This is a genomic window from Parendozoicomonas haliclonae (assembly GCF_900174585.1).
Lineage (GTDB): Bacteria > Pseudomonadota > Gammaproteobacteria > Pseudomonadales > Endozoicomonadaceae > Sansalvadorimonas > Sansalvadorimonas haliclonae.
Window position 1 is genome coordinate 57,672 of record NZ_FWPT01000011.1, and the last position, 57,671, is coordinate 115,342.

At 50.3% G+C, this 57,671-nt stretch carries 54 protein-coding genes and 1 riboswitch (2 of these 55 cut by a window edge); of the genes, 19 read left to right on the forward strand and 35 right to left on the reverse strand.

Going from position 1 to position 57,671, the window contains the following annotated elements:
- A protein-coding gene (locus EHSB41UT_RS19970; RefSeq protein WP_087112637.1) for a permease crosses the window boundary here: on the reverse strand, nt 1-652 show its 5' portion. Its footprint begins 419 nt before the window's first position; only the first 652 of its 1,071 coding nucleotides appear in the window; its start codon is at nt 650-652; the stop codon falls past the left edge of the window.
- 225 nt (nt 653-877) lie between these two features.
- On the opposite strand from EHSB41UT_RS19970, the gene EHSB41UT_RS19975 reads away from it, so the two are divergent.
- Nucleotides 878-1,792, forward strand: a complete 915-nt coding sequence (locus EHSB41UT_RS19975; protein ID WP_087112638.1) for a hypothetical protein — start codon at nt 878-880, stop codon at nt 1,790-1,792.
- A 25-nt stretch (nt 1,793-1,817) separates the two neighbouring features.
- On the opposite strand, the gene EHSB41UT_RS19980 is transcribed toward EHSB41UT_RS19975, so the two are convergent.
- From EHSB41UT_RS19980 to hcp, 11 genes are all read right to left on the reverse strand, one after another.
- The gene (locus EHSB41UT_RS19980; protein WP_087112639.1) at nt 1,818-3,167 is read right to left on the reverse strand and encodes a PEGA domain-containing protein; all 1,350 of its coding nucleotides are present in this window, start codon (nt 3,165-3,167) and stop codon (nt 1,818-1,820) included.
- 90 nt (nt 3,168-3,257) lie between these two features.
- Complete coding sequence (locus EHSB41UT_RS19985) at nt 3,258-6,923, reverse strand: tubulin-like doman-containing protein (RefSeq protein ID WP_087112640.1); 3,666 nt, start codon at nt 6,921-6,923, stop codon at nt 3,258-3,260.
- Between the two features lie 21 nt (nt 6,924-6,944).
- Nucleotides 6,945-7,352, reverse strand: coding sequence for a hypothetical protein (locus tag EHSB41UT_RS19990; protein ID WP_087112641.1), 408 nt, complete (start codon nt 7,350-7,352; stop codon nt 6,945-6,947).
- A 57-nt stretch (nt 7,353-7,409) separates the two neighbouring features.
- A complete protein-coding gene (locus tag EHSB41UT_RS19995) occupies nt 7,410-8,882 on the reverse strand; it encodes a hypothetical protein (protein ID WP_087112642.1) in 1,473 nt (490 codons plus the stop codon).
- Nucleotides 8,879-10,411, reverse strand: a complete 1,533-nt coding sequence (locus EHSB41UT_RS20000; protein WP_087112643.1) for a hypothetical protein — start codon at nt 10,409-10,411, stop codon at nt 8,879-8,881. Before EHSB41UT_RS20000 ends, EHSB41UT_RS19995 begins: the two co-directional genes overlap by 4 nt.
- 257 nt (nt 10,412-10,668) lie before the next feature.
- Nucleotides 10,669-11,451, reverse strand: a complete 783-nt coding sequence (locus EHSB41UT_RS20005; RefSeq protein WP_087112644.1) for a 5'-methylthioadenosine/adenosylhomocysteine nucleosidase — start codon at nt 11,449-11,451, stop codon at nt 10,669-10,671.
- A gap of 146 nt (nt 11,452-11,597) precedes the next feature.
- Entirely contained in the window at nt 11,598-12,665 is a 1,068-nt protein-coding gene (locus EHSB41UT_RS20010) for a protein kinase family protein (protein WP_087112645.1), read from the reverse strand.
- Between the two features lie 104 nt (nt 12,666-12,769).
- Nucleotides 12,770-14,098 (reverse strand): hypothetical protein, encoded by a 1,329-nt coding sequence (locus EHSB41UT_RS20015; RefSeq protein WP_133060592.1) that lies wholly within the window; start codon nt 14,096-14,098, stop codon nt 12,770-12,772.
- A gap of 97 nt (nt 14,099-14,195) precedes the next feature.
- Nucleotides 14,196-15,584 (reverse strand): hypothetical protein, encoded by a 1,389-nt coding sequence (locus EHSB41UT_RS20020; RefSeq protein WP_087112647.1) that lies wholly within the window; start codon nt 15,582-15,584, stop codon nt 14,196-14,198.
- A 285-nt stretch (nt 15,585-15,869) separates the two neighbouring features.
- Nucleotides 15,870-16,970, reverse strand: a complete 1,101-nt coding sequence (locus tag EHSB41UT_RS20025) for an FAD-binding oxidoreductase (RefSeq protein WP_087112648.1) — start codon at nt 16,968-16,970, stop codon at nt 15,870-15,872.
- Nucleotides 16,971-17,046: 76 nt separating this feature from the next.
- Complete coding sequence (gene hcp / locus EHSB41UT_RS20030; RefSeq protein WP_087112649.1) at nt 17,047-18,696, reverse strand: hydroxylamine reductase; 1,650 nt, start codon at nt 18,694-18,696, stop codon at nt 17,047-17,049.
- Between the two features lie 167 nt (nt 18,697-18,863).
- On the opposite strand from hcp, the gene EHSB41UT_RS20035 reads away from it, so the two are divergent.
- Complete coding sequence (locus EHSB41UT_RS20035; protein ID WP_087112650.1) at nt 18,864-19,301, forward strand: Rrf2 family transcriptional regulator; 438 nt, start codon at nt 18,864-18,866, stop codon at nt 19,299-19,301.
- 16 nt (nt 19,302-19,317) lie between these two features.
- Here the strand turns inward: EHSB41UT_RS20035 and EHSB41UT_RS20040 are convergent, their stop codons facing one another.
- The 3 genes from EHSB41UT_RS20040 to EHSB41UT_RS20050 all read right to left on the reverse strand — a co-directional run bounded on the left by EHSB41UT_RS20040 (nt 19,318) and on the right by EHSB41UT_RS20050 (nt 21,552).
- Nucleotides 19,318-20,259 carry a hypothetical protein gene (locus EHSB41UT_RS20040; RefSeq protein WP_087112651.1) on the reverse strand — a complete coding sequence of 314 codons (942 nt, stop codon included), beginning with the start codon at nt 20,257-20,259 and terminating at the stop codon, nt 19,318-19,320.
- 211 nt (nt 20,260-20,470) lie between these two features.
- Nucleotides 20,471-20,977 (reverse strand): GNAT family N-acetyltransferase, encoded by a 507-nt coding sequence (locus EHSB41UT_RS20045; RefSeq protein ID WP_087112652.1) that lies wholly within the window; start codon nt 20,975-20,977, stop codon nt 20,471-20,473.
- A gap of 8 nt (nt 20,978-20,985) precedes the next feature.
- Nucleotides 20,986-21,552, reverse strand: a complete 567-nt coding sequence (locus tag EHSB41UT_RS20050; RefSeq protein ID WP_087112653.1) for a TetR/AcrR family transcriptional regulator — start codon at nt 21,550-21,552, stop codon at nt 20,986-20,988.
- Nucleotides 21,553-21,906: 354 nt separating this feature from the next.
- Here EHSB41UT_RS20050 and EHSB41UT_RS20055 point away from each other — a divergent pair, with 354 nt between their 5' ends.
- Nucleotides 21,907-22,164, forward strand: coding sequence for a YjhX family toxin (locus EHSB41UT_RS20055; protein ID WP_087112654.1), 258 nt, complete (start codon nt 21,907-21,909; stop codon nt 22,162-22,164).
- A gap of 76 nt (nt 22,165-22,240) precedes the next feature.
- Here the strand turns inward: EHSB41UT_RS20055 and EHSB41UT_RS20060 are convergent, their stop codons facing one another.
- On the reverse strand, nt 22,241-23,533 hold the full coding sequence (locus tag EHSB41UT_RS20060; protein WP_087112655.1) for a protein kinase domain-containing protein: 1,293 nt from the start codon (nt 23,531-23,533) through the stop codon (nt 22,241-22,243).
- 147 nt (nt 23,534-23,680) lie between these two features.
- On the opposite strand from EHSB41UT_RS20060, the gene EHSB41UT_RS20065 reads away from it, so the two are divergent.
- The 8 genes from EHSB41UT_RS20065 (at nt 23,681) to EHSB41UT_RS20100 (ending at nt 31,810) form a co-directional block, all read left to right on the forward strand.
- On the forward strand, nt 23,681-24,046 hold the full coding sequence (locus tag EHSB41UT_RS20065) for a hypothetical protein (RefSeq protein WP_087112656.1): 366 nt from the start codon (nt 23,681-23,683) through the stop codon (nt 24,044-24,046).
- 143 nt (nt 24,047-24,189) lie between these two features.
- Nucleotides 24,190-25,578, forward strand: a complete 1,389-nt coding sequence (locus tag EHSB41UT_RS20070; protein ID WP_087112657.1) for an efflux RND transporter periplasmic adaptor subunit — start codon at nt 24,190-24,192, stop codon at nt 25,576-25,578.
- A complete protein-coding gene (locus tag EHSB41UT_RS20075; RefSeq protein WP_087112658.1) occupies nt 25,575-26,297 on the forward strand; it encodes an ABC transporter ATP-binding protein in 723 nt (240 codons plus the stop codon). The genes EHSB41UT_RS20070 and EHSB41UT_RS20075 overlap by 4 nt, the downstream gene beginning before the upstream one ends.
- Nucleotides 26,294-27,520 carry an ABC transporter permease gene (locus EHSB41UT_RS20080; protein WP_087112659.1) on the forward strand — a complete coding sequence of 409 codons (1,227 nt, stop codon included), beginning with the start codon at nt 26,294-26,296 and terminating at the stop codon, nt 27,518-27,520. The genes EHSB41UT_RS20075 and EHSB41UT_RS20080 overlap by 4 nt, the downstream gene beginning before the upstream one ends.
- Before the next feature lie 107 nt (nt 27,521-27,627).
- On the forward strand, nt 27,628-28,230 hold the full coding sequence (locus EHSB41UT_RS20085; RefSeq protein WP_087112660.1) for a pentapeptide repeat-containing protein: 603 nt from the start codon (nt 27,628-27,630) through the stop codon (nt 28,228-28,230).
- Nucleotides 28,231-28,367: 137 nt separating this feature from the next.
- Entirely contained in the window at nt 28,368-29,789 is a 1,422-nt protein-coding gene (locus EHSB41UT_RS20090; protein ID WP_133060593.1) for an F-box/WD repeat-containing protein, read from the forward strand.
- Nucleotides 29,790-29,898: 109 nt separating this feature from the next.
- The gene (locus EHSB41UT_RS20095) at nt 29,899-31,296 is read left to right on the forward strand and encodes an F-box/WD repeat-containing protein (RefSeq protein WP_087112662.1); all 1,398 of its coding nucleotides are present in this window, start codon (nt 29,899-29,901) and stop codon (nt 31,294-31,296) included.
- A 31-nt stretch (nt 31,297-31,327) separates the two neighbouring features.
- Complete coding sequence (locus EHSB41UT_RS20100) at nt 31,328-31,810, forward strand: GNAT family N-acetyltransferase (RefSeq protein WP_087112663.1); 483 nt, start codon at nt 31,328-31,330, stop codon at nt 31,808-31,810.
- Nucleotides 31,811-31,820: 10 nt separating this feature from the next.
- Here EHSB41UT_RS20100 and EHSB41UT_RS20105 read toward each other — a convergent pair whose 3' ends face one another.
- The 10 genes from EHSB41UT_RS20105 to EHSB41UT_RS20150 form a co-directional block, all read right to left on the reverse strand.
- Entirely contained in the window at nt 31,821-32,441 is a 621-nt protein-coding gene (locus EHSB41UT_RS20105) for a class I SAM-dependent methyltransferase (protein WP_087112664.1), read from the reverse strand.
- Nucleotides 32,442-32,530: 89 nt separating this feature from the next.
- On the reverse strand, nt 32,531-33,403 hold the full coding sequence (locus EHSB41UT_RS20110) for a protein kinase family protein (RefSeq protein ID WP_087112665.1): 873 nt from the start codon (nt 33,401-33,403) through the stop codon (nt 32,531-32,533).
- Nucleotides 33,404-33,525: 122 nt separating this feature from the next.
- The gene (locus EHSB41UT_RS20115; RefSeq protein ID WP_087112666.1) at nt 33,526-33,873 is read right to left on the reverse strand and encodes a TehB family protein; all 348 of its coding nucleotides are present in this window, start codon (nt 33,871-33,873) and stop codon (nt 33,526-33,528) included.
- A 23-nt stretch (nt 33,874-33,896) separates the two neighbouring features.
- Nucleotides 33,897-34,472 (reverse strand): class I SAM-dependent methyltransferase, encoded by a 576-nt coding sequence (locus EHSB41UT_RS20120; RefSeq protein WP_087112667.1) that lies wholly within the window; start codon nt 34,470-34,472, stop codon nt 33,897-33,899.
- A 144-nt stretch (nt 34,473-34,616) separates the two neighbouring features.
- Entirely contained in the window at nt 34,617-35,033 is a 417-nt protein-coding gene (locus tag EHSB41UT_RS20125) for a copper resistance protein NlpE (RefSeq protein WP_087112668.1), read from the reverse strand.
- A gap of 60 nt (nt 35,034-35,093) precedes the next feature.
- On the reverse strand, nt 35,094-35,495 hold the full coding sequence (locus EHSB41UT_RS20130) for a hypothetical protein (protein WP_087112669.1): 402 nt from the start codon (nt 35,493-35,495) through the stop codon (nt 35,094-35,096).
- Nucleotides 35,496-35,600: 105 nt separating this feature from the next.
- Nucleotides 35,601-36,263 (reverse strand): XRE family transcriptional regulator, encoded by a 663-nt coding sequence (locus EHSB41UT_RS20135; RefSeq protein WP_087112670.1) that lies wholly within the window; start codon nt 36,261-36,263, stop codon nt 35,601-35,603.
- A gap of 59 nt (nt 36,264-36,322) precedes the next feature.
- Nucleotides 36,323-37,438 carry a hypothetical protein gene (locus EHSB41UT_RS20140; RefSeq protein WP_087112671.1) on the reverse strand — a complete coding sequence of 372 codons (1,116 nt, stop codon included), beginning with the start codon at nt 37,436-37,438 and terminating at the stop codon, nt 36,323-36,325.
- A 68-nt stretch (nt 37,439-37,506) separates the two neighbouring features.
- Nucleotides 37,507-38,268, reverse strand: coding sequence for an SDR family NAD(P)-dependent oxidoreductase (locus EHSB41UT_RS20145; RefSeq protein ID WP_087112672.1), 762 nt, complete (start codon nt 38,266-38,268; stop codon nt 37,507-37,509).
- A 40-nt stretch (nt 38,269-38,308) separates the two neighbouring features.
- Nucleotides 38,309-39,559: a Bcr/CflA family multidrug efflux MFS transporter gene (locus tag EHSB41UT_RS20150; RefSeq protein ID WP_087112673.1), complete on the reverse strand. Its 1,251-nt coding sequence runs from the start codon at nt 39,557-39,559 to the stop codon at nt 38,309-38,311.
- Between the two features lie 186 nt (nt 39,560-39,745).
- Between EHSB41UT_RS20150 and EHSB41UT_RS20155 the strand changes: the two genes are divergently transcribed.
- Nucleotides 39,746-41,272, forward strand: a complete 1,527-nt coding sequence (locus EHSB41UT_RS20155; RefSeq protein WP_087112674.1) for a flavin-containing monooxygenase — start codon at nt 39,746-39,748, stop codon at nt 41,270-41,272.
- A 3-nt stretch (nt 41,273-41,275) separates the two neighbouring features.
- Here EHSB41UT_RS20155 and EHSB41UT_RS20160 read toward each other — a convergent pair whose 3' ends face one another.
- Nucleotides 41,276-41,887 (reverse strand): glutathione S-transferase family protein, encoded by a 612-nt coding sequence (locus tag EHSB41UT_RS20160; protein ID WP_087112675.1) that lies wholly within the window; start codon nt 41,885-41,887, stop codon nt 41,276-41,278.
- A 97-nt stretch (nt 41,888-41,984) separates the two neighbouring features.
- A complete protein-coding gene (locus tag EHSB41UT_RS20165) occupies nt 41,985-42,746 on the reverse strand; it encodes a DeoR/GlpR family DNA-binding transcription regulator (RefSeq protein WP_165767354.1) in 762 nt (253 codons plus the stop codon).
- 319 nt (nt 42,747-43,065) lie between these two features.
- Here EHSB41UT_RS20165 and EHSB41UT_RS20175 point away from each other — a divergent pair, with 319 nt between their 5' ends.
- Both EHSB41UT_RS20175 and EHSB41UT_RS20180 read left to right on the forward strand, forming a co-directional pair.
- Complete coding sequence (locus EHSB41UT_RS20175; protein ID WP_133060594.1) at nt 43,066-44,571, forward strand: hypothetical protein; 1,506 nt, start codon at nt 43,066-43,068, stop codon at nt 44,569-44,571.
- 196 nt (nt 44,572-44,767) lie between these two features.
- Complete coding sequence (locus EHSB41UT_RS20180) at nt 44,768-46,333, forward strand: coiled-coil domain-containing protein (protein WP_087112679.1); 1,566 nt, start codon at nt 44,768-44,770, stop codon at nt 46,331-46,333.
- 38 nt (nt 46,334-46,371) lie between these two features.
- Here the strand turns inward: EHSB41UT_RS20180 and EHSB41UT_RS20185 are convergent, their stop codons facing one another.
- Together EHSB41UT_RS20185 and pdsR are read right to left on the reverse strand one after the other, a co-directional pair.
- Nucleotides 46,372-48,456, reverse strand: coding sequence for an ATP-binding protein (locus EHSB41UT_RS20185; RefSeq protein WP_087112680.1), 2,085 nt, complete (start codon nt 48,454-48,456; stop codon nt 46,372-46,374).
- Entirely contained in the window at nt 48,453-49,154 is a 702-nt protein-coding gene (gene pdsR / locus EHSB41UT_RS20190; protein WP_087112771.1) for a proteobacterial dedicated sortase system response regulator, read from the reverse strand. Before pdsR ends, EHSB41UT_RS20185 begins: the two co-directional genes overlap by 4 nt.
- A gap of 171 nt (nt 49,155-49,325) precedes the next feature.
- On the opposite strand from pdsR, the gene EHSB41UT_RS20195 reads away from it, so the two are divergent.
- On the forward strand, nt 49,326-49,589 hold the full coding sequence (locus tag EHSB41UT_RS20195) for a hypothetical protein (RefSeq protein WP_087112681.1): 264 nt from the start codon (nt 49,326-49,328) through the stop codon (nt 49,587-49,589).
- Between the two features lie 22 nt (nt 49,590-49,611).
- A riboswitch (yybP-ykoY riboswitch) is annotated at nt 49,612-49,735 on the forward strand.
- Nucleotides 49,736-49,838: 103 nt separating this feature from the next.
- A complete protein-coding gene (locus tag EHSB41UT_RS20200; protein WP_087112682.1) occupies nt 49,839-50,396 on the forward strand; it encodes a TMEM165/GDT1 family protein in 558 nt (185 codons plus the stop codon).
- Between the two features lie 81 nt (nt 50,397-50,477).
- Here the strand turns inward: EHSB41UT_RS20200 and EHSB41UT_RS20205 are convergent, their stop codons facing one another.
- Nucleotides 50,478-51,209, reverse strand: a complete 732-nt coding sequence (locus EHSB41UT_RS20205) for an OmpA family protein (RefSeq protein ID WP_087112683.1) — start codon at nt 51,207-51,209, stop codon at nt 50,478-50,480.
- Between the two features lie 163 nt (nt 51,210-51,372).
- Here EHSB41UT_RS20205 and pfkA point away from each other — a divergent pair, with 163 nt between their 5' ends.
- A complete protein-coding gene (pfkA, locus tag EHSB41UT_RS20210) occupies nt 51,373-52,356 on the forward strand; it encodes a 6-phosphofructokinase (RefSeq protein WP_087112684.1) in 984 nt (327 codons plus the stop codon).
- 12 nt (nt 52,357-52,368) lie between these two features.
- Nucleotides 52,369-52,812: a GNAT family N-acetyltransferase gene (locus EHSB41UT_RS20215; protein WP_087112685.1), complete on the forward strand. Its 444-nt coding sequence runs from the start codon at nt 52,369-52,371 to the stop codon at nt 52,810-52,812.
- 24 nt (nt 52,813-52,836) lie between these two features.
- Here the strand turns inward: EHSB41UT_RS20215 and EHSB41UT_RS20220 are convergent, their stop codons facing one another.
- Together EHSB41UT_RS20220 and EHSB41UT_RS20225 are read right to left on the reverse strand one after the other, a co-directional pair.
- Entirely contained in the window at nt 52,837-53,673 is an 837-nt protein-coding gene (locus EHSB41UT_RS20220) for a DUF2726 domain-containing protein (protein WP_133060595.1), read from the reverse strand.
- 156 nt (nt 53,674-53,829) lie between these two features.
- Nucleotides 53,830-54,120, reverse strand: a complete 291-nt coding sequence (locus tag EHSB41UT_RS20225) for a DUF167 family protein (RefSeq protein WP_087112687.1) — start codon at nt 54,118-54,120, stop codon at nt 53,830-53,832.
- A gap of 204 nt (nt 54,121-54,324) precedes the next feature.
- Here EHSB41UT_RS20225 and EHSB41UT_RS24520 point away from each other — a divergent pair, with 204 nt between their 5' ends.
- On the forward strand, nt 54,325-55,479 hold the full coding sequence (locus EHSB41UT_RS24520; RefSeq protein ID WP_133060596.1) for an SGNH/GDSL hydrolase family protein: 1,155 nt from the start codon (nt 54,325-54,327) through the stop codon (nt 55,477-55,479).
- Here the strand turns inward: EHSB41UT_RS24520 and EHSB41UT_RS20230 are convergent.
- On the reverse strand, nt 55,370-57,085 hold the full coding sequence (locus EHSB41UT_RS20230) for a hypothetical protein (RefSeq protein ID WP_087112688.1): 1,716 nt from the start codon (nt 57,083-57,085) through the stop codon (nt 55,370-55,372). The genes EHSB41UT_RS24520 and EHSB41UT_RS20230 overlap by 110 nt on opposite strands.
- Nucleotides 57,086-57,158: 73 nt before the next feature.
- Nucleotides 57,159-57,671, reverse strand: the end of a protein-coding gene (locus tag EHSB41UT_RS20235; protein WP_087112689.1) for a DNA topoisomerase. The gene runs 1,773 nt beyond the window's last position; 513 of the gene's 2,286 nt are visible here — the last part of the coding sequence; the start codon falls outside the window, past its right edge; the stop codon is at nt 57,159-57,161.

The window sequence follows — 57,671 nt, forward strand, 5'->3', positions numbered from 1 at the left end:
TGCTGTCACCACAGCTGGTCGCACATCCGGAAGCGGCTGGCGCTGGTTTGCTGTCACAGCAGGAGCTTTTCACTTCTGGCTTTGGTGCACAGCAAGAGCTCTTCTCTTCAACGACCGGCTTGCTATCGCAGCATGAAGCCTTCGCCTCTACCTTTGGCTTTTTGCTGTCGCAGCAGCTGGTCGGAGCTGTTTCACCGTAAACAACTTCTTTGCGAACAAAGCGCTCAAAGCCAAGCTTCTCCAGAATGAAGCCACCGAGTACGGACACGGTCAGAGCAATAATAAAGTACGCCACCGTAATCTTTGTACCAAATGTTGCCAGCAGCAAGCCGAGAATGATCGGGTTCATCAGCGGCGAAGTGAACAGGAAAGTAATGGTTGGACCAAAACCTGCCCGCGCTTTTAGCAGACCGGTCAGCATCGGGATGGTTGAGCAGCTGCAGAACGGTGTCAGTGCACCCAGCAGGCCTGCAGAGAGATAACCCTTACCACCCTTGGAGCCCAGAATCTTCTGGATTTTTTCCGCCGGCATATATTCGAGGATAACCCCGATAATAAAGCTGATCAGAAGGAACAGCACCGTCAGCTCTGCCGCGAGGAACAGAAACATATCGAATGCTTCTGATAGTTTTAACATCATTTCTTCAGACATCGTATATTTCCAGAAATATAGAATTAATAAGCTGCAGATATCCTTTCGACTTATGTCGCGATCACTGTGCAGCACCTTGATGCGGCGCATTCTACTCTTGGACGATCCGATGTCAACATTATTTCTAGAAACATAGAAATAATGTTCAAAAGAAACCCATCGTCGTTAGTAACACCAGGAGCATCCTGCTAACGTGGGCATAAGCTCTATACAGTCGAACACATAATGAGAACAACAATCGTCTTTGCAGCTCTGGTGGCTGCCAGCTCCTCAACTCTGGCCTACGAACCGGAAAAACATCATACCCTGGCCGGCTATTCCGTTGACCTCTTCAACGCCTGTGCTTTAACACTGTCGTTTGAAAGCCGGATCACTCTTTCCGATAAAGCCACCATCCAAAGATATGATGCCGGGGAAGACAACTTTCTGAGCAAACTGCCTCGCCGTACTTTTAACTGGCACTTCTACAACCAAAACAAAGAACCCGAACAAAAGCATGGGCTTATCAACCGCTCCATGACCGGCCTTCTGGCCTCTCTTGATCACAACATCGTCCATACCCGTACCTTTGATCCAAAGCTTGCCGGCAGCGCCCTGCACTTTATCGAAGATGTCACTGTGCCTGCCCATGTGATGCCGGTCTTCCATGGCCCTGTACTGCCCTTGCTTATGGGTGGTGCAACAGGCCATTACAAGCCTGGCAACATTCACGATCAGATTGATGGCTGGAAGATAGACAGCAACAGAATTGAAAAAGAACTCTCAGCTCTTGGTATCGACCCACTGCAATGTCAGGCGCTATTCGAGCAGCAAAACGTCTCTGATAACCCAACGCTGACCAGAGTGCAGCAGACGGCTACTCAGACTCTCGATGCAGTGAATCAGCCAATAGCAGAATGCCAGACACCATGGCGGTGGTTCTGGGATGTCGATTATGGAAATACTTACTTCACCGGCTATCGCTATGACTGGGATGACAACAGTGATGCCACTTTTGGAGAAACCAGCACGCTGGAAAATAGCTGTTCAGTGAAGAGAGACGATTACAACGATTTTGTCTTTGAACGACATCTGCAGGCGATTAAGGCAGGAACTGCCTTTCTGGCTTATTTCAGCCAAATAAAAGGCCCTGGAAGCTAACTACCAGAGCCCTTTGGAGAAAGCATCAAACCTCTTTCATCATGGCACAGATCATTTTGATGCCTGCATTGAGATCAAAGCCTTTGTGATTAGTAATGCCTGTCTTGCTGACTCCATGCAGATCCATGCGGGTTGATCCGCTGACTTCATAGATCTTGACCGTCTCTTCCAGGTAGGAATCACGTCCTTTCAGGGTTTCCTTGGAGACCAGCTGGAAGGCGCCACGCTGGATTCTGGTTTTACTGTTGGCGCTCTTTTCCCAATAATCAAATATCCGCTTGGCAACGCGCTCTTTGGCTATCGGACCCAGATCGAAAGTCACTTCGATCTCTTTGCTCATAAATGACGAGTCTTTTTTGAGTACAGAGCACTGAATTGGCTTCAGGGAAGCTTCCAGATAACCGTTCCGGTCAACATTAATAGACTTACGCTGATCGTAATGACCTGGAGCTCTGAGAATAAACTCCGCCTTGCCGGCAGGCAGCTCCATAGGCAACGAAAGTCGTTTGGTTCCGGCGGCATTCACCACATAGCCATTTGCCGGCAATTTTTGCACATTAACTGAGAAGCCACTCTTCTCCAGAGTAAACCGGAAATTATTCTCTACTTTCGTCAGCTTCACGGTCTTGGTCTGGGTCTTATAGCCTGAGCGGGAAACCTCAACCTTATAGTTCCCGGGCTCCAGCAACATACCCTTCTTGTATTTCGGCCCGATATTCATAATCCGGACTTTCGCATCCGACGGGGATGTGTAGATATGCAGAGGAATCTTTTGGACAACGCTTGGTTTGGATGATGACTTCGGTGCTGTTGTTGTCTGACTGCCTTTAGACGTCTGCCTTGAATCGCTATCAGACTTTTTATCGTCTGTCATAACGACAAATACGACCAGAGCAATACCAAGACCTACAAGTATCAAAACCAGATAAAACAGTCGGGTCAGCCATTTCATCAATCCGGCAAAGAAGCCTTTCTTCTCAGCCTTTTTACCGGACAGCATATAAGCTACTGCGCTTTTATCCGGCGTGGTATTCGCCAACACACTTTGGGTGAGATTCTTCTGCTTCTGGATAGCAGACATAGACTTACCCGAGGTATTTTTCTTTGCCTCGGGAGCAGGGCTGGATTTAGGTTTTTCCTGTTCCGATTTTGTCTTGTCCCGTGATGCCCGTTTCACGTTACCGGTCGGTTCTGATTTTTTGGGCTGACTCTTTTCAGGTTCCTGCTTCTTACCAGCATCAGCATCTACGGCCGCTGCTGCCACCTTTTCTGCAGCTTTTTTCTGCTGCTGGGCATGCCCACAGAATGGGCAGAATTTAACCACTCCTCCCAGCGCGCTGTTACACGCAGAATTTATACAAGACAGCTTTTCCATAAATACCGATCCGGACAGTCGTTTTACAGCAGCACTCTTTTCCACAAAGAGCACTGCTGACTGTTATTTTCTATCTCTTATTATTCGCCTTTACACGACAGGCACGGGGGGTGGCGGAGGCGGTACCGCACCAGCCGTCTGCTGCAGCTCAGCCACTTCTCCTACAGGCTGCCAGCCTGCCCAGCCCTCGCGCCAGCACAGAGTCTCTTTAGCCACCTGTCCAGACTGCAGATAACCCAGCAGTACACTGCGGGTGTAAGGCCCCATATTTTCGCCATTCACATGCAGGTAATAGCTGTGCTCAACCTGTGCCACAGGAGGTGGTGGCGGTGCCGCACCAAACGGAGCAGCGGCTGCGGGTGCCATATTGGCAGGAGCCTTACCAAGAACCTGTTCAATCCAACCCTTATCAAAGAATTCAGGCTTCGCAGTGCGCTTCAGTCTTGGGGTATCACTGTCGCGTACTTCCCAGGAATAAGCGTCCTTGTCCGAGTTCTCGATAGCGTTGGTCCACTTCTCCAGCAGGTCGTAGGCCTTCTCTTCAAAGCGCTGCGCCTCATCACCGGAAACACCACGCATGGTGGCCTTCTCCAGCAGTTCATCACGGAGCTTGCCGGCAATAGCAGATGCAAAGCCCTGAACAGCCACTTCAGCGCCCTTCTCATCTGGCACCAGCTGAGGGGTATAGGTATCCCGGGCCAGGCTGTCAGCCAGTGCCGCCATGGCCATCAGCTGCCAGCCATCGAGGTCTTCCAGCTTGTTGCAGACCGTATCGATAATCTTCTGCTGATAGGCTTTTGGCAGACCATTCAAACGGAACGCCCGCTCGTTACCCATCCGACGCACATCGCCACGGCCAACGCTGAACTGGTACTGGCCGGAAGGTCGGATGCTCTGGTTGGTATCCCGCTTGAGCACACCCATCATGGTGGCCAGCAGGAAATGACGGAAGTCTTCAGAGATCGCATTCAGCTGATCAACAGTTGGCACCAACGGATGTTCAAACAACGTGACATCAGACTTGGTATGCACCGGAATCTTTTCGGATTCTTTCAGGTAGCTGGTTTTCCAGGTTTCCAGACCACGGAGTACTGTCAGCGGCACACCGGACAGCTCGACATAGCAAACCGCACGACCATAGGTACCGGAGTCCACAAAGCTCAGCTGGGCCGGGGTCACACCGGCACTGGAAGGCAGGCCGGTCATAATCTCTTCTTTAAACGCCTCGTAGTCCGAAGAGCGGCCAACACCGATATAGCATTTGAACTGATCGGCATTCGGCGTGAACTCACGGCCCATATTGGCATCAATCCACGGCATGGCGCGGGACAGCCAGCTGGAGAAGACCTTCTGACGGGAGGCCGGATCCATCTTCTCAAGAGCCTGTACCAGCGGATCTTTCTGATCCTGTTCAACGCCAGAGTATTCCTGCTTGGCACGCTTGCTCAGGCAACGGAAGATCTGACGCTGACCGTCGTCTGACTTCAGCTTCTGGAACAGTTCTTTAGAACCACCGATCTCTTCCAGAGCCTCTTCGGCCCAGGTTGCCAGTGTTTCGTCACTTGGCATACTGTGGGTGCTGACAGGTGTTTCTATCTTGCGATAGTTGGCGTATGTCTTACTGTTATCCTGAGCCAGACGACGCTCAAACTCACGAATACCTTCCAGCATCGCCATAACCGATGCCCGGCCATTCTGCAGCTCACCAACCAGGCCACTCCATACGGCTTCGCCCTGATCATCAATACCCTGGTTCTCACCCAGGAAGGCAGAGAGTTCTTCCAGCAGTTTTGCTGCCTGCTGGGCAGCGGTCGCACGCAGGTGGAACTTAAGGTAGTTGGCGATCTCGTCTTTCAGATCTTCCAGAATCGCCCGTGCCTGCTTCTCCTTGGAGCCAAACAGACTCTTGCCACGAGTTTCCGTCAGGTTAGAGAGCAGACGCTCCACTTCGCTGTTACGCAGAGCATCTTTGATCTCGTTGTACTTCTGAACATTGTCGTTCTGATTCTTCACCACACCATCATGGGAAGACGACAATTTCTCTTTAACCTGCTCAACCAGTGACAGAACATACTCAAGGCCGCCCAGTTCACGGTTGTCCAGATACTGGTAAAGCTTCTCCTGAAGCTCGTTCTGGATTTCCGTACGCAGCAATCGGCGGGCTTCTGTAATACGGTCTTCACTGGTATCCGAGGTGCGATCCTGATTACGGATGCAGTCACGCTCCAGCGTGCCCATCACATCACGAATCTCTTTCGGCCAGTCATCCTTTTCAAAGGTATCGGCGATATTTTCCAGCTCGGCACTCACACGATTTTCGATACCGGCCAGGAGATTGCCCTGGCGGTCTTTCAGCAGACGTTCGGTCAGCGGATAGTCATAGAAGGTACCGTCAGACAACTTCAGCTCGACACCTTTACTGAGACGAGGCTTTTCTTCAAACAACACTCTCTTCAGGGAGAGATGGTTGTTCATAAACTCGTCGCGCTGCTTGTCGGTCGCGCGGTTCTTCTCGCCATCAGTCGAGGCAACACCGAAGAACACTTCCAGCATGGCCTTGGTCCAGCTGTACACGCCCTGATCGATGATATTGGCACTCTGGGTATCCAGTACCGACTGACCAAAGGCCGAGTAACCCTTGAAGTAGTTCAGCTTCATATCACCGAACCGGCTCTGGGGAACTGGCGCGGAGAACGGAGTGATCTTATGCTGGGACTGGTTAACAGCTACGGAACGCTTTTTGTTGGCAAAGTCTGCGGAGCGGAAATCTTCAAACAGGGTATCCGCAACCATCTCGTAAACATCTTTCTGGTCTTCGGTGCCCTGCCCGGACAGGTTGCCGGAATCAATCAGATAGACTTCGTCGTATGGCTTAACGCTAAGCTGCAGGTTGTCGTGCAGATCCCAGCGTTTTACGAAGTTGCTGCCACCCTTCATGCATGTTTCCAGCTCCATCAGGGACGCATAGCCATTGGCTTCGGTACGGTCCTTGTTGGCGGATGCATAGCCGGAAGGCAGGAACATCATCAGATCAACTTCGTGGGCGGAGACATCCTGACTGGCAATTGCGCCAGACAGCCAGCCCATATCCAGGAAGGAACCCGCGCCGGTACCACCGGCAATAGAACCGATTACAACGATACGGAATTTGCTGGTATCAATCTCCAGTCCCAGCTTTTTGAGGTCTGCTTCCTTGGAGAGGCTGCTCTTCAGGGAGTGCAGTTTGTTGCGGATCATATCCCGCAGCTTGGGATACTTATCAAAGAAGTAAAGACGGGAAACACCACGAATCTGGCCCGCGCCCTTGGAGGGATCAATACCCAGCTCACGAATCTTGCGAGGGGTCAGCGGCGACCATTCGGCAATATGGGGATAACGGTCAAGGTCATCATCGCTGCGGCTGTACTTCTCGATATTGAAGCTTTCGATCAGCTTGTCTTCATCGCTGAGTTTGACCAGCTCGCTCAAGGCATCCAGCTCTTTCTTACGGGACTTGCCGGACTCAACCACAGAGCCGTGATCCAGATCGAAGTGGATAAACTCCGCAATATGGAATTTTTCCAGGGATTCCACACGGCGAGGGTCAATGGCTGAGCCCCAGGTCGCGTTCAAAATACGACGGCGCACACGCAGTGCGACTTCCATCCCGGTACCACCGACAGCGATAAACAGCGTTGGTCTTAATTTAACCGTCTGTTCACCCTGATCGTTCACACCACCCAGCTGTACGCCAGCCTTCTGAGAACCTTGTTCCATAGCTTTCCCCTTCCTTGTCGGTTAGCCGCGGCTGGAGCGCCAGGTGAATATCAGTGTCAGCAACGGCAGCACGCCCAGTCCAACAAGAACCTGAGGCACCATGACAGAAGCAGGGCCAAGGATCATGACCAGAACAGCAGCTGATGTAGTGGTCAGGAAGCCAAACAACCACCAGGAGGCCGCACCGGCATCATTGGGGGAGAAACGCTTGTTCTTGACCAGAGACTGGGCAAAGGCATTCTTCATAAAGAAAAACACCACCATCAGTACCACCATAATGCCGGCACCAATAGCGAAGTCCCGCATAATGGTTTCCGCTTCCGGCATCGCTGGAAACTGTGAACCGGCAGGAGTCGTTGCCTGACCGGTGGTTGTTTCAGCGCCTGGCGCAGGCAGAGTAAATCCGTTGTCGCTGTTATTGTTGGCCATAGTCTTCTATTTGTTATCTGTCTGTTGTTTTTCTTTCGTGATGTGCCGGTTCGAGAGTTAACGAAGCACTTTCACGCTGTTTTCCGGTTCTACCGACACCACCTGCGGTGCGCCCAAACCCCGTTTAACTGTTGCTATCACCTCACCTTCAAAGGTGATGTCTTTACTGCTGAAGGCACCAAGTGCCAGCTTACGCCGCTCACCATTCACCGACAGGTTGTAGCTTTTGCTACCGCCGTTCTGAGCCAGGAAAAACGCACCGGCCAACAGTCCAAGTACCAGCAGAATAATCAGGATCAGTGGAAATAACGGATAGCTGATCTTCAGATAAACCGGGATATGAGCGACAGATGTCTTTATTTCATCCGGTGGCGTAAACACCCGTGGCAGAGGATCACCCGGAAAGAGGCGCTGCAGTTTCTGAATAAAGGCCGGATCCACACTGAGTCTTTGGCCTGAGAGTTGAATACTCACAACCGCCGGCAGGGTGACCTGCTTACCGGCGCTGGACAGGGCTTCCAGAGACCAAATAGAAGGAATCTCGCCCAGTGGAATCGGCAGACGGACAGCCATATCCACACTCTCACCCGGACGGAGGTTATTCAAATTGGTAAGCGACACCGGCAGAGCGTTGTTCCAGCCATTGCCTTTGATACCAGCAGAGATAGCCGCCTGATTAATCACATAAGGTGAAAAGTCATTCACCATTTTCGCCTGAATCTCGGCAACCGGCAGATCAATACCAGCATCGACATTCAAAATCAGGGATTGCTGGTCAGAAGCCAGAGATGCCGATATCTGATCACTGCCCACAACACCTTGAGGAATCAAACGAACAGGTTCTGCATCCAGAGGTTTCAGCCGCGCCGGGGCCTGGTTCAGCACCTTCCCGATCTGCCCACTCTGTTGCAAAGCCGTCAGATACTTCCCAGCTTCATCACCGTAGGCCAGCGCATAAATCATCAGGCCGGAAGATCGGTAATGACGACCCTGAACGGACATCCCTACCGGGAAAGCCAGTACCCGGCTGATGGATTTCTCACGATGCAGAAGGTTGTAAAACTCCTTGTTCTTGCGAGCAGTATCCTGACTGTTATCCGGACTGTTCTTGTTATTGGTAAACAGCCAGATGATGCCGGGCTTACCCTTGAAGCCGTTGATAATCGTCGAACGAATGGCTTCATTCAGATCGGTATCGGCATAGGAACTCCGCCCCGGTTTACGCGCCAAGGTAACCTGATTCACCGCACTCTGATAATCCCCACTCCGGTTTCCGCTATAAACCAGCTTCGGCGAAGGGTTGCCCTGCAGACTCTGATTAAAACCCGCCACCAGAACCTGATCCTGAGGGCCAGCCGTAACACTGATAACAGCATTAACCAGCGGTTTGAACTGGGAACTGGAATCCGCATAGAAAGGTTCCATCCAGCCAGAGTTCTGCATCAGGTAAGCCTGCTGAACAGCATGTGCAGACCATGAACAGACCATCAGCAGGGCAAGGGCTGCCCGGAGAAAGATATTCCTGTTCACTGTTGCAGCTCCCAGCCAGAAATCTGTTGCACTTTCGGGTGGTAGAGCCACAGGTGATTGTTATAAACAAAACACTCACTGTTCCATGGCTGCTCGGCGCTGAACCGTCCAAGGGATTGTTCCGGTTCGCCCATCATCACCACTTCGCAGGGCATAGGTGTTTTGGAACTCAACAACTCTTTCAGGGATTCCGGCGTTTGCAGTTTGATACCGAGAACCGAAGGCGTGGATGCACTCACTTCCATCAGGTTGGCGGAAAACTCCATTAACGGCAGCAACACATCACCGTTGTCGCTGTGCTGCTCCTGAATAAACCAGGGCTCACCTGCTTTGAAGTTTTCATAATCGAGGAAGTGGGTCAGACCACTGGTCATACGCGGGTTCAAAGTCTCGCGCATCTCCTGCACATCGCTCGTTCCACCAAGACGCAGGTAGCAATAATTTTCATTGTGATGATCAAAACACAGCTGCCAGAATTGGTTCTGATATCGAGCTGGCACACCAAATTCAAACTCAGGCTCAACATTATCCGGCCATGGTCGCACCGTGCAGCTTATGCCGCTGCCAATGAAGCTCAGAATGATCTGCCCATTCTTACCGGGCCAGATAATTTTTCGTTCATCCTGCACAGCACAATGGAATAGCTGACCACCGCCTTCTGGCAGTTCAAACCACTCACCTTCTGCTTCTGGTACTTTCAGATCATGACGGTAAATTTTTTGTGTTCCGTCATGTTCTATTGGCAGATAGAGTGCATCACCGCGCACGGCAGGTGCCGCCTTTGGCTTGCCTTCAACAATCAGACGGGAGCGCAGGGTTCGTTGAAATAGATCGACGCGAACTTCAACAAGGCCATTTTCACAACAGATATAGATGCAGTCTGATGCCAGAGGGTCTGTTACAACACATCCCCAGGCTTCGGCTGTCAGCGGGCTCTCAAGGATATAACTGTCTTCATCCTTCATACGTTCCCAGGCATTCGCTTCGGGGTTGAAGTAGAAGAAGAACTGAGCGCTGATATCAACAGCCAGCAGGCGGGTTTCCTGATATCCGAAAGAACCCACAAAGAAGTGACATTTCCCGGTCTGGGGTTTGCTCATTTCTGTATCAGGCTGGAAGCGGACTTCGTCCTTACTCACAACCTGCAGACTTTGTTCCGAGCAAGTCAGCCCAGACAATGCCGAGTTAATAACAGGCGAGGCCATAGAGACAGGGGAAAGCCAGCTTTGCGCTCCACCTATCAGGGCAGAAGGCTCTTGCAGAGAGGTCTGGCAGCTTGGGCAGAATTTGAAATGACCGGGTAAAACACCCTGTGAGCATTTGTCGGGGCTGGCAGGGCAAACTTTTACACCCAGAAGGTTCTGCTTATCGGCAGGGAATTCACTGCCAGCATTTATAGAGGAACCTTTAATCTCAACCAGAGAGAACTTCCCTTCCTGATCAGACGTCCATGTATCAGCCACCACAGCCGGATTCACCCAAAGATTGTCCGTCAGCGACTCTTTCTGCTCTTGATCAGCGTTAGCCATAAAATATTGAGAGTTGAAGTATTTATTAGGGTGTTTTTATTGATATTTATTCTTGATTGCATACTAAACGACGAAAACAGGCTAATCAATGCCGGTTAAAATTGTGAGCTGTGTTCTTGTAAAGCTCTCTGGATTAAGGCATTACGCATCTACCGGAAGATCAGAATCAAATCTTGTCTTTTCTGCACAAAATCCGGGCAGACCTGATACAAAAGAGCCCATGTCATAAGACACGGGCTCTTTTTACAAAGTAAGGATTAATCCTTCATCATCGCCAGCATCTTCAAGGTGATGCCCGATGAGTTATGGGCCGTTGAGGCTTTCATCTGATGGTAATCAAGATGAGCCGTACCATCGGCTTTGTCTGAAATAGTGCGAATAACAACCAAAGGTTTGTTGTACAGGAACGCAACCTGAGCAACGGCCGCACCTTCCATCTCGACAGCCATGGCCTGATATTCTTCGTAGACGTTTCTTACGCCTTGCCTGTCCGCCATAAACTGATCACCGGTAGCAATAATGCCAAGGTGAACATTGTCCTCGCCAACAACCTCGTGAGCCGCAAGAACGGCAATATTAATCAGTCTTTGATCCGCATAAAAGTGGCGATCACTAAAGCCATTCAGCAGGCCCGGCTGCAGACCAAAGGTTGTTAAATCAACATCATGCTGAACCAGTGCGGTGGAAATAACCACATCGCTCGGGCTCACCTGAGGGCTTACTCCGCCGGCGATACCGGTGAAGATCAGACTATCCACATGAAACTCTTTAATAAGTTCTGTAGTGGTGACCGCAGCATTTACCTTGCCCACACCGGAACGGGTAACAACTACATTCTGACCGCACAATGTTCCTGTGTGATAGATATGACCACGCAAAGTGACTTCCTGCCGGTTCTGAATATCGGGCAGCAGCTTTTCGATTTCAACATCCATCGCCCCAATAATGGCAATGGTTTCCGGACGGGCCGCGTCAGATAGAGGAGGCGCATCTAATGACGCTGCAGGGCTCTGGTGGGATTCCTTTTCTTTGAGGAGCATCGTTTACGCCCTGACTTTTTAAAATAAGGACGCGATGTTAAGTGCCACCTTCAGACCCGACTATAAGGGTAAACAACCATGCGGAGCATTTGGGGCAGGCATAACTGCCAGAATGAACTGCTATTTCACTACTCTCCGGCCTACTTTTAGAGAATCATGCACCAGGTTTCAGTAGTCGCAACCCAAGGTTGTGGGGGAACGTATTCCATTGATGAACTGTCGGTGTGCTTTTCAACGGTGGGCTTCTGCTTTAGTGACTCAATATTCTTCACCCAGTCAGAAGGTTCTGGTCGGGTTCGTTTATAGAGCCCGGTGCAGGTTTTGGCGAACTCGAACCAGGGAATCAGACGACCAAGATCCGTCGCATGAGTTAACAACCGATTCTTTTTAGCTGCATCCTGAAACTCAAGGGAGCGAGCCAGATCGATATAAATATTATCTTCAAGCTTCCAGGTGGGAAGTTTGGTGGAACCGCAGATTGTACACAACATAACCCGGCCTAAAGCGAAGGTCTCACTCGCGCACGTCATTCCATCCTGACCACTGATCAGCTCGGGAGCAATTTTCCCAATAAGATTATTATTCGACTTGATGTATTTGGGGGGAGCATCAACGGCCGTCACCATACCAAAATCAGCGATCACAGCTTTGAGGTTTCTATCCAGTAAGACATTGCCCGAGTGCAGATCGCCATGCATAAGACCCTGATCGCAAATCAGGTATTGCATACCGTTCACGATATCCTGCATCACCGAGACTAACACCTGCCCAGTATTGCCATCACCGGAAATCACCTGCCCTTCGATCAAAAACGACAGCGTGTGGGGATAAAACGGCATAGCCATAAATGTCCCTTCATTCCCATGATAAACACCCAAAACCTTAACGACATTGGGATGGCTCAGTTTGGCTAATGTACTGCCCTCTTTCAGGAGCTTACCTTCAGCGTTTTTTGCTTTTTGAATATCGATGCCTTCGTAACTCTGCTTAAGAGCAACATAACGATCTTCTACAAGTTTGGGCGTTGGGTAAGGTTGATAACGAGAAGTATGTTTGTGTTCTAAGCGTTCAAGATGAAGGGTATCGACCTTGTAAACCTTCCCCCAGAGTCCAGCCACAACTGTACGACACAGCTTGCGGCGTTCGATAAGAGCACACATTGTCTGCAGGCTGAACTGCCCGGAATATGTTGTTGAACTGCGATGTCCCTGCATTTCATCCCTGTCATAGAGCGTTTGTTATTTATATTCGACTCGTGGGAAGAAAGGATGTTTCTTAGAGGGCTAACACCCCTGTCAGTCTGTCTGCTGTGGCATTATCAGGGAGCTCGTCGTAAGAAAGGTTCGATCTGATTGAGCAGGTAACAACTGCCCACAATATGCTGACCGGTCAGCCCTTTCGGAATATCATCAAAGTAATGTAGACGCTGGGTAAACCATGCTGCGACATCGGCATAATCATCATGCGGATCCACCAGCTCTCTTCGCCTCATCAACCTCTCTCCGTTAACTGCCTTGTAACCTGTAAGAAGCTCATGCACATGGGCAAAGCACAGCTTTCCGCAAGTGTCGTGGATCAGAGGATTGGTTGTGATTTTTTCCAGCAGATGTCTGCGGGTCGCATATATGGACTGACACTTGCGATGATTAATCTTACGTCTCTTAGCAAGCTCACCGTCATGAACACGATCATGTCTGGTAAAGTACCAGCGGCCCATCAACTCACCATCATGAAAGCCCATATGGCTGAGCAAAAGCCCCATAGGTGAAATGTTATAACGAGCTATCCCCTCAAAACCCTGCGCTGTTAACGGCTCAAAACTTGGCCAGATTATTCGGTTTCTTAAGGTGCCCTTATCGAGCCCTAATATCGGCAGACTGGCCTTGATAAAAATCCCTTCATGATAAAGCTCATCAGGCGTCATACCATCAATCCAGCTACCCAGCTTAATAGCACCGATAAATGCAATCGCCTTCCGGCGTTCATCTTGTGCCCCCTTATACAAACCAGATTCATATTCGTCCATAAGCGCAATAAATTGTGTGCACAATCCATGAACAGAGAAGTATGACGGACTGGGGTTTTGATCAAGAAACAGTTGAAGGTAATCGAGGTAGGTTTTGATTTCCTGTGCGGCATAACAGTCTTGCTGTTGCACCTCATAAGCCAGAATGCGCTGCATATTTTCCACAACTGTGCGCAGTTCAGGGCATGAGAAACCCTCAGCTCCTCGCAAAGCAAAGTCTTGCTCCAGTGCAATAGCACGAGGATTCAGTTCCGAATGGGTTAACGACAGTAAAAGATCATCGGTTTTCAGCGACAACGTCTGGTAACGCGTCTGCCACTGGTCATAGTCATTCTTTTCAATACCTTGCCATCTCAGATGACGATCCAGATCCTGTTGGTAACATGTTGAGAGGTTGGTTTCTGGCAGCTCAATGCGCGTTATCTGCTCCGACAGAGCCCCTCCCGGATAACCAGATAAATCATTATCCCCCTGGAGTATTCGTGTGACCTCTCTGCTGATTACGCGCAGATGCCTTCCCGAAACCGTGCTGCACCGACACCCCTGAGGGCAATCGGAGGGCGGCTTATTCACAATATTGTAAGGGGCTGCACGCTTTCGTGGACTATGGACCTTTGGCACTGCGTTTCCTCCGTGATCAGGCGTGCGAGTCGGAGGATAACCGTACACTTTCAAGGTATTTGTGCTGAATAACAAAACTGTCCGTCATTCTGACTTTTCAAGCGGATTCCGTCTTTGGCAGCCAGGGCTCAATCTGATTCAAGACATAACAGCCTCCCTGAATATGCCGAGGCTTCAGGCCTGCAGGCAAATCATCAAAGTAATAAAGCCGCCTCGCGAACCAGTCCGTGACATCTTTGTAGTCATCCATTTTCTCAAGAAGCTCAAAGCGAATCCCTCTGTCATAACCATCAACATCCACCTTATTGCTCAGAAGCTCATGCACCTGGACAAAGCCCAGTTTGCCGCAAATATCCTTTACCACCGGATCGTCAGTTATTTGCTCAATCAGATGCTGGCGTGTTTTCAGAACGGACTGGCAGCGTTGGGAGTCCAGGTTACGGCGTACAGGCAGGCGATTATCGTGCAGACAATCATGGTCGTAGAATTCCCTGCGATTAAACAGGACACCGTCGTGAAAGGCTTTATGGGATACCAGCAGACCCAAAGGCGAAATATCGTAACGGGCTATTTTTTCAAAATCACTGGCCACCATGGGCGCAAATGTTGGCCACAACATTCGTTTCTTGGATAAACCGGTCAGCGGCATTGTTATCGGGATTAAGGCTTTGATCTGCCCGCCCTGGCAAAAACAGTCACAGAACATCGTTCCTGTCAGCCAATCGTCCCGGCTTATGTTATTCAGCAACTCCATCCCTTTTTTTCGTTCATCCTGCTCACCCTCATACAGACCACGCTCATACTCCTCCATCAAGGTGATGAAATGACAGCAAAACCTGTGCACATCCTGATAGGGCAAGCTGTGACTGCTATTGAGAAACTTCTGCAACTGATCATGAAAGGCTTTGAACTCCTCAACGGCATAACAATCCTTCTGCTGCATTTCAAAAGAGACTAAACGCTGTATATTTTCTATCACTGTACGGAATTCAGGACAGGCAAACTGCTCCACGCCAACACGGGCAAACTCCTGTTGCAGTTCACGAATGCGAGGGGAAAGTTCAGGAGAGCACATGGCCTCCATAAAGGCATCCGGCTTGAGTTCTAATGCCTCGTATCGCTTCTGCCACTGTGGATAATCCTGCGCCACATTTTGTTTCTCAAGCTCGTGAGCCAAGGCTGACTTATGAAGCCGTGAAAGGTCCCGACTACGCATCACCCAGGTCTGCAACTTATCAAGATCGCCAAAACGAGCCGGTTTTCGGTTCCATACTCTGGGTTGAAGGCTCTCTTCAAGATACTGTGGTGTTTTCTCTTGCCCTTTGAGTATGCTGGCCAGCTCGCCCTTAGCTTTTTTTAGGGTACTTCCGGGAAACAGACTGCAACGGCACTCTTTATCAGTGCACTTGTTGGCTTCTTTCGGATCAACTTTTTTTGAGCTGAGGTAAGGTCTGGATCGATGTTTCTCACTGCAAGCTTTTGGCATTTTCGCATCCTGCTGGGCTGTTATTCCAAATTAAGGAACACCCTAAACCAGCAGACAGGACGAAAATCATGACAACGCTGTCAGTCATCACAACCATTCATTTAAAGGTCTATTGTCGTTAACTACAGGTAGGCATTGTGTATCCCAAACTATCCCTTCATCCGTCTTAAGAGAAACGCTCTGTAGCTGAAGTCTATTAATGTTGATTCAGTTTTGAATCAGACAACCAGAACCTTAAACCGCTGATTCTGGCCGCCCGTCAACACTCAATGGTGAACGTTCTCCTTAGATATTCACCGTTACATCACCGGTCACGCGGGAACAGCAGGAGAGAACATAACCTTGCTCAATCTCCGCAGGGGTCAGGGTCATCTGGCTGGAGCTCTCTACTTCCCCATCCAGAACCTGAACCTTGCAGGCACCACAGACACCCGCACGACAGGCGGCAATCACCGGAGCTTTATTTGCCAGCAGCTTATCGACCAGCAGATCACCTGGGTTCACCTCAACGGCCACACCGGATTTTTCCAGAGTCATCATTGCACCCGCACCGGCTTCTACCGGGTTACGGCTGGCGATCTCTTCGATCATGGCATCGTTAAAGACTTCATGATGAAACTTGCTCATATCAAAACCAGCCGCTTCCACCATCTGGCGTACTGCCTCGATATAAGCTGGAGAACCACAGATATAGAGAGTGCGGCTGTGTAGATCCGGCGCCAACTGCTGGAGCATTTCCTGATTCAGCAGGCCATCACGATCATCCAGCACCACACTGTGGTTAAAGTGTGCGTGCTGCTCATCCAGCATTTCCAGCTCACGGCGGTAAACAATATCGGCTTCGGAAGCGGCGCAGTGGATAAAGCGGATATCCGACTCCATACAGGTATCCAGCATCCAGCGAGTCATAGACATCACCGGAGTAATACCACAGCTGGCTGACAGAAACAGAACCTTGCTGGCCGGTTTGTCGATCAGATTGAACACACCATCCGGGCCGGTAGCCTTAATCACAGTGCCGGGCTTCAGGTTATCGAACAGCCAGCCGCTTAGACGACCACCTTCAACCTTCTGAATAGTCAGGCTCAGGTTATAAGGCCGGGAAGGTGATGAACTGATGGTGTAGGAACGGTAAACCATCTCGCCATCCAACTCCTGCATCAGGGTCATAAACTGACCGGGCTTGAAGGTGAAGTGCATCTTCTCCTTCATCTGGAAAACAAAGGTTTTGATATCAGAGGTTTCATCAATCACCTGCTGACAGATCACTTCAAAAGTACCGTTTTCCCGCCCGCTCTCTCCCCAGAGAGGAGCCTGCGCCCAGTCCAGAGCTTTCCTGTTTTCACTAAGAGAGTTGTCAGCAAGAGCGTTTGAAAAGAGAGTCATAACTATTCCTACAAAAGAGCCCGGCTATTCATGGGATGAAAACAGCCAGGCTCTTGAAAGTTCATCAATCAGGCTTTTACTTGGACAGAATTGCGCCCATGTCCTGCTCAACAGTGGTGGTCAGCTTGAGATCAAATTTCTCAACCAGAACGTTCAGCAGGTTGTCAGTCAGGAAGGCCGGAGTAGTTGGGCCTACATGGATATTCTTGATACCCAGAGACAGCAGCGTCAGCAGAATGACAATCGCCTTCTGTTCAAACCAGGACAGAATCAACGACAGCGGCAGATCATTCACACCACATTCAAAGGCTTCGGCCAGAGCCAGCGCCAATTGGATAGCTGAGTAAGCATCGTTGCACTGACCAACATCAAGCAGACGCGGGATGCCATTGATATCACCGTATTCCAGCTTGTTAAATTTGAACTTGCCGCAAGCCAGCGTCAGGATCACGCAATCTTCAGGGACAGACTGGGCGAACTCCTTGTAGTAAGAACGCTCGGCTTTATCACCATCACAACCGCCAATCAGGAAGAAATGTTTGATGTCACCCGCCTTCACTGCATCAATCACCGCAGGCGCAGCACTCATCAGAGCATTGCGGGCAAAACCGGTCAGAATGTTGTGTGGCAGCTCGTCATATTCAAAGCCCGGCATTTCCAGAGCTTTCTCGATGATCGCACTGAAGTCATCGCCTTCAATGTGCTGAACGCCCGGCCAGCCCACAATATTGCGGGTGTAGATACGGTCGGCATAGTCACCCACATTCGGGTCGATGATGCAGTTGGAGGTCATCAGAATCGGGCCAGGGAACGCAGCAAATTCGTGTTGCTGGTTCTGCCATGCGCTACCGTAGTTGCCCACCAGATGTTTGTACTTCTTCAGCTCCGGGTAACCGTGTGCAGGCAGCATCTCACCATTGGTGTAGATGTTGATGCCCTTGCCTTCGGTCTGCTTGAGCAGCTCTTCCAGATCAATCAGATCGTGGCCGGAAACAACAATGCACTTGCCCTTCACCGGCTTCACGTTCACCTGAGTTGGAACCGGGTGACCGAACGCATCGGTTTCACCTTTATCCAACATGCCCATTACGGTGAAGTTCATCTGACCGATGGCCATCGCGCAATCGAACAGAGACATCAGATCAGCAGGATCAGTACCAAGCCATGCCATATGCTTGTGGAATTCGGCATATACGTCGTCGTTCTGCTGGTGCAGAATGCGTGCGTGCTCCATATAGGCTGCAGCGCCTTTCAGGCCGTAGAGGCACAGCAGACGCAGACCGATAATGTCTTCGCCAACCTCTTCTTTGCCACGGTTTGGCAGGGTTTCCGGCGCCTGCAGCAACATACCGGCCATATCTTCAGCCAGAACAAATTGTGCTGCTGGAGATGCATCCAACAGGTTTACACCTTTGGCTTCGCAGGCACTCTTCAAAAGATCACGGGCAGCATTGGCTTCTCGGATCAGGGCGATAATACGGTCGTTATCGAAGTTAACGTTGGTCAGGGTGGCAAAGAAGGCACGCGGAACAAAAGCATCGATCTCGCGGTTGGCAATGCCAAACTCGCGGGCACGCTCGGCATACCAGGAAATGCCCTGCAGCATATAGATCAGTACATCCTGCAGATCAGAGGTGTCAGAGGTTTTGCCACACATCCCCTGAGAATAAGCACAGCCGTTACCAGCCGGAGTACGGATCGTTTGTTCACACTGCACACAGAACATTGGTGACTTCTCCCAACCTAAAGATACATATTTTTTGAATCTTTATGTTTGCACCAAATGTCGTTTATCCGAATACGTAGATGCACGTTCTGGTTGTATAATGGGGATGGATTTAATATTCATTTGATTTGCATCAATAATTATTAGCCGAGTTTTACCACCAAACTATGCGACTGACCCGATATACCGACTACGCCCTGCGTACTCTTATCCAGGCAGCGCTGATGCCTCAGGGTCAGCGTCTATCTGTTGCTGAAATCACCGAAACCTACGATATATCCCGCAGCCATGTGATGAAGATCGTCCAGCGCCTGGGGCAGCTTGGCTATCTGAAGAACGTACGTGGCAAAGGTGGCGGTATCGAACTGGGCATGCCCACCAACCAGATCAATATCGGTCAGGTGGTGCGGGATATGGAAGCCAATCTACAGGTGATTGACTGCAGCACCCCGGCCTGCAAACTCAGCCCGGGTTGCACATTGAAAGGGGTGTTGGCCGAAGCAATGTCGGCCTTTATTGGCGTTCTAGACAGATACACTCTGGAAGACTTACTGACCAACAAGCAGGAGCTGATTCAGCTGTTGGAAATTGAGGAAACCGCCTAAAGCGGTTTCCGATCCATCACAACTCAGAGTCTTCCTCTGTGACAACAGATTCTTTTGTTGTATTTGGAGATTGTGAGCTAGCCGCCACATCCTCTGAGTGATAAGCAATCTGCACAGTCGGAAGCTGTGTCATTTTCCCCCCAACAATGGTCGATTCACAGACCACATTGACAGCGCTGTCTTGAAATACCGGATAACGCGTTTTATTGAAAACTGCACCGTGACCTAAAGAGAACCTGTGGGTCACAGTGACACCATCAACGCTTCTGTTCCGATCAATTTCAATACCATTCAGCGTGAAGCCTCCCAGACACTTGCCACTTACAGACTTGGGTGACTCTCCGATAACACCAGCAATATAAGGTGAGAGCTGATTGACTGCTGCCAGGATGTAAGTATGGGTACAAAGGATATAAACAAGGGGTCTGGTTCCATCATCTTTGATCCAGCGATGCTTGTTTAAGTTGAACATCAGAGGGTTGATGTCTCCTTTAGATGGTTTCCGCAGCGCCTTGTTATCGATCATGATCCAGGGCATAAACTGTTTAGTTGTTGCAGAAATACGACCCAGATCCAGATTCGGATTGAAGCGGCTAGACATCTCATAAAAGGCATTAGCCAACGACGGCTGAACAAACGTCAGCATTTCGCCATAAATGGTTTTGCGCGCTACACCCAAAACCTCCTCAACATCCGCTTCACTCACTGGACTTGTGATTTCAGGAGCTGTTGTATCGGAGTCTTTTGTATCGAGAGTCGCTGGAGAAGAAACGGCATCACATTGGCGATCCGTCACAGGGGTTGAATCAGTTTCAGGGCCTGTACTGACTTGAGGGATGATCACCGTTTCTGCCAACACAGAATGGCCTTCCCAGTTTGAGCCTGAGCTTTTTAGATCCTTGAGTTCAACCAGCTCTGACTGCTGCTTTGACTGTTTCATTGCGATGCGGGATGCCATCGTGTTTCTCCTGCCTGATAATCATGATCACTAGACAGGTTTAGATAGCTGTGAAGAGTGGTGTTCCTGAACAGCGGGAACATAGTCAGGCACAGTTGCCATATTGTTAAAATAGCAAAAACAGCTTCGCCACATACCCATGGAAGACCATGGGTATGCTCGTTCTCTGGACGTGAGATGGGTTACCACGCAGAGCGTGGGAACCAGATTGCTACACCTGCTCGCTTGGGTGGCCCCACATCAGCGGATCGGCATAAGGGCCAGTAATACTGGATGTAGATTCACCCACACCATGCAGAGCCCCCGGAGTCAGTTCACGGGCAAACCAGCATTCCAAAGGTGCCTGGGTTCTAACCGGCGGCAGAACCTGATGCGGGGTGTTATAGCGGTTGCCGTAGTGGAACGGTTCGCCCATTACAAAGATCACATCCGCATCCAGCTGCTTCTCAGCTTCTTCCATCAAACGCGTTGCATATCGCTTGCCCCAGTACTCGGGCAGCACAGCCATCGGTGCCAGCACGTAACACTTAAGGTGGGGAGCTGCATCGATGGTAATAGGGGTATAACAGGCGTGTGCCACACCTTCGTAGACGATGGAGAAGCTGCCATCGGCAATCAGGTTATCAGCAAACTCTGCGTACAGCTTAGCGTGGCGCTCATCATAGAGGCCACCGGCTGCAGCAAAGGCTTCGTATTGAATTTCGTAGGGAGTTTTCATGGCAGTTCTTACAAGCCTAACAACAACAGATATTTCTTAATAAAACGGTCTTTGATGGCTTCCAATGGGTAGTCATCTTTAGCAAACAGGTAATAGAGCGCGATACCGGATATCTCGGCAATCAGCATCTGGCTATCTACCTTGCTGTCAGCGGCTGGGATATCACACAGGATAGACTCAAAAGACGACATCATTAGCTGATATCTCTCATCGATTAAGTCCTGCAGGATCACCCGCATAGAGGGCTGAGTAAGAACCTGATAATCAAACAGGTAATACAGTTTCTCTTCCACATCCGCCATAGACAGGAAGATATGCTCCAACAGGTTTACCAGCCTTTCTTTCGCAGGCAGCCCTTCATTGATTGGGCTAACAATGTCGCCTACATCATCAATGTTCTGAGCAATACGGATGAACACGGCACGCAGCAGTTCATCCTTATTTTTAAAGTGATGGAAGACGGCACCTTTGGAGGCTTTGGCGTGCTCACAAATAGCGGCAACGGACGTCTTCTCATAACCTTGAGTCGCGAACAGCTCAGTCGCTGCCCGGATAATTTGCTGCTTCTTGTCCATACAACTTTACCTGAACGACTTGAACCAGATGGCAGACCGAATGGTCGGTTTGTGGCGCGCAAGATATACACAACACACGTTGCTTACAAGATAATTTTTTTCTTGCGATAAGAACGCCAAAAGCTATAGACTCGCCAAAACAAACCGAACGGTCGGTTTGCACATCATTAACACCCGAATAACCATCGCCGGTTATTAACGTCATCTTTATCAATGGTGAGTTTTTGCTAGAGCATCAGTAAATCCCCAGTTCATAGCCCGGAAGGGCTGAAGAACACTAAAACCAGAATAGTTCTCGTAGCTCAATTGCTGCGAGGGAACTCCTGTATGGGTTTTTAGCTCAGAGTTACACCATTGAATATTTCCAAGCACGACCAGCGCGTACTGCATGTTCTCGCCCTGGGTGGCGAGATCCGTTACTTCCGTCCTGACAGTGGCAAAGTCACTGAAATTATCTGCTACACCCGTGACGGCCACGTCCTGTCGAACTGTACGCTGGATATTTTTAAACGCCTTAAAAGTAAAAAACTGATCAGCTCCAAAAAAGGCCAGCCTTACCGCATTACACAATTAGGAGCCAGCTCTGTGCGCTCTCAGATGGTGCAGCGCTAGCCTCTCAAGCGATCACTCATCATGATGTCTGGAAAATTTCAGGCATCATGATGGCAATCATTGGTCGTTGCATCGGTTACACGTATTGCAAGTCCTCCATCCAACTCTTTTTTTGTTTTTCAGATCCTGCGGGCTCCGGTGTATCAGGCACAAGTGGCCTTGTCGGCTTATCTACAGGAGGTTCTTTTTCGGTATAAGCCAGATTTGGGAAAGGAGGCTGCTTCAAGGAAAAGTTCAACTTTGTGGCTGACGCCCCATGAGAAAAACCATACTCTTCCGGAGCGTTAATTAACCATTTTTTAAGGAAAACGGTCGGCATCTCAAAATATTTCAGATCAGATTCCATCGCCTTTGCCAGACCTTTGTTGTAGGACACAACAACGTCTTTCCCATTGGTAGACTCACGCTCTTTCTGTACTCGTAATGTGATAGTTTGATGCTTTTCATCCAGCTCGGCTTTGATCTTTGCAAGACTCTGCTCAACCACCTCAGTGATGGTCGCCCGTGAGGTAGAACACAGGAAAGTCTCCGCAGTCACATCACTCACTGTGGCTGCCAGTACATGACTCTTTCGTTTATAAATCTGAAGTCCAACAATGCCAGCTGCCCACCAATCATGAATCTCAGCGGCATGCACGGTACGATGCGTGGCTAAGGAAGCCCCTCGGTCGGGGCTTAGATAAGCCAGTTCAACACTTTCATTATCATGCTTACTGAACTCTTCCCCGGTCGTAGCGGCATCACTTAAATCAGTGATTTTTATCACACCTCTGTCTGTTATCAGGATATTGGCCGGACAGACAGCACCATGAATAATGTTATAGCCGTGTAAATACCGCAATCCAATGCAAAGCTGATTTAATATTTTGTAGTCAATATCCACAGGGCCGATTTCACCACTTACTTCCTTATTTCCCAAAGACGCTGGAGAAACTCGGGTACCTGTCTCATCAAAATCATCAAGCAGATTCTGTAACACGTAAGGATGGTAGAGATGACAGATGGCTGCCGCATCAACAATCGGTCCTTCAGCGAGTATGCAGATATTTTCATGACGCAGACGCTTCAGAAAACTCAGTTCTTTTTCGTGTTGCTTTACATTGCGGGTGTCTTCGGTACGTGCTGACACAGCTTTTAGGATTTTTTGGTCTGTCGTGTTGGTATCGTAGCTGGGTGGCACCCAATTCAGCGGCACTTTGTATATAAACTGATTGTCTGAAGACGAAGGGATTTTCCGATCCGTCACCAACACAAGACGACTGAATCGCCCTTTATAAAAAACGCTTTGCTCTGTTGAACCTGCAGGCACCTGCCCAGCAGATCTCGTTGGGCTCGTTGCTGCTCCCGCTCCAGTTAAAGCAGAATTCATAATCCCCTCCGACCAACTGATTAAACTGTGAAACTATTTGTTCTTGGACAGGTCAAAGTTCGTTTGATTCCAGCAGAAATAACCGTGTTGTCAGGGGCTCGTCTAAACTGTGTGCTTCCTTAAGTCTTGCAAAGAAATAGTTGTGCTATGAAGACTCGTGTCTGGTTGTCTGCTGTCGCTATTCTTGCCTCTGTAGGTAATCCTGCCTTTTCAGAAACGATCGATCTGACGCCGGATGCACTCAGTTCCGGACAAAACGTCATCCTATCCGGAACGATCAAAGACATTGATGCATTCGCTGTTTATCCAATAGAACACTTCTTCAACGACGGGCAGTTTGGTGAGTATTACACCTATAAGCTCCAAACCGGCGTACTGACTGATGGGCTCCTTTTTTATTCCAAGACGGAAAGGGATACAGGCGATGAGGTAAACATTAACGGTCGTCTGGTTAGATACGCTCCGGGGAAAGGCACCAAGGGGCACGGCATGTTAAAACTTTACGAAGACTAGGGCCTATCAATCGACAGAGAGACAAACTTCCAGAGAAGTTCAGTACTAAACACCGACACTTTGATACAGCCTGCCAATGCCTTAGCTCTATACAATATACCCTGCAGTAAAACGGCATATTTTTAGGGACGGTGGTTGGTGTTATGAAAAAGGTCATAGGTATAGCTCTGGTTTTGGCAGCAACTGCCACCATTGCCTGGTTTACCCAGCCGCCTTCTAAAAACAATGCTGAATCCAGCGGGAAAGAGTACCGTACCGAACAGGTTTCCACTGGCAATATCAGCAACACCGTCAGTGCGACAGGAACCTTGTCTGCAGTTGATGATGTGATTGTTGGTGCCCAGTTATCCGGACAAATTGCCAATGTCTTTGTGGACTTCAATGATTCCGTTAAGGCTGGTCAGCTTTTAGCTCAGATAGACCCGGGCAGCTTTCAATCGAAAGTTGATCAGGCCAGTGCACAACTCAAACGTACCCAGGCCGATATTGCCCTCCAGAATATTGCGATCGAACGCGCCAAGGTTGCTTATGGTCAGACAGAACGAGACCTGACGCGTGCAGAGGCTTTGTTCTCCCAAAAAGTCATTTCTCAAGATCAGGTGGAAGATACTCGAACCGCAGCCAGACTGGCCGGAATTGATTACCAACAAAGTCAGGCGCAACTTGGCGCCTTACAAGCCAACCTCGCTGCCAATCAGGCGACTCTGGATCAAGCAATGATTGATCTTGGTCGTACAGAGATACGCTCCCCCATTGATGGCTTTGTGATTTCACGCACGATAGAAACGGGCCAAACTGTGGCATCCAGCCTAAATACGCCTGAACTGTTTAAGCTGGCAAAAGATCTCTCAGAAATGGATGTGGAGGCCTATATTGATGAATCAGATATTGGCCAGATTCAACTGGATCAGCAGGTCGAATTTTCCGTTGATGCCTTTCCCGATAGAACCTTCCGAGGCAGCGTCAAACAGATACGCCGTGCACCTCAGATCACATCTGGCGTTGTGAGTTACACGGTTATTATCAGCGCCAATAACCGAACAAATCAGCTACTCCCCGGCATGACGGCCAACCTTGAAATCAAGATTGATGATGCCAAAAACGTTATGCGTATTAACAATGCCGCACTGCGTGTTGTTAGTCGTCTAGAGACTGAGACTGACTCTTCCGGTGATAAAAAAACACCTCTGGAACGTTTTGAAGCACTGGGTCTGACCGATGAGCAAAAAGCCGCTTTACGCGAACAGCTCCCAAAAAAGTCAGGTCTTATGGTTGGGCGCGATGCAGATAAGCAGCAACGTCAGAAAATCGCTCGGGTTGTGGAAAGTATCCTGACTCCGGAACAGATCAAACTCCGGGATGAGCTGCAAAGTGGCAAGGTCTCTGCTGGTAAAGTGATGATCCTGAAAAATGGACAGCCTAAACCAGTCAGCGTTCTTCTGGGGATTTCTGATGGTCAGTTTACCCAACTGTTAAAGCCTGATTTGAGTGGCGAACAGATCATCACTCAGGTGAAGGATGTGACGCCATGAGCCACACGGAAATACCGGCGATATCCTGCAAACAGTTGAGTCATAGCTTCCCAATGGGGGAAGAGCCCTTTCAGGTTTTAAAAGACATAGACCTTACAATTCGTACCGGTGAGATGGTCGCGATAATGGGGCCTTCCGGTTCTGGTAAATCGACCTTGATGAACTTGATAGGCTGCTTAATGACACCTGAGCAGGGAGAAGTCTGCTTACTGGAGAACTCAACAAGAGGAATGGACCGCGCACAACTGGCGTGCCTGCGCCGGGATCATATTGGCTTTGTCTTCCAGCAATTCAATCTTCTTGCCCGCACCTCGGCTCTCGATAACGTAAAAATGCCGCTTATGTATGCGGATAACGTCGTCAAGGATGGGGATGAAAGAGCACGCCGCTGTCTGGAATCTGTCAATCTGGCAGACCGCCAAAACCATACCCCAAGCCAGCTGTCCGGCGGACAGCAGCAACGTGTTGCTATTGCCCGCGCCCTGATCAATGAACCCAGCATTCTTCTGGCTGATGAACCAACGGGTGCGCTTGATAGTAAAACCAGTGAAGACATTATGGCGCTGTTCCGCGATCTGAATCGTCAGGGAAAAACCGTGGTTCTGGTCACCCATGAGCTGGACGTCGCCCAACAGTGTGATCGCATTATTTTTGTACGAGACGGTGTTATTCAGAGTGATAAGAGCGTTATCTCTCATCGGGAGGAAGTAACGCCATGACTCTGCTGAATACGGCTCTGCTTTCTCTGCGGCGCAATACCATGCGTTCCATTCTCACGACACTGGGCATCATTATTGGTATCAGTGCCGTGATCATTATGTTTGCCCTCGGCGAAGGTGCCCAAAGGCAGGTTGAAGAGCAGATCGAAAGCCTGGGCACCAATGTGCTTATGGTTCGTGCTGCCGCACTGAATACCGGAGGTGCCAGACAAGCCGCAGGCACCGTCAGCAGGCTCACTCTGGATGATGCTCAGGCCATCAAGGATGATATTCCAGAGGCTCGCTATGTGGGCGCGTCTATTAATGGGCAGGCTCAAGTTGTTGCCAGTAATAAAAACTGGAGCACGACTCTGACCGGAGCCAATATTGATTACCTCCATGCCAGCAATTGGGAAATTGGTCAGGGGCGTATCTTTACGAACAATGAATTCAATCGGGCCAGCAAGGTTGCGCTGATAGGTGAAACTCTGGCTAAAGAGTTGTTTGACGATCCCGGCTTCGCCGTCGGTGAAGAGATTCGAGTGAATAAAGTCCCACTCACGGTTATCGGTGTACTTGCCGGTAAAGGGCAGGATATGCGCGGGTTTGATCAGGACGACACGTTGATCACGCCACTTACAATCGCCCAACGTCGTTTGATTGGTAATAACAGCCAGAATGCCAAACGCGTGAGTCGCTTAACCGTTTCGGTCGATGAAGAGAAGAATATGGATTTCGTCACCGAGGAGATTGAGTTCTTACTCAATCAGCGGCACCGGGTTTCAGCGGGAGACGATTCGCCCTTCAGCGTGATGAACCTTTCGGCCATGCTCTCAACCCGGGCAGAAGCCAGCGCCATATTCTCATTGCTGTTGGCCTGCGTCGCGAGTGTCTCGCTGCTGGTCGGGGGTATCGGGGTGATGAATATTATGCTGGTCAGTGTGACCGAGCGTACCCGGGAAATTGGCCTGCGGATGGCCGTTGGCGCACAGCCTCGCCATATTCTGGTGCAGTTTCTTTTTGAGAGTGTGATTCTCTGTTTGATTGGAGCTGTGCTGGGCGTACTGCTTTCCCTGTTTGCGGTTATCGCCATTGCCAACTCTCTGGATTGGGATGTAGTGATCTCTCCACTAATCATATTAATTAGCGTGGTAGGTACGGCATTGATAGGTGTCGGCTTTGGATTTTATCCCGCATGGAAGGCTGCCAACCTCGATCCGATAGAAGCCTTGCGATATGAATAACTCTGTTGGGTGAGTTTCTTATTGATCATTTGCTCTTGGCTGCACCTATAACTGCCGTATGCTGTCTGATTAATATAATGACGGATAAAAGCAGCAGGTAAGCCGCCATGAGCAATACGATAGAGAACCACGAGGAATATTATTCCCTGAGTTTTGCTGATCTCGACCTAAGCCACCAGACTTTCTCAGGTATTGAGTTCGACTCCTGCACCTTTACCAACTGTGATTTCAGCGAAACCACCTTTGATCGCTGCAAGTTTATCGATTGTGGCTTTGAGAAGTGCAATCTCAGTCTGGCCAGGCTCGGCTACAGCCGCTTTGTGGATATCACCTTTACCAGCAGTAAGCTGGTTGGAGTGGACTGGACCAAAGCGCAGTGGCCCAACATCCTGCCAGACTCTCCGATCAGCTTTCACAGCTGTATTCTGAATGATTCTTCGTTTTTCGGCCTATCCCTGCCCGAGCTAAAACTCACAGAGTGCAAAGCCCACGATGTGGACTTCAGGGAGAGCAAGCTTAACGAGGCAACCTTTGACTATACCGACCTGACCAGCAGCCTGTTTAATAATACCGATCTGACCTCAGCCAGCTTTGTAGAAGCTTCAAATTACGATATTGATATTAATTTTAATCGTGTACAGAAGGCCCGGTTTACTCGTTATGAGGCAACTCGTCTTCTGGAGAGTTTGGGTATCGAGCTGGTCGACTAAGCCGTTGCCAGCGCCGCTAACCTGACCGTCAGCACAACGTCTCAGATCACGGAACGTTTCCCCCTAAAGCCTGCCCAATAGCCTCTGAGCAAAGTGATGCTTCATTGATAAGGGTGACGGGGGATGTTGTGGAGCGTGTGAAGTGCCATCAAGTTTCAAGATCGGAGCAGGATATTCAACACGGTATTGAATGCCGTCCGTTGCAGCCTGCCAGTCATCGCTTTCAGGGATTTCCAGTCGAGACACTTGATCGCATTGCCAGGTACCTTCCCTATCATGAGTTGCTGACTTTCTCACAAGTCAGCCGAACCTGTTACCAGATTGCGTCTTGCTACCTCGATTCAGGGGTGGCCTTTGCCCGTTCCGATATTGGTAACAGATTGCCCCTCTGTTACCAGCCGGAGTATTTCTCCTTTACCGTCAGCCCCTGGCTGCAGGCCGTCAATCCTGAGGAGGCTGACCGGCTGGAAAGCTGTAAAACGCTGCCTCACTTTTCGGAAGCTTTAAATCTGTCTGTTGCTAACACCATCGCTGGCTTTTCTGCTTTACAGCTCTACCTCATCGCCCAAAAACAACATATGAGTGCTCAGGAAAATCAATATCCATTGATGTCTCCAGACGGAGCGCATATCGCTCTGTGCAATGATATTGTTGCCCATAAAGAAGAGATACGAATGTATCACATAGGAGGCATTATGAAGCCTCGGCAGGAAGTAACACTCCCCCTCATACCCAGAATCAGTCGCCGTTATTTTTCAGAAAACAGTCACTCATTCACCGCAGAAACAATGAAGGACGGTATCTATATCAGCAAGCTGGATGAGGAAGGAAACTGGGGGCATTATCAACGACAGACACTCAATAAACAGGACGCTCCGGGGTGCACCCTCCACAATGACCCCGATGGTTGTCCGGACTGCGAGACGCAAATGCTTCGGGACAACTACGAAAGGGGCTTACCGATCATATCTGCGGCTGTCAGGCTGGCACTCAGCCCGAACAATCAGCATATGGTCGCTGAATATCCCTCGACCTTTAAACTTTTCTCTCGTCATCTATCAGGTCAATGGGTACAAAGCTTTGATGCCAGCTCCTTGAAGCGGAAGTTCCGGAGCGCAATGTGGGCTTTAGAAGAAATCTACAGCCCCGATGGGCGACATCTGGTGTTTCGCTTCCCCAATGATATGCAATCCTACTTCTCCCCGAAGCAAGCTCCGATACTCTCTTGGAATCAAAAAAAGATGGTCTGGGAATCCAGCGGCACTCTTCACTGTAACGGTTTCATCTCACATGTGAGTTTCAGCCCAAACTCAATTCTTCTGGGTGTCACTTCTGCAGATAAAAACCTGCAGATTTACGGTAGAGGCTCCGGAGGCATCTGGCAGAAAAAAGGGCAGTACCATTTTGCAGAGCGGGTATTACACGTGGCTTTCACCAAGGATAATTTCCACATTATCGTGACCGGCATGACCAGAATGCGCTATCTGACGATAGGCAGAAAAAGTACCCGAAGACACCATCCTTACGAAGGCAAACTGTCTTCTGAACAGCTTCGCTAACCTAACCGTCAGCAGAACGTTCTGGATAACGGAACGTTTCCCGCTAAAGCCTGCCCAATAGCCTCTGAACAAGGTGATGGGCCTTTGAGTAAGGCCAGCGGGGGATACTGTGGATTGTGCGAAGTACCATCAAATCTCAAGACCTGAGCAGAATATCCAACATGGTATTTGTGCTGAGTCGCGGCAGTTACAGCCTGCCAATCACCAGTTTCAGGGTTTCCCGGTCGAGGTTCTTGATCATATTGCCAGGTTCCTGCCATTCCATGAACTTCTGACATTCTCAAGAGTCAGCCGAACCTGTTACCAGATTGCTTCACACCTTATCAGCTCAGGGATCGCCTTTGTCCGTTCCGGTGCTGGTAGTAGATTGCCCCTTTGTTACCAGCCAGAGTATTTCTCTTTTACTGTCAGCCCCTGGCTACAGGCCGTCAATCCTGAAGAAGCAGAACGGCTGGAAAGCTGTAAACATCAGCCTAACTTCCCGGAAGCTTTAAATCTGTCGGTTGCCAACACCATCGCAGGATTTCCGGCTTTGCAGCTCTACCGTATCACCCATAAGAAACATATCAGTGTCCAGGAGGATGAATACCCATTGATGTCCCCCGACGGTATGCATGTCGCCCTCTGCAGCAGTTCTGCTAACTATGCAGAAGAGATGCGACTCTACCAAATAGGAGGAATTATGGAGCCTCTGAAGGCTATATCATTACCTGCTATTCCGAGAATAAGGCGGTGTTATTTTTCAGATGAAAGTCGCTCATTCATCGCTGAAACAATGAAGCACGGTTTATATATCAGCAAACAGGATGAAGAAGGAAACTGGGGACATTACCAACAGCAAGCATTCAACGATCAGAGAACGTCGTCATACCCCCACGACGAGAAGTCTGATAGTTACCCAGACTACGAGACGCTAATTCTTCAGGACAAGGGCTTACCGGCGATATCTGATGCTGTCAGATTCGCACTCAGTCCGAACAAGCAGCATATCGTCGCTAAATGCCCCTCGACCATTAAGATTTTTTCCCGACATAGCTCAGGTCAATGGGTACAAAGCTTTGACTCAAGATCCTTGCAGCTAAAATACAATAGTGAGCGGTTGTCATTAGAAGAAAACTACAGCCCTGATGGACGGCATCTGGTATTACGCTTCCCGAGGGATAATCAACCGTCTCTCTCTCTCAAACAGGCTCCGATATTAACCTGGAATCAACAAGATATGATCTGGGAGTCCCGTGGCACTGTTTATGGTAATCGTTTCATCTATCATGTGAGTTTCAGCCCAAACTCGATTCTTCTAGGTGCCGTTTCAGTAGACAATCACCTGCAGGTTTACAGCAGAACGCATGGTGGTATCTGGCAGAAGAAAGGGCAATTTCATTTCCGCGAACCAGTCCACCATGTGTCCTTCACAAAAGACAATTTCCACATTATCGTAAGCGGTGCCGACCGGATGCACTACCTGACAATCGGCAAAAAACGCCCTCAGAGATACCACCCCTACTAGAGCGTAATGAGGGCTGAACAAGGAGTTCCTCTTGCGCTTTCCTATCAAAGAAATCGAGCAGGCTGATGATTCAGCCATCTGCAAGATTATTAAAAATGTCGGTGCGGAATTTGGCGCGGTTGGTGATGGTTTTGGGCCATCCGATGCTGAAGTTCTGGCTATGAGCCAGCACTACCATAAAAGCTCCAGAAGCGTGTACCTGGTTGCAAAGCTAAAGGACAAGATTGTCGGCGGCTGTGGCATTGCTCCATTTGACGACACCGGGACCGTATGCGAACTAAAAAAGCTGTTTCTTCTGCCAGAGAGTCGTGGCCTTGGTATTGGCCGTGAACTGACACAACAATGTCTCGCCTTTGCTGCCGAGGCAGGCTTCAAAGAGTGTTATCTCGACACTCTCCAGAATATGACAGCCGCCATAGCTCTTTATAAAAAGCTGGGATTTACACAACTCGATCAGCCTCTTCCGGGAACAGAACATAATGGCTGTGATGTATGGATGCTCAAAAGGCTATAGAGCAAAGGGGTTATTGCCCCTTTGAAGCGGCCCCCAGATAGGTAAAGCCTGCGATCTTTGGCAGTCTCTGCACATATTCTTCTTCAAGGCGTTCTATATCGAAGCCTGCACCTTTGATCATCTGGATAATGTTTCTATCCAGATTGCAGCCACCAAACAGCCTTCTCCACACCGGGTTAATTTTTGTCTGCCAGTTACGAACCGATGTGTCCGGAGCAAGGCCATGCTCTACAAATAAAAACTGCCCTTCGGGCTTTAAGACCCGACGAATCTCAGACAGTGCTGACGACCAGTCACAAATTGTGCATAAGGTATAGGTAGAGAGAACTGTATCAACGCTGTTGTCTTGCAGCGGTATTTTCTCGGCGGGTTGACTCATCAGCTCGATCGCCATTACTGACCTTTTGATATTGCCCTGGGACTTTTTCAGCATCTCTTCGCAGGGCTCAAGGGCAATCACTGTATCGATATTATCAGGCTGATAGAAATCAAGATTGAGTCCAGTCCCAAAACCAATTTCAAGAACGCGGCCCTTGGCATGCTGCACCAGCTCACTGCGCTTTTTGTTGATCGATTTCCTGCTGCAGGCAAAGTTCAGTAATACCGGTAAAACGTATTTGTCATAGAGCATGGGCGAGTGTATCCGCTTTTATAATCGTTATAGGTAATCGGGATATGCAGAATAGTTCAGATTAGGCTCTGGCAGTCTGTTTCCCAATACTACCACCAGCAGCACTGCCCATCGGAAATAGCTCTGCCTAAAAACTCCAACAAAGTTTCATAAAGCCTGACGCGGTCATCGTCATTACTCATATCGCCACTGTTTTCATAGATGTGTCGCAGAGCCGAAGCAAGACTCGAGGCACACCAGGAGTCATCAGCCAGCTCCAGAATTTTACCGGCCTGCCGGAAGGCACTATTCACATCCGGGGTATAAAGATATGAGGAATGCCTTTGTGGATCGAACGGGCCCCCAGAGGTGAAATCAGCCAGTTTCAGCTCATCATCCTGGCCAATCAGAATATTGCCGTAATGCAGATCGCCATAAAGAATATGCACTGAACTTAACAGGCGCATGGCTGAAAACAATCCGATCAGATAACGCTTAACCTGACTTGTGGATAACTTTTCCTGACGCCCTGCCCTGATCTTAAGAGCCAGATCCTGCAGAGACATACGCGCCTTCTCCATAACAATGCCAGCGATCTGATCGTTGGAATCTTCCGCATAGTAAACCGCTTTGATTGAGATGATATTCGGGTGGGTATGTATCTTTTTCCATATCTCAACTTCATGGCACAGAAGTTCAGAGTAATGGTTTCTGTGGCTCCCCCGATGCGGGAGTTTTAAGGCGTAATCCGTGCCGCGATAACCAACAGCAAGCACCTGACCGTGGGCACCTCTTCCGATAATTCCTTTTCGGGTAAACCCTGAGATAGTTGGGGGAGCATCAGAGGACTTACCATTAATCCAGACCTCGCCGGATTGCGCTGGAACTCTGCTCTGGTGGCAAACACTGGCAAAAGCCTGATTCAGGGATAAACACAACAGCAGAGGGGCTGCCCAATTGAATGCTTTATCCCTGAATTTCATAACTCATCCCTGCTGCCCTTCTGAAACAGCCCCCTAAACAGAACTTGGAGTATCTGTTAACGGATTAGTTCATTCATACAGGGGAAAGCGCTCCAAAGATGTGGAGCGCCTATTTTTTGGGATTACTCTTCAGCCTTGCGGGTATTCATCATTCGGCTGGCTTTCTGCTCAGGGTCGGACCAGAAATTAATATTAAATTGAGCATCGTCACTCAACTCAATACGGTGCCAGTATTGCGGCGGGCTGGTCGCGAACTGGCCGGCATTAATCACCACTTTGGCTTCCGGCTCTTCGGCCTGCTCATTGGCAAAGCCGTAATAGGTGACCGTACCTTCCATTACACACAACTGACCAAATACGCCGGCAGCCGTGTTGTGATGAGTCAGCAGTGATGCCGGCACATTGTCTTTGGTAAAGAACGGGGTGGAACGTTGAATTGTCCAGTTTGCAGGAATACGAAGATGGCTCATCGCAGACTCCTTTTTACTTATGTTCAGGCAGCCTGAGGCTTTCTGAATTGCAGAATGTAATGATCCGGGCAGCCTTCCATATCCATACTTTCAATCACAAAGCCTGCCAGAGCAGCTTCTTCCATAGCCTGCTGAGGAGAAACCCGCGCATTACTGCCACGGAAGTCTACAAACACTACGCGTGTCTTATGACTCACCTGTTCAAACAGGTTCACCAGAAACGTATCCCGCTCCTTGATAAAACGGTACACATTCGCCAGAAACACCACGTCCAGCTTCTCAGGCAAACAAGGATTGTCAGGCAGGCTCAGCCCGGTTTTGATATTGCTGCGCTGCTCCTGCTCAAAGCGATTATCCATATAGCTCACCATATTTGGCTCAGCATCCAGGGCATAAACAAAGCCCTCCGGCACCAGATCGGAGAACTGGCTGGCAAAGTAGCCGGTACCGGCGCCCACATCGGCAATCCGCATATTGGGCTGCAGATCGAGCGTTTTGAGGATATGCGAGGTCCGTTGCCACTCTTCACGATTGGCTGAGTCGAAGATCTCGCTCAGACGCTCGGCTTCGGAAAAACTGATGGGCTTTGGCTGGGTCATTTCGGACTCTCTGCACTAACGATGAAAGCAGGAACAACATAAGATTCATTTCTCATGAATCTTTAAGATGCATCCTAAATACATCTTTTGGCGATGTCCATAAGTGTCTATGCCACAGTAAAAAGGAGCCTCGCGGCTCCTTTATTAGATTTTCTTCAACACATAATGATTCGCTAACGAACCTACAACTCTGTTACCCGCCTGATCCAGCCGGAAGAGCTGGCCTTCCCCGACCATATACTGTTCGCCATTGGACAGAACAATATCCCGGCCATTCACTTTCCACGTAAAGCGACCTTCATTGATATAGCGGGCATTTGGCTTACCCACATATTCCGTGATCTCAATATAGGTTCCATCTGGCTTAAGGGTGATTGTTGTTTGAATACCGCTGCAGTCTGCGCAGGGCAAGAGGCCACTGTACGTTCCATCCCAGCTTACGGATGCACGTGCGGTGTCGCCCAAACCGGGAGGCACGCTGAGTGAGTTAGTGTCCTGATTAAATGAGGAACATCCGGCAACAGATAGTACGGATACGAGCAATGCGGCGTACATTTTCATAACGATAAACCCTGCCTCAAACGAAATCGCTTCTCTGGGTAGGAGACAGGGTAATCGTAATCAATCTTTACTGCTCTTGTTTTCCTGCGGCTGATCCTGGGTTCCAGGCGCCTGCTCATTCGACTGCTGGCTTACAGATCTGAACAGAGGTGGAAGGACCAGAGATCCTGGTGGAGGTGTTGTTGGCGTAGTCGCAGGCGACATAACCAGACCGCTATCTTTGCCATCATTGGAGTGGTTGGAGATCTGACGCATCAGAATATCCAGCTTCGGGCGGGTATTTTCCGGCCCACTGGGAGAGTCTGTTTGAACACGGTTATCATCAGAAGCCGCAACGGCTGTTACCAGCTGCCCCATCGGAGTCTGTCCGCTCTGGGTCTTACCAGTATCGGCCGTACTGCCGGTTATCCCCTGTGAAACCGCTCCGGTGGATCGGGTGTCACCTTTTAATTGTTGCGCCATTGTTCTGCCCTCACTCAGACCATTGTTATCCTGAATAAGAGCAGACTCTAAACCGGGTTTATTGTTTTCTGATTGCCACTTCTACTGGCAGGTTTGTTATCCGCATCAAACGGTGCGGGCACACCAGACGATACGACCAACCACAGGATTCTGTTCCAGCTGATGCTGATGAATCACCCAGCTTGGGTAGGCAGAATTATCACTGGTGACCTGCAAGGCATTGTCTTTCAGAGGCTTTAGTCGCTTAGCCATCAGACCATCTTCGGTGTGGATAAGATACAGCCCTTCGCCGGAAACCAGCTTGCGAGAGATATCCACAAGAACCCGGTCGCCATGAAACAGTGTGGGCTCCATACTCTCGCCCTGAATACTGACGAATGCCAGATGCTCACCGGAAACACCCAACTGAGAGGAAAGAAAGCTGCGGGTAAAGGCAAAGTAATCACTGATATCTTCAGCCTGAACCTCAGCCCCCATCCCGGCACTAGCCTGCACATCAAACATGGGTGCATAAACCAGTTCTTTGTCCTGGGCGATACCCGCAGGCTGGCCGCTGCTGCTCTGCTCTCCGGTCAGCAGCCAGTTCAGATCAACCCGGTAGTTATCATAGAGCGATTCCAGATAAGCCATGGATGGCCGACTAATGCCCCGGCAGATTTTATAAATATGAGAGGCGGATTTACCCGTGAGTTCGGCAAACTGTTTACGGTTTCCCTGTGCTAGCTGATCTATAACAAGCTGAAAACGGCGGGCAAAAGCGTTGGACATCGACTTCTCTGGGTGACGGATTAAAAGCTGCGGTCATTATACCTGACCGCAGTCGTTATTTATTCCCTATCCCGAACCTTCCTGACTTGAGACCGATATAGCTGAGGTGCCAGCACGGAGCTGCAATCCCGCATATTTGGCTGATGCATAACACTCCAGGGCTGAAGACCTGAAGCCATAAACAGAATATTCAAGACCATGATCGATGTACGACTATTGCCCGCAGAAAAAGGATGGGCAATAAGAAGAGTTCGGGCCAGATAGTAAAGCCTCTGTTCTCTTTGCTCGGCACTTGGCCAGCTACTGAACTGGGTCTGATTAAATGCATCTAACAGCGGTAACATAACGCTATCCAGATCCCGGCTGTACAAACCATAGAGCCGGTAATGAACATTCAGCAGAAGATCTCCAACCTCAAGCGTACGCATGGATTGTGGTGAAAATTGCATCATACTGCCAACCATGTAATAGATCGCCGCGCTTAAATTGAAGAAGTCATAAGCCTGACCATCCATAAAGTGCTGGTCAAAAGCCATATCCTCATCCATGAGAAAAGGCTGGTATGCTTCTGAACCGCAGGCTTGAACATCCCTCTTCATTGCTCTGTAAACATCATTATCCGTCTGCTCTGCGGCTTCCATCTTTTTCAGCTGAGTAAGTTGGTTTTGGTAAGCGTTACAGTCCGGAGCCAGAAACATTTCTACATCAGTCAGTCCGTGAAAGTGTTCGGCTATAGTCTTTATCTCGGTAAAGTTCGCCTCATCGCCTTCACGGAAGGCTATGCCTAGAGATATCTCACTATCATTCTTTAAATCCCCCCGATAGTGACTCTGTTTTTTTCCAAGCATGGACATATTGATCTGCTTGATAAAATCCATATCAAACAGCGGCAGCTCAGAATCAGAGATCATCCTTTGAAAACGGCTGCGAACCAGCCTAAGGGTTTTAACACAGTTCTGCGCCCGCTCCAGATAGTGATCAGTATCGTTCCCCAAAAAACAAAGTCTGGTCAGATAATCAACTTGATCACGCGCTAATTCATTATCAAGAATTTGAAGCGCTCTGGCCGGGTCGCGAGAACTACTAACAGCCTGGTCAGCAATACTGTCATCAGCCTGCGTAACGCTGATCGACAGGGTAATTAAAAGAAGAAATAGGGAAAGGAACACTTTCATGGACACGCCCTCCTTGTGTTATCCACATCTATGGCGTGCCCTTTGACAATATCTTTGATTTCTAGTTCTTAACCACGCACCACCTGGAAATTGCTCCAGGCCTGTTGCTCGGCCATCACCTCAATAGTGTTGATATTGATATGGGGCGGCTGAGTCGCAATCCAGTAAATAATGTCAGCGATATCTTCAGCCTTCATGGCCTTCACACCTTCATAGACCTTGTCGGCAGCCTGCTGATCACCGCCAAAACGCACCAGACTGAACTCTGTTTCGCACATGCCCGGTTCAAGGCTGGTCACACGAACACCTTTACCGGCCAGATCACAACGCAGGTTTTTTGAGAACTGGGATACAAAGGCTTTGCTGGCACCATAAACATGGCTGCCCGGATAAGGCCAGTTAGCGGCAACAGAAGACAGGTTCACGATAGTCGCCGGCGCGCTCTGCATGAGTTTTGGCAGAATGGCATGGGTGACATTCACCAGACCGGTGACGTTAGTATCAATCATGGTCTGCCAGTCTTCATGCTTGGCTTCATAGGCTGGCTCACGCCCCAGTGCCAAACCCGCATTGTTCACCAGCAGATTGATATGACGGGTAAAGCTGCCCACCTTTTCCGCCATCTCTTTTACAGCTTCGTTATCCCGAACATCCAATACACAGACAAAGACCCGAACCTGACCTTCCAGTTCCTTGGCAAGCTTCTGCAGACGCTCTTCACGGCGGCCGGTAATAATCAGATCCCAGCCTTCACTGGCAAGCTTTCTGGCACTGGCCAGACCAAATCCGGATGTCGCACCGGTAATCAGCGCACATTTATCCTTGCTCATAATCCGCTCCTGTTAAGGTATGTCTGAAAATTAGTCGTAGCTATGAAGCTTTGCGCAGAGGCTCCTCATCGGATACCAGCTCCGCACCGTAACCTGCATCACTGCCACGGGTCAGCACACGCAGCGCAATAATCCCGGCAATGGCACAGCCAAGCATAGTGACAGCCATCGGCATCAAACGAAGATCCGGGAAAAAGTTCTCATGTATCAGTGCCCAGACCACACCGGCAACAGCACCCAGGGTAAATTCCGTCACACCCAGCACGGCATTGGCACTGCCGCTGACATCTGGAAAATAGTTCAGGCAGCAGGAAACACTGTTCGCGCCAATCAACCCCAACGAGGCAATAAAGCCCATACTGCAGGCCAGCACCATAAACATACCGGCATCAAACCAGGCCGCTACGATCATGGCGATACCAAAGACCAACTGAATCATCTGTCCGGTTTTCAGCAGCGTCTTAGAATCAAAACGATCCAGTAAACGGATATTGATTCGGTTCACTACCATCAATAGCAGAACATTGGCCCCAAACAGGAACGGGAAGGTGGAGTTATCCACTCCAAAGTGTTCCATAAAAATAAACGGCGCTGAGGTAATAAAGGTAAATAGCCCGCCAAAGGTGAAGGAGATCGCCATCACATAACCCATGGCGTGGCGATGACTGATTACCCGCTTGTAGATTTTCAGAGCACTTTCATTGGATGTGCTTTCACTCTTCTTACGGCTCTCCGGGACCTTGACCAAAAAGATCACCAGCACAAACAGAGCATAGCCCGCGAGAATAAAGAAGATGGTACGCCAGCCAAACATCTCAACGGTTAACGCACCAAGCATCGGTGCCAGCAGTGGAGCCAGCATCATTACCAGAGAGATCGTCGAGAGCACCCGAGCTACGTCTGATCCGGAGAACAGATCCCGCACCATGGCTGATGAGTTCACAATAGCGATGCCGCCACCAAAGGCCTGAATCGCACGCAGAATCAGAAGGTTGTCCAGTGTCTCAACCGCCGTGAGCGCAAGACTGGTCAGGATAAAAATACTCAGCCCAAGTCCAATAACCGGTTTGCGTCCAAACTTGTCCGACAGTGGTCCACCAAATAGTTGTCCGATGGCAAAACCAAACAGAAAGGTACTGATCGAAAGTTCAACTTCATGAATCGGTGTCTGCAGATCCTGAGCCATTATCTGAATGGCTGGCAGATACATATCGATAGCCATAGGTGCGACCGCTACCAGCATGGCCAGCATTAAGGTAAGCAGCGGGAAAGCCAGTTGTTTATTGTTCACTGTTATTCTACTTCTTCTGTGATGGTGGCTATTCTGCCTGTCGGCAAGGCTGTTGAGCAAACCCTAATCGGTTCACATCACAATGACCCAACGCCTTCAATCCTGTGGCAAACCTGCTACAGTGCCGGATAATTTCAGGCAGTATGCTTGGCATGACAATAATAATCACAACTCCAGAGGCTGTTCATGACGGCACAGGCTGCGCACAAGAAAATCATCATTATTGGCAGTGGGTTTTCCGGGCTGGGCATGGCTATCCGTCTGCAGCAGAAAGGTATTCATGAATTTCTGATTCTTGAACGGGCCAGCGAAGTCGGCGGCACCTGGCGGGATAACACCTACCCCGGCTGTGCCTGTGATGTGATGTCACACCTTTACTCTTTCTCTTTTGAGCCGAATCCGGACTGGAGCCGCAAATATTCCAGCTGGAAAGAGATTGGAGCCTACCTGAAACGCTGCGCAAAGAAGTACAACCTCTACGACAAGATCCGTTTTGGTCAGACGGTTCGCAAAGGTCGCTTTATCGAAGGCCGCAGTATCTGGGAAATCACCAGCGACACCGGTGAAGTGTTTACCGCCGACTTTGTGGTTGCCGCACCGGGTCCACTCAGTAACCCGGCCATTCCAGATATTCCCGGTAAAGACTCTTTCCAGGGGCAGATGTTTCACTCTGCCAACTGGAACCATGACTATGATCTGACCGATAAGCGTGTCGCTGTCATCGGCACCGGTGCCAGTGCTATCCAGTTTGTACCGGAGATCGCTAAAAAGGTGCAGAGCCTGAAGCTGTTCCAGCGCACACCACCCTGGATTCTGCCCAAGCCGGATCGTAAGTTTTTAGGGATTGAGAAGTTCCTATTCCGCTGGCTACCGGGCTATCGCAGCCTCACCCGATCCATTATTTACTGGATTAACGAATGGGTTCTTAGCGGCTTGCTCAAGCCGGATTCGGTAAAAGGCAAAATGTATGCGTCCATTGCCAAATACCACATTAAAAAGGTGATTAAAGACCCTGAGCTGCAGAAGAAAGTCACGCCCGATTACAGCATCGGCTGCAAACGAATTCTTCTGGCCAACAGCTATTACCCGGCTCTGAATCGTAAGCATGTGGATGTGATTACCGATGGTGTTGAGCGTATTGGTGAAGACCATATCGTGACTCGCAGCGGTGAAACGTTACCTGTCGATGCCATCATCTGGGGAACCGGCTTTAATGTGACCGAACCTCTGGAAGGCACATCCATTATTGGTATGAACGGAGTAGACCTGAACGGCTACTGGCAAAAGAACCAGTTTGAAAATTACTACGGCACTATGGTTTCCGGCTTCCCGAACTGCTTTATGCTGGCCGGCCCCAACACCGGTATCGGACATACGTCACTGGTATTTATGATCGAATCCCAGATCAATCTTATTTTGCAGTGTATTGAGAGCATGGAAGATCGGGACGGCAAGGCACTGAATGTAAGAGCAGATGCCCAGAAGCAGCATTACGATGCACTACAAGAAAAGTCCCGCGGTACCGCCTGGACCTCAGGCTGCAACAGCTGGTATCTGGGAGAGAATGGCCAGAACCTGGCGATCTGGCCGGATTACACGTTCAAGTACTGGTGGCAGACCCGCAAGATGAACAAGGACGATTTTCAGATCGTCTCCACCCTGTCATCTCGCGGAACCAAACGGCCAAAGAAGGCCAAGGGCGTTACGCCCTAAAGCTTAAGCCTTAACGCTTTCCCGGGTATTCACCAGCTCATACCAACGCTGGAGATTCGGATGTTCGTCGCCCATCCGGATCTTAATCACCCGGGCAAAGTCCACCGCGCACAGCAGAATAATATCGGCGATGCTGAAGTTCTCACCGGCAACGTAGGTGTTGTCAGCCAGCTGGTTTTCCACCACAGATAAAAACTTTACGGCATTCTTGCCAGCTTCCACGCCCCACTCGGGAACCGGTGTCATACGATCTTTGAAGTAACCTGTCGTATGCTGGAAGCACATACCAACCTGCAGCATAAAATAGATATCACACAGACGTTGCCACATTTCGACCTGCGCCTTTTCCTGCGGTGTTGAACCCATCAGCGGGTTTTCCGGATACAGCTCTTCAAAGTAACGGCAGATGGCGGTGGTCTCGGTGATGACAGTGCCATCATCCAGTTCCAGATAAGGCACCTTACCCAGCGGGTTCTTTGCCAGAACCTCCGGTTTCAGGTTATCACCAGCCTTGATATCCACCTGTACATATTCCACATCCTTCACGCCTTTTTCAGCGAGAAAGATACGAACACGACGGGGGTTGGGAGCGGTTTGGGTTTCGTAGATTTTCATTATTATCACCCTTGCTGGTGCTGGACACAGCGAACAAGCATATCAGCAGAATAAAAGAAGGGGCAGTGTTCCTGCCCCCTCGTTAGTGCTTTGTGAATCAGCTTGCGCAGTAGAATTCCACGCCGGCTTCTTTCAGCATCTCACGGCTCTTCTGGCTCAGACGCTCGTCAGTCACGATCAGATCCAGCTCCTTCAGATCACAGATCTTGTGGAAGGAGTAGCAGCCGTACTTCTCACTGTCGGCAACCAGAATTGAGGTGTCAGCACGCTCGATCATCTTGGCTTTCATGGCCGCACGCTCTTCGGTAGGCGTAGTCAGGCCACGACGAACATCCCAGGAGGTACAACCGATAAAGGCCATATCCACATGGATAGTGTTCAGGAAGTCCACAACCTTGCTGCCGAGGCAGGACTGGGTCACTTCATCGACCTTGCCACCCGGAACATACACTTCGATGTTCTTGTAACGGCACAGATACTGGGCCTGAGCCAGATCGGTGGTCACCACGCGGATGCTCTTGTCAGCCAGAGCATGAGCAATTTCCATACAGGTCGTGCCAGCATCCAGCAGGATAGTGTGGCCATCGTGAACCATGGAAGCCGCATAGTGAGCAATCGCCAGTTTCTCTTCCGGGCTCTGGTTCTTGCGCACTTCAGTATGAGGCTGGCTGCTGATGAACTGTCCGATTGTTGCTCCGCCGTGAGTACGGCGAACCAGCCCCTGCTCTTCCAGCTTGTTCAGATCCCGTCGGATAGTCATGCTGGAAACGCCCAGGTTCTCAGCAAGACTCTCTACGTTGGCATACTCATTCTGACGCAGGTAACTGAGAATGCGCTCACGGCGCTCAATCGCTAACAAGGGGCTCTCCTCCACTCATACGGTCTATCCCCGTTTCCAATGTGTATTCCGGCCGGGGTAACAAAATCAAACAACCAATTTTATAGGTATTACCCGTTTCCATCCTCTTCGGAAAATCCATATACCCGTACCGACTTTGGTCGCACGATCAGAACTAACGTCTGACCAGATAGTCAGTATTAGTAACCATCACTGCGCACAGGAATGCGCGGGGGTTCCTGCTTTCAGATTCTGGCCAGTATGAAGCCAGAACGGTAGGAACCCGGCTGCCAATAAGCCGGATGGTAAGACTTTAGTCGGATAAAACACGGAGGTTGTTATGAACACATTGATAAATGCCACGGCCCAGAGATTCCCGGCTCTGGCCTCAACAGCAGCAAAGGCCATCCAGCCTGTTTCCGGAGCGCTGGCCAATCGCATTGTGGCCGCAGTTCCTGCCAGTACCTCAACAGCTCTGCAGGTGGCCGGTTCCACCAGCAGGTTTTCAGCGCTGTTCGCCCAGTGCATGGCTAAGATTGGACAGGGCTGTGAGCTTGCCGTTAGGAACGTGACGCTGGCCCAGAATTTTGTCGGTACCAAGCTCCTGCAGAACTTCAGCAATCCGTACTGCACGGCCATTGGTGAATACCTGACCAGCGTAGGCTCAACATCGACTGCACTGATGGTTCGTCCGGAAGGCGCTCTGCTGACAGCCGTTGAAGCACTCAAAATTGCTTCCACAGCTCTGGGAGTTTCCCTGCCGATTATTACCCCGGCTATCTCCACACTTTGGAACTACCTCTCTTACAGACGCGGTGTTTCCAGCGAGGCCGCAGCCAATGAGCTGGCCAAGCGTGCTATTAACGAAACGGCTGCGGATGATGTTGATTCCCGCGTGCAGATGATGAACGACCGTATCGAAGAGCTTCAGGGCAAAAAAGCCCAGTACAAGAAGCTTTCCGAACGCAGCCTGTTCTCCCTGTCTGGCACCGTGAAGTTCCTGGTCTGCAATATTTCACCCATGATGTTGCTGCCTCAAATTGGCGTGCCGGCTGCTGCCGTTGTCATTCTTGGCAGTGCTGTCGCACACCTGATCAGTCACCATGCTGAAGCCCATATGAACCGCAAGGCGGCTGAGAAAATGGATGATCTGATCGACGATATGAAGCAGGCTCTGGCCCGTGATGAGATGTACCAGAAGCAGCTCGCCGAAGCGGAAGATAATGTACGGGCCCAATTGGAAATCACCCAAAGGGAAGCTCAGGAAACCATTGACGACCTGAAGGACAATAACGAACTTCAGCGTCAGGCTTATGCAGAGATGCTCGACTCTTATGAAGAGAGCGTGAAGGAGAAAAACGAGAATATCTCTGAACTTGAGCAGCAAAGAGGGTATCTGATGGCAGACATGGATAATCTGTTCACAGAAAACACCAGGCTATCCAACGACAAGAACCATCTGATCACCCACAGTGAAGAGTTGGAAGCACGCAACAAGGCCCAGGCTGATGAAATTATCAGGCTGACCAGTGCGCTGAATGAAGCCCGGATGCATATTGAGAAGCCGGTAATAGCGCCTGCTCCCACTTTTGCTCGCAGCTCAAGCATCCCGGCCGGCTTCAAGCCTGCCGCAGTGCTACCCCTCCAGACAGAGTCTCTCCAGACTGAGACACTCCCTCCGGAGCTTCAGCTGGATGATGACGAAGATGAAGAACAAGACGATCTGGCTTCATTGCCAACGCTGGAGCCCTCTCTTCAGCAGGCTCAGACAGCCAGTGACTGGTGCTGGTACAAGCCCTGGACATGGGGAGGCTCCAGCACCCCATCTCCAATCATAACTGTCTGACTTTAAAAGAATTACCTCCGATATTATGCCGGCTCTGCCGGCTTTTTTTTGTTCCCTGAAAATCCCCGCCTAACACTTTGGTCGAACTTTTCCCCAACAACCCGGTCAATTATTGAGCTACTCGCCCCCGGAATGGATCTGTGGGGCAGCATGGTGCTGACAAAGAATTCTGTAATAAGACAAGGAGGTCTTAGACATGTCTAACAACCAAGTAGAAGGTGCTGCGCAAATCTTCGGTTATGCGGTACCTGAAAAAGTAATCGCAATGACCAACACAGTCAGCACCTATTGTGGTGCCGGCGTTAAACTGGTCACTGAAGCTCAGAGCTACGTCCGTGATGCCATCACTGCTCGTGCCCCAGAGCTCCTGAAGATGTCCGATACAACGTCTGTCATCCTGCCTCACCTGGGCCGGACCAGTGTTGCCTCCCTTTCCATTGTTGCAGCTCCTGCTGTTACCCCCTTCCTGCTGAACGTTGCTCGCACATTCAAAAGACGTGCAGTTGCCGTATTCCAGAACAGAACCAACCGTCAGATTCTGGCCAAGGTTGAGAAAGCAGGAGATAGAGACCAGAAGATCAAGCTTCTGAATGATCGCGCTGCCGTACTTAACAAGAAGGCGACTGCTCAGGAAACATACGGTTGTGGCAGCAAACTGGCCAGCGTATTCAACTACCTGGCAGTTCCTGTTTCCACTATTGCTGTTCTGCCGCAAATCTCTGCGATGACAGCCTCCATGCCTCTGGTATGTGGCTTTATCCCGGCTGCCGCTCCGGCATTCGCAATCGTAACTGTTGCTTCCCTTGGCTTCGTTTGGGGCTGTGGCAAGTACAACAGCTGGAGAAACAGCGCCAACGCTCAGGCAACTCGTGAGCAGGCTGAAGATTTCTCTCGCCGCGCCGAAGTTTTGCAGCTGGAAAAAAATCTGTTAGCCGAATCGGCTGCCAGAGCTCAAGCCACAACTCAAGTCACTGATCTGACTAGAGATAAGGACACGCTTACAGGACAAAAGACGGCTTTGGAAAATGAAGCCAATGGTCTGAGAACTGACAAGACTAACCTGACTGAGGCCAACACTGGCCTGCGGAACGAAAATCAGCAGTTGAGCCAGCAGAAAACCACTCTGACTCAGGAAGTTGATGGTCTGAAAAAAGAAAAGACAACCCTGACCAGCGCCAGAGATGAACTGCAGGGTGCTAATCAACAGCTGAGCCAGCAGAAAGCTGTAGCCCTTCAGGAGAAAACCGCAGCCATTAAGGAAAAAGATCGTCTGACTCGCGATAATGGGACTCTCAACGCAGAGTTGAATCTGATGCGGGAAACCAATCAGACTCTGAATGGTGAGAAGCTGCAGGCTGAAGAGCAGCGCGATGCCAATGCTGAAGCTAGAGATACTTTCCAGACTCAGCTGACCGCGGCTCGTAAGCTCAACACCGAGAAGGACGAGCAGATCGCACAGTTTCAGGAACAGTTGGCCGACCTGACTGAGCAGCTGAAAAAGATGAAGGAAGCGAAAGAGACTGCCGAACAGATTTCGGCCCTCGTTGCTAAGGGTTCAGACACCGTTAAGGATGAGGTCGTTGCCCTTAAGCTTCAGGTCAAGCTTTACGAAGAAAAGCTCCAGTCAAAGTCTGGTGATGACTCAGGCATCAATACGCCTGCTCGTCAGAACTCTCAGGAAGAGCCTCATGAAGAACTTCCTGTAGAGCCTCGCAATGAAGAAGGAAACGAGGAAGGCGAAGAGGATAAAAAAGAAGATTAATCCCTGATGTGATTTAAGAGCCGGCTTGCCGGCTCTTTTTATTGCGCAGGAAAGTTGAGCGAGAAAATAACACCGTTGTTAGCAGTTCTGTTCTCTCCCACGATGGAACCACCATGCTTCTCCATCACCAGGCGGGCAATATAAAGCCCAAGCCCCAGATGAGGTTTTTCATCCCGGGTTTTGCGCACAGAAACCATAGATTCAAACAGCCGCCCCTGCATTGCTTCAGGTAGAAGATCGCCGTCGTTTGCAACCGTCAAACAATAACCACGGCCGTTAGCTTGCAGCCCAAGGGTAACCTCACCCTGCTCGCTGCAAAAGTCCACAGCATTGGCGACCAACTTATCCATGGCCTGAACCACCAGCTCAGGAATAATTCGCACAGGACAGGAAGCCTGGGGAGAGGAAAGCTGAAAGCGGGCATCCGGATAAATCGCACTGTATGCCTGAAACAGATCAGACAGCATGGCGGCAAGATCAACCGTTTCAAACTCCTGCAGGTCGGCATCGCTGGCGATCATATTTTCCAAACGCGTGGCCTCACTGATGCTGTTCAGAATCAGGCCCAACCGATCTGCACCATCCAGTGCACGGCTGGCATACATTTGCCCTTTGTCGTTCAGACTTTCGTGGGAGAGATTATCCAGAGAAGAGCGCACTACCGCGAGAGGCGTGCGCAACTCATGGGAGAGCTTGCTGCCCAAGGTGCGCAGATATTCCGTATGTTCCTGCTGCCGACGAATCATGGCAGCAATGCTGCGGGAGAGTTCCCCCAGCTCATCTCTGGATGTACTGACCGGAAACTCCAGAGTAGAACGCCCTTCCCGGCCATCCTGAAAGAATCGCTCTGTCGCCTGATTCAGCTTTCTGATGCGTAGAGAAAGCCAGGAGGCATAACCAAGCAGACCACCGGCCACCAGCACAATCACCAGCAGACTTAGGGAAAACAGCCGGTTAAAGGAGCGGCTGGCCAGCGCCATAATGGCATCACTACCCTGCTCGGCAATCAGGGCTCCAACAATCTGCGGATCCTGATCCTCACCCTGTTTGATCAAAGGCCAGGCTGCCAGCAACATATAATTATCATTCTGTCGCCGCCAGACGGCAGAAGGCTCCCCCGCCAAAACACTTTTCAAAGGACTGTTCTGCCAGCTTCCGGTTCGCCATCCGGCCTGATATTCAGGAATATTGTTCCAGCTAAGAATTTTTCGGTAGACCCAACTGATCAACCAGAACGGTTCTTCCTGATGATGATCTTCTGTATGACCTACACGGGTTTTGGCAATCTGCCAGCCGGCGTTATCGATAACGCCTAAACGCAGATCATCTTCCAGAAAAGGTTCCAGAGCCTGCGTCAAAGGTTCATCCGGCAGCACCAGAACACCCGGAAGCGTATTAACTGTCGGCTGGCTGGCAAAGGAGCTGATCACACCTTTACCGGTGCCATCCAGAATACGGAAACCAAAGTGCCGGAAACCATCATCGGAGACTGGAAGCAGGCTGATGGGAATCGCCAGTTCAAGTTGGTAACCATCGGGGATATCCCGCCAGTAACCCCGAATCCGGTTTTCACGGAAGGTCGGCTGGCTGCTGATATTCGTTATCAATCTGGGAACCACCGGGCCGGGAGCTTCGGTGGTAATGGAATACCTCTGCACCGCTTTATCTGGCACTGCGCTTCCGGTCAGCAGTTCTATTCTGTCACTGCTAAATTGATGGCTGCCCTGGGGCGCAAAATACACGACATTACCTGTGTGCACCTGAAAAGCCAGATACAGTGTTGAGCTATGAATAGCAGTAAAGACACGGGCCGAAAAATCAGGATGGCCGGCATCAGCATAAGGGCGGCTGGTCAGATCCCGGGCTTTCCAGTCTTCAAAATAACCATCGATCAATAGCGGCGAAGAGACTGGCTGCACATAAACAGAACCATTGCCGTTTATTGATTCAGGCAAAAGCCCCTGCAGGGCAAGACTGGCAGCCATCGAACGCAGAGAAGCATTCAACACCTGAACCTGTTGCTCCCGGTAGGTCAGCTCCATCTCCTGAACCCAGCGCACACCAGCCAGAGGCAGTGCCAGCAATAAAAGACTAACAACCAGTAACTGCCGCCCCAGTTTCATCCTGTTCGACTGCTCCAGCGATATCCCATGCCGTAGGCGGTTTCTATCTCATTAAAACCATCATCAAGCGACTGAAACTTGCGACGAATCCGTTTGATATGGGAGGTAATGGTGTTGTTATCGAGTACTGTCCGGGCGGCATCCATCAGCTGCTGGCGGTTACGAACCTGACCGGGGTAATGGGCTAAACAATGCACAATCCAGAACTCCGTTACCGTAAGATCGAGCGGCTGACCTTTCCAGGTCACCAGCATTCGATCCACGTTAATAGCCAGATCACCCCGTTCCAGAGTTTCATCTGCTTCCGCCTGCGGCTGGCTGATACGCTCCATCCTGCGCAGTAAGGCATGAACCCGAGCCATCATATGGGCGATGCTGATATCTTTGGTCAGATAATCATCAGCCCCCAACCGCAGGCCGGATATCACATCCAGCTCATCACCCCGGGCGGTTAAAAACACGATCGGTAATTGCGGTGCCATGGAGCGAAGCTCTCGACACAAATCAAAGCCGCCTTCCATCTCATCGCCAAGGCCCACATCAATAACAGCCAGATCAGGGAGTGCCAGCCGAAAGCCGGCCATGGCGGATTCACGATCGGAATAACAGCGTACAGAAAAACCATAACGCTCAAAGGCATCACGGTAATTCGCGGCAATTGCCGGTTCATCTTCCACAATCGCTATCGTGCGGGCCATATCCATAGGTACCAGGCATTTTTATCCGGCTCAGATTATCACAATCAAACGTCAACAGACCCTAAGCGTACGTTCGTACTTTGATTATTCAGGCTCAGAATCAAAAAAGGTTCTATGCCGCTGCTAGACTCTCATACCATTCGCAAGGCTTATTCAGCACCATAATCCCAAATGATTACTATTGATTGGTCTCAGGCTGGCCCTCAGGAGATTGTGGGTTTTATTGCTTCTTTTCTCGTGTTTCTTACCTTCTTTGAAACCGATATGAAGCGATTGCGAATCGTCGCCATAGTCAGCAATATCATGTTTATCTTTTACGCATCGTTGCGAGACCTGCCCCCCGTTCTCTGCCTCCATATTCTGCTTTTACCGCTTAATGCCATTCGCCTGCGACAAATCTATACCCAGGAAAACAATTCAAAAGATAGCGGCTGATTTCCTGCCGGCATCCTGTTAACCTGCACCGGCTCCAGGGGAGTAGCCTCCTTACCTTTGCCATTTCTGGCCCGGTAAGAGCAGTTATCAACATACTTGAGCCTCAATGCTCATGGTGACTGCGACCTTCGTCTTTCAGAGGGTTTGGCAAGACCTGTAGTGCAACTCTCTCACCCGAGGCGGGCAGAGTGTTGTGCTACTTTGGTTTGTTGAACCTGTCCCGCCTCCAGACTTAATAACGTCTTATCTATGGAAGCTCTCGCTCTCTCCACACTGATGGTGTTTATCGCCGAGATCGGTGATAAAACCCAGCTACTGGCTCTGTTACTGGCCTGCCGTTATCGCAAGCCATGGGCGATTACCGCTGGTATTTTTGTAGCCACTATTCTCAACCATGCCGCTTCAGCCTGGCTTGGTAACTGGCTCGCCGGGATGTTCAGCGAAGATGTTCTCAGCTGGCTGGTTGGTGCGTCCTTTATTGCCGTCGCGGTCTGGACTCTGATTCCTGACAAGATGGAAGACGAGGATACAGGCTTCCATCGATACGGGGCTTTTGTTGCTACCGTTCTGTTGTTTTTCCTGGCGGAGATTGGCGATAAAACTCAGGTTGCAACAGTAATTCTGGCGGCTCAGTATCAGCCACTCTCGATGGTTATTCTCGGCACCACTCTCGGGATGATGTTGGCCAATGTTCCTGTTGTTTTTCTGGGGAATAACCTTGCTGACAAGTTGCCTCTGATCTGGATTCGCCGTGCAGCCGCAGCGCTATTTCTGGTGCTTGGTATCTACGCCTTGTTCGGACATTAACCACTCAAAAAATTACGGGGTGCCGCCCATGGCAGTCACCCCGTTACTGGCCGCTTGCTGTTGGCTAAATGGCTGGCTGAGTTACTGACTAATCGCCAGCCCCTGATTCTCACTTTGCAGCTCAATCGTTACGATCCGCTCCATCGCAAAGGCATCCAGATCACGCTCCCCCTTAGGCATGCGGGCACCATAGCCAAAGCTCTTGATACGCTGCTCGCTAATGCCTTTGCTCACCAGATACTGCTGCACACTGCTGGCACGACGCTCGGATAGCTCGAGGTTAAAAGCTTCCGCGCCACGAGGATCGGCAAAGCCTGATAATTGCACCTTCAGTTCCGGCTGTTCCATCAGCAGGCGAGCCAGTGCATCCAACTGCGGGATCGCCCGATCATTCACCTGATCTTCCGCCGTTCCAAACATAATACTGAGTTGCAGAGTATCCAGAGCCAGCGCCTGATACTGTTCAGTCTGGTTCATGGCAATAGCCAGCTGCTCCTGAACCCGGGACAGCTCTGCCAGGGCCAGATCACGCTCGGCAACCATATTATCGAGCTTGTCTGCTTTGTTGACGTTATTGCCCAGCCAGTCTCCGGCGGCCAGACCAACAATAAAACCAATCGGTCCACCAATCAGTGCGCCCGCTACACTTGTGCCAGCCACAATGGATGTTTTCTCTTTGCCCCAGGTTTCGTGTTCAGTTGTGCTGCTGGCGTTTGCAGTAGTAACCGTTGCCAAACCCAGCGTCAGTGCACAGGCAATCGCCTTTACGCGGGATGGGATAAGACGAGAAGTGTTGTTTGCTTGCATTGCCATGGTGTTTTCCTTCTTTGGGTGTGCGTCTTTGACACCTTCTATTTAAACGACCAAAGCGGGCAATCCGGTGCTGCAGTGGTGACAAATTCCGCAGCAAAAATGGCGAATTGTGGCAGGTGTTCCATACTCGCAGTCATTTCTGTGTGACGGGTTTGCAGTAACTATGAGTTCTTCGCTGAAACACATTGGTGTACTGACATCGGGTGGCGATGCACCGGGAATGAATGCCGCAGTGCGGGCTGTTGTTCGCTGCGCGATTTACCACGGCATGGAAGTCACCGGGATTCATGAAGGCTACACCGGCCTGCTGGAAGGAAAGCTGGAGTCACTGAACAGCCGCTCTGTTGCCAATATCATCAATCAGGGCGGTACCTTTCTGAAGTCTGCCCGTTGCCGGGAGTTCTACGAGCCGGAAGGACGGGCCAGAGCGGCCGCGCAATTAGAAGAGTCCGGTATTCAGGCGCTGGTTGTGATTGGTGGCGATGGCTCTTTTACCGGTGCTGTGCTTTTAGCCCGTGAACATAGAGTCTCCGTGGTCGGCATTCCCGGCACCATAGATAACGATATTTACGGCACTGATTTCACCATCGGTTTCGATACCGCCATCAACACCGTGCAGGATGCTGTAGATAAAATCCGCGACACCGCGACCTCCCATAACCGCCTGTTCTTTATTGAAGTGATGGGCCGCGATGCCGGCTACATCGCCTTGTATACAGGTATTGGTGCAGGCAGTGAGGAGATTCTGATTCCTGAACAATCACGCGGGATGGATTACCTGCTGCAATCACTGGAACGCAGTGGCCGGAAGGGGAAAACCTCCAGCATTGTGATTGTGGCGGAAGGCGATAAGAGCGGCGGTGTCTATGAGCTGGCCAAGACGGTGGAAGCCAAGATGGATGGCTACCAGTCTCGGGTGACTGTGCTTGGGCATATCCAGCGCGGAGGTCGCCCCACCTGTGCAGACCGGGTTCTGGCAAGCCGTCTGGGGGTTGCTGCCGTTGATGCTCTTCGTGATGGCTCGTCCGGCGTTATGGTTGGCGTTAGAAATAACCTGATCTCCCTGACCGGGCTGGAAAAGGCCTGCAAAGAGCGCACAGAGATTAATGCCGAGCTGATTCGCGTAGCCGATATTGTTTCCATCTAACGGGAGCTACCCATGTCCGTCATTATTCGGGAGCCGGTTGCTAGTGACTATGAACAGTGGAATAAATTGTTTTTTGGCTACCAGAGTTTCTATCGCCACTTTATTTCTATCGAAGTGATCGACATCACCTGGAAGCGGATTCTGGACGCTTCACACAATGTCAGCGGGTTGGTTGCGGAATATAACGGCGATCTGATTGGCCTGACCCACTATCTGTTCCATGACTCGACCTGGAACAACCTGAAGAGCTGTTATCTTGAAGATCTGTACGTGAGCAAGCAGTCTCGGGGAACCGGAGCGGCTCGTCTGTTGATCGAGGGAGTAGAACAGAGGGCCCGGGATTTGGGAGCCTTTCGGCTCTATTGGCATACTCAGGAATACAATGGGGCGGCTCGGTCTCTGTACGATTCCATCATGCCGCCCTCATCTTTCATGGTGTACCGGAAGAATCTGTAGAGAAGGGCCTTCTGAAGAGGCCTCTCAGGATGCCTCTTCCTTTGATAACACAGCATAACGGCAGGTCGGGAAGGTTTCGCAAACCAAAGCCTTTCGGCCTGCATGCTTACCACTGGACACCGTACGCATCATCATCGCCGCTCCACACTTACGGCAGGTCTGGCCTCCGTCGTGATGCTCCTCGTGAGCATCATGCTCAACATGATCTGCTTCATCATGCTCGGCACTCAGCGTTGGTTCTCGGCGCTCAGTATCATCCAGAATCGGAGCATCGTTAATAGCCCGGCTCTCATTGATAACATCACTATTGGCAGCCGCCATGGTATCGCGGGCACCACCAACAACCTCACAGGTGCCCAGCAGCTCATGCATACCCGCAGCCTGATAAACATCACGACGCAGACGGGCAACATCAAGAATGCCGCGCACTTCATAAACCAACAGTGGCAGATCAACCCGATCACAGTAATCCCGCAGCTCATCCATCTGCTTGTTCTGTCGCTTCTTTTCTACCAGCTTGATCGCGCACTTGGGCAACATTTTCCGGCGATCACAAAGAAGAATATCAAAGCTGGCATTACGAACCTTTCCGGGCAAAGGGCTGACCGCTCCAGAGTGGCAGATTACCGTATCAACAGGAACATTACGGAACAGGCTGAAGTGTTCACGGGCTGCAACATCCAGCAAACCGTAAAAGGAACGGGACGGGCCATCAAACAGGGGATCTTTCAAATATAAAGATGAGGCCGCCCGACGGCGGAGCAACCAATAGATAATCCCGGCAATAATTCCTACACCAGCCAGCATGGCCAGAGGATAGAAATAAACAGGAATCGGGCCAGTTCCTAAATTTATACCCAAAAATTCGTCCACTGCTTTATCTCAATTCTTTATAAATACGCGGCGTGATTAATCCAGTCAGCCACTGGTCTTAAGTTTAGAGCCTGTTGAGAGAATGGCACCTTACAACAAAACACCACTGTCGTGTTAGAGAGTTTAAAAGCTCTAACACGGAAATCAGGCCAATGTGATTTCCAGCTCCGCCGGAAGCTTTTCCGGGCTGGAAATAGCGACCCGTTTTTCCCGACTCAGGTCACCGCTGATAATCTTCACATCGCGCTTACTGACCCCAAATTGGGACGCCAGGAATTTAATCAGATAACCATTTGCCTTCCCCTCGACAGGGGGAGCCTTGATGCGGATCTTCAAACTATCGCCGTGAAGACCGGAAAACTCATCTTTACTGGCCCGTGGCTGGAGGTGACAGGCGATAATCAAATCATCCCCCTGCCAACGATAAAAAGACATTACCTAACACTCCAAATAACCGGTGCTACACTCGTAGCGCTTTAACTGCCTGAATCATAACTCAAACCCTGCAGATACCACTCATTAAACGTGATGCAAAAACGCACCATTACTTGTTGGGATAAAATCTGTAAGCGGCTGGCACTCTGGTTTTGGAATGTCGCTTTACGAAATGGGCTTCACCTGTTGTTATTCGGGGGAATAATGACTGTTGCAAGCCTTTCGGTAGGAAATGAAAAACAAAGCGTCCGTCCTATTGATTCTCTGGTTATTTTTGGAGACAGCCTTTCGGACAATGCCAACACTTGGCGTCTATCTCATTACTACATGGGTTATCCGGACCCTTTAAACGAAAACTATAGTACCAATGATTTCCGTAGCTTATTTAGTGACCCTCTCTCCGAATTAGTTGCAAATGTTGGCCCGGCCATTGTTCCATTCCCGGCTTTTCCTTCCCCGCCCTATAACAAGGGTTATTTCTCCAATGGTCCAACAACGGTTGAATATGTTGCCGCTTATGCCGGACTAGATATTTCCAAAAGAGAGCAGTATCGCAATCTGGCATTTGGGGCCAGCTGGACCACAGACCTGTTCGATACCATTCAACACTCCTGGGAACTGAAAAAGCTTCCCGGGCTCAGACTATTATTTCAGGGGAAGATCCTTCCACCCAATCTCGGGCATGTGCTTTCTATTTACCTGTCCAAGAATCCGGTTCTATCACCAGACACCATCTACGCGATTTTCTTCAGCGGTAATGACTATATCAACGGTTTTACCGATCCATCCGTTGTTGTGGCGAAGCAGTTCCAAAGTATTCGCGCATTGGTTGAAGCTGGTGCCAAACATATTTTCTGGGGAATGGTGCCGGACTACTCCCTTGCACCCTGCTTCCATCTCGGCCCTCGCCGGGATCTGGTGACATCATGGGGCGTTCAGCACAATAAATATGTCCAGAGGCTGGCGGGATTAATCGAGAAAGCCTGGCCGGAGGTCAAATTCACCGTTGGTGATATCAGTGCGATCTTTCGGAAGGTGGCTCTGGATCCAGATAATGGTTTTCTGGAAACAGATAAACCCTGCACCAATGTTTATATCCCGGGGTGTGATCACGAAACGGGGCTGGTCACCCTGTTTAATCTCGCATCAGCTAAAGTCTGCCCGAACGAGGATGATTACCTGTTCTGGGATCAGGTGCATGTGACGACCCGCGCGCACCGTATAGCGTCCTGGTATGTCTGTGAACTGTTCAGGGAGAACGGTTACCACCAGATGCAGTGCCCGGATATCGCCACCCTGCGGAAAAAGTCATATGGAAAGACGGTTGAGTCGGGCCCACACCTCGAAGGACATCCATAAAAGTATGAAGGTTGGTCAGCCAGCCCGGCGCATAATTCAGAGCCATTACTTCCAGAGAATCTAGTGTGTTCTGGCTTTGCCGATCAAAATGAGCACTTGGAGCCAGCGATTTGTAGAAAGGCAGAACCATCTGGCTTAGCACCGCATGAGGCATATAGCGCACAAGATAATCCATATCTCCGGCAATGGCATAGCTCGCACGTTCTGAGAAGTGATAGACCGAAACCTCCGGTTCGTCGTAACCCTGATTACCGCGTAACTCCAACCAGGGACCATCATGCCAGACCAGATAAGGCACACTGTCTCCCTTGGGGTAATCAAAATACAGCAGAGTTTTATCCACCGATTCATGGGTCCAGCTGATCGGCGCTTTGGATAACTGAGCAGCGGCCTCCCAGGTAAAGCTGCGTCTATCAGTCCGCTCGCGATGCAACAGAGTACCGCCGCAGGTTAATGACGTCTGATCTGTTCCCAACTGCTGATAGCAATCCAGAGCCGTATGTATGCTGTGCATAATATCCGGATGCAGCAAGGTCTGAATATCTCTGACATTACGGCGCTGAACACCCTGAACCAGCATATCTTCAGCCCAGACCAGATTTGCAGCATCTATCCCAGTCGTAATCTCAAGAGTGCCTTGGTTAGGACTGCGGTGATCCAGAAAAGTCGTATGCAGTAATAGCTTTCCACCTCGGGAAGCTGCCCTGATACTCAAATGATCAATACGATCCCGATCCATCACTTCCATCAATGCATCCCACTCGGAACATTGTGTCTGGAGAAATCGCGGGCTTTCATTGCGCAAAGGCCGGGGGATTCTGTGAATACGCAGCTCACCATGCTCTTCCGAAGTTGGAGCAATATTCACAAATACGCGCTCGGCAAGACAGGCCGGCAGATCGACACGGATACTGCCAGTCATCTTCCCGCTGATCCGACTGTATAGGGTATCCAGAAGCCAGGCCGTTCCCATCCATACCGGCATGATGATGGTTTGCGCATTTACCCCTCGTGGCGCGACGGGCTGCCCTGCTCGCTGCGCCTGCTGAAAAGCATCAATCCCGGCATAATGGCTTTCCAGACCACCGGCCATCTGAGCGGAGAGATTCCAATATCCTGACGAGTAACCATTGGTCAGAAAATTTTTCATCTGCCAGCCCCAGGAGTTCAGGATGGCCAGCAGCCCGACACCATAGCCGGCATAGTGCATCGTCGAAGAGAGTTTGACCGGAGACGCCCCACCACCAAGCCCTGTAGAGCTGCTTTGCCCAATAGCACTGAGCAGCATATAAGTCGAGCCAAGCATCGTCGCTGGCAGCACACCACCATAATAAAAACCGTTCTGAATACTGGCCCAGACATCATCAGTCATGCCTTCCAGAAACAGGATGCGGTCGCCTTTGCGAAGGAAGGTACCACTTCGATTGGAAGAGTAGTCAGGAAGCCAGCCGCTACCGGCTCTTGCAGAAATGTCCCAACCCAGATCAGCCCGGGTAATCGGCTCACTCTGTGGGTTTTCTTCAGCAACAGCAGATGACGACAACCCGGCCTGCAGCACGAGCAGCACAATCACACCTGCCAGCCTTGTCCACAGCCTGAGTCCCATAGTCTCACCTGCCTTTCGGGGAGATGCACTATAGAAAAGGACGGAGGCTGTCAGGGTAGTGAATTGTTACCGGTCAGGCCGGTTGGGTATCTGTTTGTTGTGGCGCATTACCGGAGCCCGATTCCCGTGAGCCCATGCAACCTTTGTTGGCATCAATGAAAGCGCTGCACTGTTTGCCATCTGTCATCACCCCCTTTGGCAAGGGCTGGCCCATCTGCTTGGCGATTGCCTTGGCAAAATTCAGCATCTTCGGTGTTGGCTTACGCGGACCACCTGATTTTGGGCCACCTCTGGGCGCATGACCGGAAACCGGCCCATGCCGTTGCTGAAGTTCCTGAAGGTACTCTTCCAGCCGGTCCAGCTGACGACTGACAAACTTATCTCGCTGGGCATTGGCGGTCGTATCATCACTGCGCAGCTCACAGATTCTGTTCAACCAGTCTTCCCAAACCGCCGTTGTCTCAACCTGAGTCAGCCAGGAAGGCAGATCATCCACCAGTGCTTCGCCTTTCGGGGTGCTTTCCAGACGGTTGCCTTTTCGGGAGACAAACTCACGGGCCAGCAAGGTTTCCAGAATGGTACTTCG

Coding starts and splice junctions, on each gene's coding strand:
- EHSB41UT_RS19980 (WP_087112639.1), bottom strand. CDS start 3,167: ATGGAAAAGCTGTCTTGTATAAATTCTGCGTGTAACAGCGCGCTGGGA.
- pdsR (WP_087112771.1), bottom strand. CDS start 49,154: ATGGCCCGCACGATAGCGATTGTGGAAGATGAACCGGCAATTGCCGCG.
- EHSB41UT_RS20175 (WP_133060594.1), top strand. CDS start 43,066: ATGAACACATTGATAAATGCCACGGCCCAGAGATTCCCGGCTCTGGCC.
- EHSB41UT_RS20120 (WP_087112667.1), bottom strand. CDS start 34,472: ATGACCCAGCCAAAGCCCATCAGTTTTTCCGAAGCCGAGCGTCTGAGC.
- EHSB41UT_RS20010 (WP_087112645.1), bottom strand. CDS start 12,665: ATGCAGGGACATCGCAGTTCAACAACATATTCCGGGCAGTTCAGCCTG.
- EHSB41UT_RS20125 (WP_087112668.1), bottom strand. CDS start 35,033: ATGAAAATGTACGCCGCATTGCTCGTATCCGTACTATCTGTTGCCGGA.
- EHSB41UT_RS20155 (WP_087112674.1), top strand. CDS start 39,746: ATGACGGCACAGGCTGCGCACAAGAAAATCATCATTATTGGCAGTGGG.
- EHSB41UT_RS20130 (WP_087112669.1), bottom strand. CDS start 35,495: ATGGCGCAACAATTAAAAGGTGACACCCGATCCACCGGAGCGGTTTCA.
- EHSB41UT_RS20020 (WP_087112647.1), bottom strand. CDS start 15,584: ATGCCAAAAGCTTGCAGTGAGAAACATCGATCCAGACCTTACCTCAGC.
- EHSB41UT_RS20000 (WP_087112643.1), bottom strand. CDS start 10,411: ATGGCTAACGCTGATCAAGAGCAGAAAGAGTCGCTGACGGACAATCTT.
- EHSB41UT_RS20110 (WP_087112665.1), bottom strand. CDS start 33,403: ATGAAATTCAGGGATAAAGCATTCAATTGGGCAGCCCCTCTGCTGTTG.
- EHSB41UT_RS20215 (WP_087112685.1), top strand. CDS start 52,369: ATGTCCGTCATTATTCGGGAGCCGGTTGCTAGTGACTATGAACAGTGG.
- EHSB41UT_RS20025 (WP_087112648.1), bottom strand. CDS start 16,970: ATGACTCTCTTTTCAAACGCTCTTGCTGACAACTCTCTTAGTGAAAAC.
- EHSB41UT_RS20185 (WP_087112680.1), bottom strand. CDS start 48,456: ATGAAACTGGGGCGGCAGTTACTGGTTGTTAGTCTTTTATTGCTGGCA.
- EHSB41UT_RS20145 (WP_087112672.1), bottom strand. CDS start 38,268: ATGAGCAAGGATAAATGTGCGCTGATTACCGGTGCGACATCCGGATTT.
- EHSB41UT_RS20005 (WP_087112644.1), bottom strand. CDS start 11,451: ATGCTCCTCAAAGAAAAGGAATCCCACCAGAGCCCTGCAGCGTCATTA.
- EHSB41UT_RS20225 (WP_087112687.1), bottom strand. CDS start 54,120: ATGTCTTTTTATCGTTGGCAGGGGGATGATTTGATTATCGCCTGTCAC.
- EHSB41UT_RS20040 (WP_087112651.1), bottom strand. CDS start 20,259: ATGGCATCCCGCATCGCAATGAAACAGTCAAAGCAGCAGTCAGAGCTG.
- EHSB41UT_RS20180 (WP_087112679.1), top strand. CDS start 44,768: ATGTCTAACAACCAAGTAGAAGGTGCTGCGCAAATCTTCGGTTATGCG.
- pfkA (WP_087112684.1), top strand. CDS start 51,373: ATGAGTTCTTCGCTGAAACACATTGGTGTACTGACATCGGGTGGCGAT.
- EHSB41UT_RS20075 (WP_087112658.1), top strand. CDS start 25,575: ATGAGCCACACGGAAATACCGGCGATATCCTGCAAACAGTTGAGTCAT.
- EHSB41UT_RS20045 (WP_087112652.1), bottom strand. CDS start 20,977: ATGAAAACTCCCTACGAAATTCAATACGAAGCCTTTGCTGCAGCCGGT.
- EHSB41UT_RS20105 (WP_087112664.1), bottom strand. CDS start 32,441: ATGCTCTATGACAAATACGTTTTACCGGTATTACTGAACTTTGCCTGC.
- EHSB41UT_RS24520 (WP_133060596.1), top strand. CDS start 54,325: ATGACTGTTGCAAGCCTTTCGGTAGGAAATGAAAAACAAAGCGTCCGT.
- EHSB41UT_RS20135 (WP_087112670.1), bottom strand. CDS start 36,263: ATGTCCAACGCTTTTGCCCGCCGTTTTCAGCTTGTTATAGATCAGCTA.
- hcp (WP_087112649.1), bottom strand. CDS start 18,696: ATGTTCTGTGTGCAGTGTGAACAAACGATCCGTACTCCGGCTGGTAAC.
- EHSB41UT_RS20050 (WP_087112653.1), bottom strand. CDS start 21,552: ATGGACAAGAAGCAGCAAATTATCCGGGCAGCGACTGAGCTGTTCGCG.
- EHSB41UT_RS20160 (WP_087112675.1), bottom strand. CDS start 41,887: ATGAAAATCTACGAAACCCAAACCGCTCCCAACCCCCGTCGTGTTCGT.
- EHSB41UT_RS20140 (WP_087112671.1), bottom strand. CDS start 37,438: ATGAAAGTGTTCCTTTCCCTATTTCTTCTTTTAATTACCCTGTCGATC.
- EHSB41UT_RS19990 (WP_087112641.1), bottom strand. CDS start 7,352: ATGGCCAACAATAACAGCGACAACGGATTTACTCTGCCTGCGCCAGGC.
- EHSB41UT_RS20065 (WP_087112656.1), top strand. CDS start 23,681: ATGAAGACTCGTGTCTGGTTGTCTGCTGTCGCTATTCTTGCCTCTGTA.
- EHSB41UT_RS20080 (WP_087112659.1), top strand. CDS start 26,294: ATGACTCTGCTGAATACGGCTCTGCTTTCTCTGCGGCGCAATACCATG.
- EHSB41UT_RS20195 (WP_087112681.1), top strand. CDS start 49,326: ATGATTACTATTGATTGGTCTCAGGCTGGCCCTCAGGAGATTGTGGGT.
- EHSB41UT_RS20230 (WP_087112688.1), bottom strand. CDS start 57,085: ATGGGACTCAGGCTGTGGACAAGGCTGGCAGGTGTGATTGTGCTGCTC.
- EHSB41UT_RS20085 (WP_087112660.1), top strand. CDS start 27,628: ATGAGCAATACGATAGAGAACCACGAGGAATATTATTCCCTGAGTTTT.
- EHSB41UT_RS20060 (WP_087112655.1), bottom strand. CDS start 23,533: ATGAATTCTGCTTTAACTGGAGCGGGAGCAGCAACGAGCCCAACGAGA.
- EHSB41UT_RS19975 (WP_087112638.1), top strand. CDS start 878: ATGAGAACAACAATCGTCTTTGCAGCTCTGGTGGCTGCCAGCTCCTCA.
- EHSB41UT_RS20070 (WP_087112657.1), top strand. CDS start 24,190: ATGAAAAAGGTCATAGGTATAGCTCTGGTTTTGGCAGCAACTGCCACC.
- EHSB41UT_RS20115 (WP_087112666.1), bottom strand. CDS start 33,873: ATGAGCCATCTTCGTATTCCTGCAAACTGGACAATTCAACGTTCCACC.
- EHSB41UT_RS19985 (WP_087112640.1), bottom strand. CDS start 6,923: ATGGAACAAGGTTCTCAGAAGGCTGGCGTACAGCTGGGTGGTGTGAAC.
- EHSB41UT_RS20205 (WP_087112683.1), bottom strand. CDS start 51,209: ATGGCAATGCAAGCAAACAACACTTCTCGTCTTATCCCATCCCGCGTA.
- EHSB41UT_RS20200 (WP_087112682.1), top strand. CDS start 49,839: ATGGAAGCTCTCGCTCTCTCCACACTGATGGTGTTTATCGCCGAGATC.
- EHSB41UT_RS20035 (WP_087112650.1), top strand. CDS start 18,864: ATGCGACTGACCCGATATACCGACTACGCCCTGCGTACTCTTATCCAG.